The organism is Liquorilactobacillus satsumensis (assembly GCF_964065465.1).
GTDB classification, from domain to species: Bacteria; Bacillota; Bacilli; order Lactobacillales; family Lactobacillaceae; genus Liquorilactobacillus; species Liquorilactobacillus satsumensis.
In genome coordinates this window covers 980,418-1,038,088 of the sequence record NZ_OZ061606.1, presented here as the reverse complement: position 1 = coordinate 1,038,088, position 57,671 = coordinate 980,418, and the positions used below count along the sequence as shown (strand labels likewise).

Annotated in this window: 46 protein-coding genes (2 of these 46 cut by a window edge); 37 read left to right on the top strand and 9 right to left on the bottom strand. The window is 40.7% G+C overall.

The window, feature by feature from the left end:
• The 11 genes from AB3Y88_RS04965 to AB3Y88_RS04915 all read left to right on the top strand — a co-directional run.
• Positions 1-807: the 3' portion of a DMT family transporter gene (locus tag AB3Y88_RS04965; protein WP_082610541.1), read on the top strand. It extends 102 nt beyond the left edge of the window; 807 of the gene's 909 nt are visible here — the last part of the coding sequence; its start codon lies off the left edge, out of view; it ends in the stop codon at positions 805-807.
• Between the two features lie 346 nt (positions 808-1,153).
• Positions 1,154-1,495 (top strand): iron chaperone, encoded by a 342-nt coding sequence (locus AB3Y88_RS04960; protein ID WP_054755729.1) that lies wholly within the window; start codon positions 1,154-1,156, stop codon positions 1,493-1,495.
• A gap of 353 nt (positions 1,496-1,848) precedes the next feature.
• A complete protein-coding gene (locus AB3Y88_RS04955; RefSeq protein ID WP_228889117.1) occupies positions 1,849-4,011 on the top strand; it encodes a glycoside hydrolase family 3 N-terminal domain-containing protein in 2,163 nt (720 codons plus the stop codon).
• 18 nt (positions 4,012-4,029) lie between these two features.
• Positions 4,030-7,056 carry a cellobiose phosphorylase gene (locus AB3Y88_RS04950; RefSeq protein WP_261909515.1) on the top strand — a complete coding sequence of 1,009 codons (3,027 nt, stop codon included), beginning with the start codon at positions 4,030-4,032 and terminating at the stop codon, positions 7,054-7,056.
• A 121-nt stretch (positions 7,057-7,177) separates the two neighbouring features.
• Complete coding sequence (locus AB3Y88_RS04945) at positions 7,178-8,413, top strand: sugar ABC transporter substrate-binding protein (RefSeq protein ID WP_054755743.1); 1,236 nt, start codon at positions 7,178-7,180, stop codon at positions 8,411-8,413.
• A gap of 60 nt (positions 8,414-8,473) precedes the next feature.
• A complete protein-coding gene (locus AB3Y88_RS04940; RefSeq protein WP_056961811.1) occupies positions 8,474-9,364 on the top strand; it encodes a carbohydrate ABC transporter permease in 891 nt (296 codons plus the stop codon).
• A 12-nt stretch (positions 9,365-9,376) separates the two neighbouring features.
• Entirely contained in the window at positions 9,377-10,207 is an 831-nt protein-coding gene (locus tag AB3Y88_RS04935; RefSeq protein ID WP_082610540.1) for a carbohydrate ABC transporter permease, read from the top strand.
• A gap of 23 nt (positions 10,208-10,230) precedes the next feature.
• Entirely contained in the window at positions 10,231-11,196 is a 966-nt protein-coding gene (locus tag AB3Y88_RS04930; protein ID WP_056961810.1) for a LacI family DNA-binding transcriptional regulator, read from the top strand.
• 18 nt (positions 11,197-11,214) lie between these two features.
• Positions 11,215-11,976: an alpha/beta hydrolase family protein gene (locus AB3Y88_RS04925; protein WP_054755745.1), complete on the top strand. Its 762-nt coding sequence runs from the start codon at positions 11,215-11,217 to the stop codon at positions 11,974-11,976.
• Between the two features lie 13 nt (positions 11,977-11,989).
• A complete protein-coding gene (locus AB3Y88_RS04920) occupies positions 11,990-13,096 on the top strand; it encodes an ABC transporter ATP-binding protein (protein WP_228889112.1) in 1,107 nt (368 codons plus the stop codon).
• A gap of 192 nt (positions 13,097-13,288) precedes the next feature.
• Positions 13,289-16,516: a glycoside hydrolase family 70 protein gene (locus tag AB3Y88_RS04915; RefSeq protein WP_228889107.1), complete on the top strand. Its 3,228-nt coding sequence runs from the start codon at positions 13,289-13,291 to the stop codon at positions 16,514-16,516.
• Between the two features lie 124 nt (positions 16,517-16,640).
• On the opposite strand, the gene AB3Y88_RS04910 is transcribed toward AB3Y88_RS04915, so the two are convergent.
• Entirely contained in the window at positions 16,641-17,303 is a 663-nt protein-coding gene (locus tag AB3Y88_RS04910) for an NAD(P)-binding oxidoreductase (RefSeq protein ID WP_056961806.1), read from the bottom strand.
• Positions 17,304-17,698: 395 nt separating this feature from the next.
• Between AB3Y88_RS04910 and AB3Y88_RS04905 the strand changes: the two genes are divergently transcribed.
• The 20 genes from AB3Y88_RS04905 (at position 17,699) to AB3Y88_RS04810 (ending at position 41,098) form a co-directional block, all read left to right on the top strand.
• The gene (locus AB3Y88_RS04905) at positions 17,699-18,310 is read left to right on the top strand and encodes a GTP pyrophosphokinase family protein (protein ID WP_056961804.1); all 612 of its coding nucleotides are present in this window, start codon (positions 17,699-17,701) and stop codon (positions 18,308-18,310) included.
• 13 nt (positions 18,311-18,323) lie between these two features.
• Positions 18,324-19,007 carry a response regulator transcription factor gene (locus AB3Y88_RS04900; protein WP_056961802.1) on the top strand — a complete coding sequence of 228 codons (684 nt, stop codon included), beginning with the start codon at positions 18,324-18,326 and terminating at the stop codon, positions 19,005-19,007.
• Positions 19,008-20,255, top strand: a complete 1,248-nt coding sequence (locus AB3Y88_RS04895) for a sensor histidine kinase (RefSeq protein WP_367293402.1) — start codon at positions 19,008-19,010, stop codon at positions 20,253-20,255.
• A 397-nt stretch (positions 20,256-20,652) separates the two neighbouring features.
• Positions 20,653-22,041: an amino acid permease gene (locus tag AB3Y88_RS04890; protein WP_228889104.1), complete on the top strand. Its 1,389-nt coding sequence runs from the start codon at positions 20,653-20,655 to the stop codon at positions 22,039-22,041.
• A gap of 551 nt (positions 22,042-22,592) precedes the next feature.
• Positions 22,593-23,963, top strand: a complete 1,371-nt coding sequence (locus tag AB3Y88_RS04885; protein WP_054755771.1) for a DUF2252 domain-containing protein — start codon at positions 22,593-22,595, stop codon at positions 23,961-23,963.
• A gap of 94 nt (positions 23,964-24,057) precedes the next feature.
• Positions 24,058-25,377 (top strand): AMP-binding protein, encoded by a 1,320-nt coding sequence (locus AB3Y88_RS04880; protein ID WP_056961779.1) that lies wholly within the window; start codon positions 24,058-24,060, stop codon positions 25,375-25,377.
• Entirely contained in the window at positions 25,374-26,534 is a 1,161-nt protein-coding gene (locus AB3Y88_RS04875; protein WP_056961777.1) for a thiolase family protein, read from the top strand. The genes AB3Y88_RS04880 and AB3Y88_RS04875 overlap by 4 nt, the downstream gene beginning before the upstream one ends.
• On the top strand, positions 26,531-26,893 hold the full coding sequence (locus AB3Y88_RS04870; RefSeq protein ID WP_054755777.1) for a hypothetical protein: 363 nt from the start codon (positions 26,531-26,533) through the stop codon (positions 26,891-26,893). Before AB3Y88_RS04875 ends, AB3Y88_RS04870 begins: the two co-directional genes overlap by 4 nt.
• Positions 26,877-27,170 carry a hypothetical protein gene (locus AB3Y88_RS04865; protein ID WP_054755779.1) on the top strand — a complete coding sequence of 98 codons (294 nt, stop codon included), beginning with the start codon at positions 26,877-26,879 and terminating at the stop codon, positions 27,168-27,170. The genes AB3Y88_RS04870 and AB3Y88_RS04865 overlap by 17 nt, the downstream gene beginning before the upstream one ends.
• Positions 27,171-27,174: 4 nt before the next feature.
• Positions 27,175-27,918 (top strand): SDR family NAD(P)-dependent oxidoreductase, encoded by a 744-nt coding sequence (locus AB3Y88_RS04860; protein WP_228889098.1) that lies wholly within the window; start codon positions 27,175-27,177, stop codon positions 27,916-27,918.
• Positions 27,915-28,769 carry a nitronate monooxygenase family protein gene (locus AB3Y88_RS04855; RefSeq protein ID WP_056961773.1) on the top strand — a complete coding sequence of 285 codons (855 nt, stop codon included), beginning with the start codon at positions 27,915-27,917 and terminating at the stop codon, positions 28,767-28,769. Before AB3Y88_RS04860 ends, AB3Y88_RS04855 begins: the two co-directional genes overlap by 4 nt.
• An 85-nt stretch (positions 28,770-28,854) precedes the next feature.
• A complete protein-coding gene (locus AB3Y88_RS04850) occupies positions 28,855-31,389 on the top strand; it encodes a M1 family metallopeptidase (protein WP_228889095.1) in 2,535 nt (844 codons plus the stop codon).
• A gap of 658 nt (positions 31,390-32,047) precedes the next feature.
• Entirely contained in the window at positions 32,048-33,136 is a 1,089-nt protein-coding gene (locus AB3Y88_RS04845) for an ABC transporter substrate-binding protein (RefSeq protein ID WP_054755785.1), read from the top strand.
• 11 nt (positions 33,137-33,147) lie between these two features.
• Positions 33,148-33,966, top strand: coding sequence for an ABC transporter permease subunit (locus AB3Y88_RS04840; protein WP_056961771.1), 819 nt, complete (start codon positions 33,148-33,150; stop codon positions 33,964-33,966).
• 12 nt (positions 33,967-33,978) lie between these two features.
• Positions 33,979-34,773, top strand: coding sequence for an ABC transporter permease (locus AB3Y88_RS04835; RefSeq protein WP_228889093.1), 795 nt, complete (start codon positions 33,979-33,981; stop codon positions 34,771-34,773).
• 4 nt (positions 34,774-34,777) lie between these two features.
• The gene (locus AB3Y88_RS04830; protein WP_056961769.1) at positions 34,778-35,797 is read left to right on the top strand and encodes an ABC transporter ATP-binding protein; all 1,020 of its coding nucleotides are present in this window, start codon (positions 34,778-34,780) and stop codon (positions 35,795-35,797) included.
• Positions 35,798-35,801: 4 nt separating this feature from the next.
• A complete protein-coding gene (hisJ, locus tag AB3Y88_RS04825; RefSeq protein ID WP_228889084.1) occupies positions 35,802-36,671 on the top strand; it encodes a histidinol-phosphatase HisJ in 870 nt (289 codons plus the stop codon).
• A 16-nt stretch (positions 36,672-36,687) separates the two neighbouring features.
• Positions 36,688-37,545, top strand: a complete 858-nt coding sequence (locus AB3Y88_RS04820) for a metallophosphoesterase family protein (protein ID WP_228889079.1) — start codon at positions 36,688-36,690, stop codon at positions 37,543-37,545.
• 441 nt (positions 37,546-37,986) lie between these two features.
• The gene (locus AB3Y88_RS04815; RefSeq protein ID WP_228889078.1) at positions 37,987-39,903 is read left to right on the top strand and encodes an SEC10/PgrA surface exclusion domain-containing protein; all 1,917 of its coding nucleotides are present in this window, start codon (positions 37,987-37,989) and stop codon (positions 39,901-39,903) included.
• 655 nt (positions 39,904-40,558) lie between these two features.
• Positions 40,559-41,098 carry a GNAT family N-acetyltransferase gene (locus tag AB3Y88_RS04810; RefSeq protein WP_056961762.1) on the top strand — a complete coding sequence of 180 codons (540 nt, stop codon included), beginning with the start codon at positions 40,559-40,561 and terminating at the stop codon, positions 41,096-41,098.
• Between the two features lie 58 nt (positions 41,099-41,156).
• Here the strand turns inward: AB3Y88_RS04810 and AB3Y88_RS04805 are convergent, their stop codons facing one another.
• Positions 41,157-41,705: a CDP-alcohol phosphatidyltransferase family protein gene (locus AB3Y88_RS04805; RefSeq protein ID WP_228889075.1), complete on the bottom strand. Its 549-nt coding sequence runs from the start codon at positions 41,703-41,705 to the stop codon at positions 41,157-41,159.
• 174 nt (positions 41,706-41,879) lie between these two features.
• On the opposite strand from AB3Y88_RS04805, the gene AB3Y88_RS04800 reads away from it, so the two are divergent.
• From AB3Y88_RS04800 to AB3Y88_RS04790, 3 genes are all read left to right on the top strand, one after another.
• A complete protein-coding gene (locus tag AB3Y88_RS04800; RefSeq protein ID WP_228889063.1) occupies positions 41,880-43,337 on the top strand; it encodes an amidase in 1,458 nt (485 codons plus the stop codon).
• Positions 43,338-43,425: 88 nt separating this feature from the next.
• Positions 43,426-44,916 (top strand): FAD-dependent oxidoreductase, encoded by a 1,491-nt coding sequence (locus AB3Y88_RS04795; RefSeq protein WP_367293401.1) that lies wholly within the window; start codon positions 43,426-43,428, stop codon positions 44,914-44,916.
• A 333-nt stretch (positions 44,917-45,249) separates the two neighbouring features.
• Positions 45,250-45,657, top strand: a complete 408-nt coding sequence (locus AB3Y88_RS04790; RefSeq protein ID WP_054755795.1) for a VOC family protein — start codon at positions 45,250-45,252, stop codon at positions 45,655-45,657.
• An 83-nt stretch (positions 45,658-45,740) separates the two neighbouring features.
• Here the strand turns inward: AB3Y88_RS04790 and AB3Y88_RS04785 are convergent, their stop codons facing one another.
• From AB3Y88_RS04785 to AB3Y88_RS04770, 4 genes are all read right to left on the bottom strand, one after another.
• On the bottom strand, positions 45,741-46,865 hold the full coding sequence (locus tag AB3Y88_RS04785) for a sorbosone dehydrogenase family protein (RefSeq protein ID WP_228889058.1): 1,125 nt from the start codon (positions 46,863-46,865) through the stop codon (positions 45,741-45,743).
• Between the two features lie 87 nt (positions 46,866-46,952).
• Positions 46,953-47,768, bottom strand: a complete 816-nt coding sequence (locus tag AB3Y88_RS04780; protein ID WP_049166078.1) for a carbohydrate ABC transporter permease — start codon at positions 47,766-47,768, stop codon at positions 46,953-46,955.
• 3 nt (positions 47,769-47,771) lie between these two features.
• Positions 47,772-48,626, bottom strand: a complete 855-nt coding sequence (locus tag AB3Y88_RS04775; RefSeq protein ID WP_056961755.1) for a carbohydrate ABC transporter permease — start codon at positions 48,624-48,626, stop codon at positions 47,772-47,774.
• 5 nt (positions 48,627-48,631) lie between these two features.
• Entirely contained in the window at positions 48,632-49,930 is a 1,299-nt protein-coding gene (locus AB3Y88_RS04770) for an ABC transporter substrate-binding protein (RefSeq protein ID WP_228889055.1), read from the bottom strand.
• A 128-nt stretch (positions 49,931-50,058) separates the two neighbouring features.
• Between AB3Y88_RS04770 and AB3Y88_RS04765 the strand changes: the two genes are divergently transcribed.
• From AB3Y88_RS04765 to AB3Y88_RS04755, 3 genes are all read left to right on the top strand, one after another.
• Positions 50,059-51,198, top strand: coding sequence for an ABC transporter ATP-binding protein (locus AB3Y88_RS04765; RefSeq protein WP_228889052.1), 1,140 nt, complete (start codon positions 50,059-50,061; stop codon positions 51,196-51,198).
• Between the two features lie 243 nt (positions 51,199-51,441).
• Positions 51,442-52,644, top strand: a complete 1,203-nt coding sequence (locus tag AB3Y88_RS04760; protein ID WP_056961749.1) for an MFS transporter — start codon at positions 51,442-51,444, stop codon at positions 52,642-52,644.
• A gap of 369 nt (positions 52,645-53,013) precedes the next feature.
• Positions 53,014-54,246, top strand: a complete 1,233-nt coding sequence (locus tag AB3Y88_RS04755; RefSeq protein ID WP_367293400.1) for an acetate/propionate family kinase — start codon at positions 53,014-53,016, stop codon at positions 54,244-54,246.
• Between the two features lie 695 nt (positions 54,247-54,941).
• Here the strand turns inward: AB3Y88_RS04755 and AB3Y88_RS04750 are convergent.
• The 3 genes in view from AB3Y88_RS04750 to AB3Y88_RS04740 are tightly spaced (at most 30 nt apart) and all read right to left on the bottom strand, a layout consistent with a single transcriptional unit that may run on beyond the window.
• A complete protein-coding gene (locus AB3Y88_RS04750) occupies positions 54,942-56,186 on the bottom strand; it encodes an NRAMP family divalent metal transporter (protein ID WP_228889050.1) in 1,245 nt (414 codons plus the stop codon).
• Between the two features lie 30 nt (positions 56,187-56,216).
• Entirely contained in the window at positions 56,217-56,972 is a 756-nt protein-coding gene (locus tag AB3Y88_RS04745; protein ID WP_056961743.1) for a LamB/YcsF family protein, read from the bottom strand.
• 12 nt (positions 56,973-56,984) lie between these two features.
• A protein-coding gene (locus AB3Y88_RS04740; protein ID WP_228889047.1) for a putative hydro-lyase crosses the window boundary here: on the bottom strand, positions 56,985-57,671 show its 3' portion. 108 nt of this gene lie beyond the right edge of the window; only the last 687 of its 795 coding nucleotides appear in the window; its start codon lies off the right edge, out of view — the gene reads right to left on this strand; the stop codon is at positions 56,985-56,987.

Genomic DNA, 57,671 nt, shown 5'->3' with positions numbered 1-57,671 from the left:
TTTACTGCAATGACATTTGGGATTGCTTGTATCGTGATGGTCCCTTTGGCAAGGCACGTAGATGGGATAAAACTAACTGACATCGGTCGGAAAAATATGGTTGGGATTCTGATGTCAAGTTTGTTAGGGGTTGTTTTGTACACCTTGTTCTTACTATATGGATTAAAATACTCAAGTGCAGTTTCTGTTGCAGTGATTAACAGCTTAACGCCAGCGGTGACCTTAATTCTTTCGTTTTTTATTTTACGTGAATCTTTGATTTGGCAGAAAGTATTAGCGATTGGGTTTGCAGTTGCTTCAGTTCTTGTGATGAATGTAAACGGCGCATCCAGTCATGGAGGCAACATTATCGGTTTACTGCTGATGATTTTGGCAGTTGTTTGTGTTTCGCTGTTCTTTATTTATGCAAAACGGTTTTCAGTCGAACTCCCGCCGTTTACGTTAACTGCCGGTTTATTCACCATCAGTTTTATCATCACACTTCCGATCGGGATCTACCAGGCTTTTTCCTTCAACTGGAGTGTAATGAATTTCTCGTTATGGGCGCAGGTGTTTTATTATGGAATTGGAGCAATTTTGCTGCCATACTTATTAACATATATCGGAATTACACAGGTTCCAGCAAGCTTTGCGGGCATCTCAATGGCAGTTGTTCCAGTGGCTTCAACATTAGTCGCAGTGCTTTTTTATCACACCGCGTTAAAAGTGACAGATGTGCTCGCCTTGATATTGGTCATTATTTCCATCGTGGTTTCTGAGGCAAGACGCAAAGCAATTCAAACCCAAACCGAAGTCCTTGAAAAATAAAATATTACTAATAATGCAATTTTTGGAGAACACACAATCAATGCACAAACGTGTAAGTTAAGCTCCTTAGTGTCAGTAACCCTGAAAGTTTTTAAAACAATAAAATTGAAAATGACTCTTAGCTGAATTTTTTCCATGAAGTTTGTGATTGCAGTTTGCATGGAAAGGACTCAAGCTGCGAGTCTTTTTTTAGTATTTTCAATGTTAATCTTGGAAGATAAAGCCAGTCGAGAATAATTTGAAGGGCTTTAAAAATTATAATGTTCAATTAGGCAGCACAGTCGGACTTAATGCAACAGTTAAAATGATTTATCAAGTATACTAGGCAGTGAAAGGGGGGGACAACATGACTCTGATTTCAGAGTATATTGAGGCTGCTCCAGCAGAACAAAAACCGCATCTTGAAGCACTTTATCGTCTTGCAAAAGAATTATTACCGGAAGCAACTGAGAAGATCAGTTATGGGATACCTACTTTTTATCAGCATGAAAACCTGCTTCATTTTGCAGGGATGCAAAAACATCTCGGATTTTATCCAACACCAAAAGTAATTGAGCACTTTGCAGCGCAGCTAGTTAGCTATAAAACCAGTAAAGGAGCTGTTCAATTCCCGTACCAAAAGCCGTTACCGGAGGCTTTGATTAGGAAAATGATCTTGGAACGAAAAAAGGAATTACGGTTGAAATGATCAGCATTGCTGAATAATCAGGTTTTAGTTTTTAATTAATAATTATGTGGACAAGTTGTGGGTTAAAATGGTGAAGGGGCTGGGCCAAAAGTTAAATTTTGACTCAGCCCCCTATTTTACTTCGGATAAACGTGTTTCATGAGTCAAAATACTCTGTTTAACTGCGAATGACTCAGCGTAAAAGGCGCATGTTGTTTGTAATTCCATGGTAGTACTCAAGTTTTACTGCTTTATGGAGCATACTCTTTTTGAATCCGTATATCTGTATGCGCTATCAAAAAGATGTTGACGGTTCCACTAAGATACTATATAATCCTGTTGAAACGTTTCAATGAAATGAAAGGAGACTTTTTATGACCGTTAGAATTACCGAGCTAATCGACAAAATGAGCTTGCTGGAAAAGGTTGAACAGCTTTCGCAACTAAGTGCGGATTATTTTCAAGGAGACGAAGTTGCATTGACCGGCCCAACGGATAAAACCAAGGTGACTACTGAAGAATTGTACTCAGTAGGTTCAGTATTGGGAATTTCCGGCGCTGACCGGGCCCGAAAGATTCAAACAGATTATTTGCAGCATAGTCGGTTGAAAATTCCGTTGTTATTTATGGCAGATGTCGTTCATGGATATAAGACGATCTTTCCAATTCCATTGGGACTTGCCAGTTCTTTTGATCCTGAATTAGTGGAACAGGCAGCTAAAATTGCTGCCAAAGAAGCAGCAGCTTCGGGCTTACACGCAGTTTTTGCACCTATGGTTGATTTGGTTCGTGATCCACGATGGGGGCGTGTAATGGAAGCTAATGGTGAAGATCCATTTTTGAATGGTTCTTTAGCTGCAGCAAGTGTTAGGGGCTTTCAAGGACGAGGGAAATTATTGGATGAAAACCACGTTGCGGCTTGTGTGAAACATTTTGCGGCTTATGGTGCGGCTGAAGGTGGACGCGAATATAATACTGTAGATATTTCTGAATTGCAATTCAGAGATCAATACCTAGAAGGCTATCAACGTGCACTTGCAGCGGGCGTCCGCCTTGTGATGACATCTTTTAATACCTTGTTTGGTGTTCCGGCAACTGCTAATCAAGTTTTGATGCGCTCAATTCTTAGAAAAGAACTAGGATTTAACGGTGTTTTGATCTCTGATTGGAATGCGATTGGAGAGCTTAAGGAACATGGAGTAGCTTCTTCACAAACTGAGGCTGCGATAAAGGCTTTGAAAGCCGGAGTTGACATTGATATGATGTCGTTTGCATATCGTGAGCTAGGCCGACAACTCGAAAAAAGAGAACATGTACCGCAAGAATTGATTACTTTGCTTGATGAAGCAGTCTACCGTGTTTTGAAACTCAAAGAAGAGCTGGGATTATTTGCGGATCCTTTCCGTGGAATGGATGCTTTAAAAGAAGAAAAAAATGTTTTCACAGAAGATAATTTAGAAATTGCACAAAAAGCTGCTGAAGAGTCCACCGTGTTACTGGAAAACAAAGAAAATCTGTTGCCTCTATCACCAAATACTAAGATTACGTTATTGGGACCCTTGGCACGAGAAAAAGACCTGTTGGGTAGTTGGTCTTGGAAAGGTGATTCTCATGAAAACATGACGATCGCAGCTGCCTTGCAGAGTAAATTTAAAAAAATGACGGTACTTACAGAAAGTTTTACTGCAGAAGAATTGGATTTAGTTGCTTTAGCGCAAAAAACAGCAGCAAGTCAAATCGTGATTGTTGCGCTCGGCTTGACGAGTGATCAAAGCGGGGAAGCAACTAGCATGACGCACCTTGAGTTACCGGCAGAACAATTGGCCCTTTTGAAAGCGCTTAAAAAGATTGGCAAAAAAGTGGTGACGCTCGTGGTTACCGGCAGACCCTTAGTGCTTACTGAGGTTTCCAAACTGTCAGATGCGGTTTTATTACCTTGGTTTCCAGGAAGCAGAGGAGCTCAAGCGATAACCGAAATTATTGCGGGGGCAATCAATCCAAGCGGCAAATTACCAATGAGCTTTCCAAGAAGCATTGGGCAAATTCCTTTATATTACAACAGTCTGCGTACAGGACGGCCATTGACAGGTGAAGATAGCCTAGACAAAGAAAATAAATATTTGTCTAAATATATTGATGAACAAAACTCACCGTTATATTGTTTTGGCTATGGGCAAAGCTATGCCACGTTTGAAATTAAAGAAGTTGTTCTGGCAAACAATCAGGTAGCTAAAAACGATGAGCTACGTTTAGAAGTTACAGTCGCAAATGAATCGCAGATTGATGGACAAACGGTTATTCAGGGCTACACACATCAGTGCGTTGCAGAGACTGCACGTCCTGTTAGAGAGTTAAAAATGTTTAAAAAAATTGCACTTAAAGCTAAGACTGTAAAGAAGGTTGAAATGAGGATTCCAACAGCTAGATTAGCGTACGTGCATCAAGATTTGACGAGCAGTGTTGATCGTGGAGCATACGAGTTATATGTAGGATTTGATGCTAATGCACAGAAAAAGATTTCTTTTGAAATCATTTAAGTTGGGGGAGAACAGAAGATGCATGAGATAAAGAGTAAGGATATTTCGATCAGTTTCCTTGATAATGGTTCGATTGAGCTTATTAAAGCTAAAGATACCATGATCAACCAGGTTAAAGGAAATACGCGTGATGGCAGTCTGATGAATCTATATTTGAGATTAATCGCTGAAGATGGCAGCACTAATTTTCTAGCGCTCACAGGTCCTAAATCCAAGAGTGATTTTTTTGTAGGCGAGCGCACAGCAATCTGGGAAGGAAAGTACGCTGCAGTTTCATATAAAGTAACGCTTACTCTAGTTGAAAGTATGTGGTTTTGGAAAATCAACTTAACAAGTGAAACTAACTGCAATGCCGATTTAACTTATGTGCAAGATTTAGGCTTAGGAGCAGAAGCCTTTGTAACCGCTAACGAAGCCTATTCTTCACAATATATTGATAATTACGTAGTACAAGATGAAGCACACGTGACTGTCTGCTCGCGGCAAAATCAATCTCAAAATGGAAAATTCCCCTATTTGCAGCAAGGTTCTTTGGAACCGCTAGCGAGTTATGCGACTGATGGTTTTCAATTTTACGGCACTGAGTACAAAGCGACAAATATCCCTCAGGGCTTAATCGAAAAAGATTTACCTTCCTGCAACTATCAGTACGAGTTCACGCTGACGGCGCTTAGGACACCAAGTTTTGAAATTGGTAAGCAAGCAGTGACACGGGTCTTCTATGCGGCTTATGTTAATTCTAGGGAGAGCGCAAATACATCAATTTTGCTTGATCTCAACGAACTTAAAGAAAAATATGTTGCGACTGATTCTTTTGGAGGACGTGTTGAAAAGGTTTCTGTCAAGCAACATACTATGGAGCGGCCGCTAGCGGGTGAATCCTTAACAGCTACCGAAATTAATTATTTCTATCCACATAAAAAGCAAGTTGAAGAAAGCGAAGCAGGCGAACTACTCTCGTTTTTCGATGAACGAGATAGACATATTGTCTTACCAACAAAAGAAAAACGGCAGGAACGAATGACAGGCAATATTGTGATGGCTGGAGCAACTTCTAAACCTGGGACAGCTGTGATGGCGACAACTCAGTATATGTGCGGAATCTTTGAGTCTCAAACTGTTTTTGGCAATACCAATATGAACATCTTAACGACTAACGTTCGCAATTCTTTAAACTATTTCAAAAACAGCGGGACACGTATTTTAATTAAAATAAACGGGGAAGACCGTTTGCTAACAATGCCTTCACTTTTTGCGATGAGCTTTAATGGAGCAGATTGGATTTACAAACTTGAAGATGATTTTTTACTTATCAAAGGTGAAGCCGCAGCAGATTCAGATCAATTGAAACTTGAATTCAGTTCGCTGCGCCAAAAAAAGTATGAGCTTAAGATCAGGACACAACTTGAGCTTGCAACTCTTGGGAAAGATGCAGTTGTCACGATTCAAGGAACCCATGTGAAAGTTAAACCTGCCGGTAAATTAGCGGAGAAACTTCCATATCTACAATATGCGTTATCTTATGAATGTGCAGACTCACCGGATGTCAGACTTGAAAGAAATGGCACGGAGGAGTATCTGGTAACCGAATTTCAAAGTTGTGCAAACTTAAGTGTGATCACTGGCCTGCAAGGACAAGCTGCTAAGATGCAAGATGTTGAAAATGAGCGGCGTAAAAATGAAGAATTCATTACCAGTTTTGTACGGAAGCTGGAATTAAAGCAGGCTAAAGACCTGCTCCCTGAGTACCTGCAACCTACAGAATTGATCATCAAATGGTACATTCATGATGCCTTGGTGCACCTGCTGTCACCTCATGGACTTGAACAATATGGCGGAGCTGCTTGGGGAACAAGAGATGTTTCTCAAGGACCAGCGGAACTATTCTTGGCTTTGGGAGATACTCAACCGGTGGGGACGATTATTAAAATGATGTATGAGCATCAATTTATAGAAAATGGAAATTGGCCGCAGTGGTTTATGTTTGATGAATATGCCGAACAATTTGCTGCAGAAAGTCATGGAGATATTATTGTCTGGCCGTTGAAAGTTGTTGCTGAATATTTGAAAGCTTCACAGGATACAGCAATCTTGAATACGTCTTTAAGGTATATGTCGCTGAAAGATAAAAAATTCACTTCAAAAAAAGAAAAATTAATCGACCATATTAAAAGGCAAGTTGAGTATCTGAAAAACCATTTTTTGCCGCAAACCTATGTTTCTGCTTATGGGGATGGTGACTGGGATGATACGCTGCAGCCTGCTAATAGTGAACAAAAAAAGACGATGGCAAGTACTTGGACGCAGGAGTTAACCCTTGAAACACTTGGACTAACGGCTGAAGTGACCGCAGATTTTGACCATGAATTTTCACAAGAAATTTTTGAATTGAAAGAAAAGATGAATGCTGATTTTAGAAAGTATTTTATGAAAGACACTGTTTTACCAGGCTTTATTCGCATGGATTCTAAAAATGAAATTCATTATATCATTCATCCAGAAGACAAAATCACACAGATTAAATATAGACTACTTCCCTTACAACAAGGGATTCTCAGTCATGTATTTAATGAACATGAAAAGCAAAGAGCACTTTCTTTAATTAAAGAGCACTTACTCTTTCCTGATGGGGTGAGATTGATGGATCGTCCTGCGACATATCAAGGTGGGATCAGCAAGATCTTCAAAAGGGCAGAACAATCAGCCTTTTTTGGAAGAGAGGCCGGTCTGTTATATGTGCATGCACATATTAGATATGCGGAAGCTCTAATTGAATGTGGTGATTTACGTGCAGCTTGGGATGCACTGTTACAAATCAATCCGATTGGGATCAAGAAACGGGTTCCTAATGCGGTTTTAAGACAAGCAAATACGTATTTTTCAAGTTCTGATGCTGCATTTTCTGATCGCTATCAAGCACAACAGGAGTTTAGTGAATTGAAACATGGAACAATCCCAGTTAAAGGCGGCTGGCGGTTGTATAGCAGTGGGCCTGGAATTTATGTGGCTGCGGTTAAAAAGCTGCTCACTCATAAAAAGGTTTAACCTGTAAAAAAAGAGTATAAAAACTTTTTTTATAAATTAAAATGCTTTAATTTAAGTATTGTAATCGCTACCAAAAAAGTTATAATTCTTATAGAAACGTTTCACAAAAGGGGGATTTATCATGAAAAAATTAAAAAGAACGGTTCTGTTGGTTGGAAGTCTTTTAGCACTATTTTTATTTTTAACAGGGTGTGGCAGTAATAAAGCGGCTGCCAACAAAACTCTAACATTTTGGTATGCAGGTGATGGAGACACGGCAGTTAAGCCGATTATTAATAAATTTACAAAGGAAACAGGGATCTCAGTTAAAATTCAAAGTATTCCATGGAGTCAATATAATGATAAATTATTGACAGCGGCCTCATCTAAAAATGGCCCGGATATCATGTTGATGGGTACGACCCAGATGGCAAATTTTGTCAGTTCTAAGTCGTTGTTGGACATTTCTAAATATGTTAAAAATGACAAAACTTTAAATCCTAATAATTATTTCAGCAGTTCCGAAAAGACAACTAAATTTGGCGGTAAATATTACGCGGTTCCATGGTATGTTGAAACACGTGTTTTGTATTACAGAAAAGATATTCTTCAAAGTGTAGGGTATGACCATGCTCCGAGGACTTGGAGTGAACTTTATGAAGTAGCTGCAAAGCTTGCAAAACGTGGCAAAAATATGTACGGCTTTAACGTCGACAGTAGCGAACCGACCTTTGGGTTCATGTTTGCACGTCAAAATGGGGCACAATTAGTAACCAATGGAAAAACACAATTCAACAGTTCAGAAATGGTAGGATCATTGAAATATTTAAATAGTTTTATTCAAAATGGGCTTTCACCTAAACAAGATCAAAAGCTGACGATTGCGCAGTCATTTGGCGGAAAAGCTCCAATTCCAATGTTCATCTCCGGCCCTTGGATGCTGCCAACTATCGAAAAAGAAGCTGGATTGAAGAATAGTCAATGGGCGGTTGCTGAGCTGCCTAAGGGCAAAACAAGTAATTTATCAGTTACGGGAGGCGGTAATTTAGCAGTCTTTCAGTATAGTAAAAATAAGGCAAATGCGGTTAAACTTTTAAAATATCTTTCTAAGCGTGAAAATCAAATCACATATTACAAAAACAGTAATTCAATGCCGACTTTAAAATCTGCATGGACTGATAGTGCGCTTAAGAACGAAAAGATTCAAGTCTTCAGAAGGCAATTAAATAATTCTGAATCAATGCCATTATTAAAACAATGGGAAGAAATTGGACAGAACTACTTAAAAGCTTGGGAACCGGTGGCACTGGAAAACAGTGATATTCAAAAAGCAATGAATAAGTTTAATAAACAAACTCAGCAGTTGATTGATAAATAAGATCTTAAAACTGCCTTGCCAGTTGTTACCGGTAAGGCTCATTGTAAAGGAGGTAGTTAGATGCAAAGTAATTTTTTAAAAAAAATTGTTCCATATACATTTGTTTTTCCCGCACTGCTTCTTTTGGCAATTTTTTCGCTTGTTCCAATTGTCATCGCATTACTGATTAGTTTTACAGGTCTGGATATTACTGGGTTGGGCGACTGGTCACAGATCAAGTTTGTCGGGCTTTCAAATTATCTACAATTGTTTCAAGATAATGCATTTCTACAATCGATTCTAAATACAGTAGTTTATGTTGTAGTAGGGGTACCTTTGGTGATTATTGTTTCATTAACGATTGCAATTCTAATTAATAGTGGCAGAAATAGTTTCTTCAAAATGATGCGCTTAGTCTTTTATACGCCTTCAATAACTAATACTGTGGCAGTTGCAGTTGTCTGGACCTATCTTTATAATCCGAGTTTAGGGCTTTTCAATACTTTGCTGGCTAAAGTTGGAATTGCTCCAATCGGTTGGCTGACAGATCCCAATGTTGCTAAGTTATCATTGATTATTCTAGCTGTCTGGAAGGCTGTCGGACTTAATATGCTGATTTTTCTAGCTGCGTTGCAAGGGGTCCCACGTTCCTTATATGAAGCTGCTGAACTTGATGGCGCAAATTACTGGGAACAGACACGCCACATCACCTTGCCTTCGCTTAAGTTCTCAATCTTCTTTGTAACTGTTACTACACTGATAGCATGGTTCCAGTTCTTTGATGAACCATTTGTGATGACTAAAGGTGGTCCATTGAATAGTACTAATTCTGTTGCCCTATTTGTCTACCAAAATGGTTTTCAAAATAGCAATTTTGGCTATGCTGCTGCTGGATCCTTTGTAATGTTTGTGGCGATCATTGTTGCTACAATAATTCAGTTTAAATTACAAGAAAAACAGCGTGGAGAATAGGGGGAAAACAGAATGGATACTGGAATGCAGGATATAAGTAAAATTTCTAAGGTATTGATTGGTGTTGTGTTAACGATCCTTGGTTTTTTAATGATTCTTCCATTTCTTTGGATGTTTTTGTCATCGTTCAAAACTAGTACAGAAATTTCATTATCGCAGAGCTTTTGGCCGCAGCATTGGACAATTGACAACTATAAGAATCTTTTTACAAATGGTAGTTTTGACATTTATGTTAAAAATACTTTGATTATTACCGCAGCTTCATTTATCGGTCTGTTTCTAAACGCCATGGCGGGTTATGGTTTTGCTAAGTTTGATTTTAAAGGGCGCAAGTTTTTGTTCATGGCAGTGTTAGCAACCATGATGATTCCGGGGCAAGTAACAATGATCCCTGTTTACCTGATACTTAATCAGATGCAGCTTACGAATACTTTGCTGGGAATTATTTTACCAGGATTAGTTGGGGCTTTTGGCATCTTTCTTTTCAGGCAGTTCATGTCTAATATTCCTGACTCGATTGTTGAAGCTGCTAGACTGGATGGAGCTGGGGAATGGTATATCTTTTTTCACTTAATTTTGCCAATCTCTAAACCGGTGTTAGCGGTTCAAGGAATTTTGACCTTTATTGGCGGTTGGAACGCATTTTTGTGGCCCTTGATTATTGCAAATGATCAGAAGTATTATACATTATCAGTTGGGTTACAATTGTTGCAGGGACAACATACTTCCGATTATGGTTTGCAAATGGCTGGTTCTTCTTTTATGGTTATTCCTATAATAATAATTTTTATAATTTTCCAGAAATATATATTACAAGGGTTTAACATTCAAATGGATAAATAATAATGGGTGAGGAAGAGGATATTATGGCAGGTATTAAAGAAATAGCTGAAAAAGCGGGGGTCTCGATTTCAACAGTGTCATATGCTCTGAACAACAGTGATAAAATCACTAAAGAAACACGTGCGCGGATTTTAAAAATAGCTGATGAACTGCACTATACGCCGAATCTGGCAGGTCGGAGTTTGAAAAAGCAAAAAACCAAAGTAGTTGAGATGTACGTTCCAGATTTTGGCGGCTACTTTTATGGCCACCTGTTGGCAGGTGTTGCAGAAGTCCTGAAGAATAACGGGTATGAATTGATTGTTGCATCAGGGGGAAAACAATCACGAGCTTTTATTTCACAGGGATTAGTTGATGGCGCTATTATCCTCGATCCCACTTTTCCAAATGATTTGATCAAAGAATTGGCCGAAGAAGGCAATAAGTTAGTATTAATGGATAGAAAGTTGGAGCTGCCCTTGGTCAGCCATGTTCTTTTAGACAATGAAAAGGGTGCTAAAGAAGCAGTGGATGCTTTAATTGAGACTGGGACAGAAGTATTTGCAATTTTGACGGGGCCCAGCACGTCTTATGATGGGAAGAAAAGACTTGAGGCAGCTTTGGCTGAATTTCAATTAAAGGATAACCAAACAGTGGTTGTCATTCCGTGTGATTTTACGATCGAAGGTGGAGAAAAAGCAGCTGCTAAAATAGCCAAGATGAAGAGTCGGGATATCGGCGTTTTTGCACTGAATGACGAAATGGCTTTCGGTTTGTATAGAGGATTAAAGCAATATAAGCTTGTTCCTGGAAGAGATGTTAAGGTCGTGGGTTATGATAATGATCTTTTAGGGCAATATCTGACGCCGCAATTAGCGACCGTTGATTATTCAAAACATCAATGGGGCAAAAAGACAGCTGAGGTTCTCTTAGAGATGATTGAAAATGATGTTACGCGAAATGAGATTGTTACAACTAAATTGATTAGAAGGGACTCCCTAAAAATTTAATTTTGGGAGGAATGAAAAATGCTTGCACACATTGATTTTTATTCTAAGTGTTTGCAAATGAAGACGGGCATTAATGTTCTGTTACCTGATGAACCCAAGGAACCCATGGCAGTGTTGGTGTTATTGCACGGCTTAGGCGATGATGAAAATAGCTGGTTTACACAGACTGCACTTGAACGTTATGCAAGCCAGCAATCGCTGGTAATCATTACGCCTCGAGCTGAGCGGAGTTATTATCAAAATAACTTAGCGGGACAACGCTATTTTGACTACCTTTGCACAGAATTGTTGGTTAAATGCCGAACGTGGTTTAATTTGAATGCAAATGTTCAACAGACTTTTATTGGTGGATTATCCATGGGTGGGTTTGGAGCCGCTCAAGCAGCTTTACTACATCCTGAGATATACAACAGCGCTTTCCTTTTGTCAGCGGCACTCGATATGCCTCGAAGCTGGCGGAAAAACAAAGAACGTGAGCTGTGGTATCAAACACTTTTTGGCTCTTTGCAGAAGTTGGAGAATTCTGAAAGCGATTTATTTAATTTGGTTAGAGCCGGTAATCGTGAATCTGAAAAACCATATATTTGGCAACTATGTGGACGAGAGGATCAATTTTATCAAGAAAATTGTGATTTCAGCAGACTTCTTAAGCAAAACGGATACCAGAACCTATTAATTGAAGTTGAGGGTAGCCACACTTGGGATGTTTGGGATCGGGCAATTGTTAAAGTGATTGCAGAGATTAAGAGGCTAGTTTCTGATTCAGAACAATTAAGATAAAGGGCGTGAAAGAATGGTAGAAATAAAATTAGAACATATTTCAAAAAAATATGTAGGTGCTAAAGGGTACTCAGTAACAGACTTTAACTTGAAGATAAAGGATAAAGAATTCATCGTTTTTGTTGGACCTTCTGGTTGTGGAAAATCTACCACATTGAGAATGATCGCGGGTCTTGAAGGAATTACTCAGGGAGGATTGTACATTGATGAAAAAAAGGTAAACGATGAAGCACCTAAGGACCGCGACATTGCAATGGTTTTTCAAAACTATGCACTTTATCCGCATATGACCGTCTTTGATAATATGGCATTCGGATTGAAATTAAGAAAATATAGTGAAGTAGAAATAGAAAAACGTGTGCAAAATGCCGCTCAGATCTTAGGTTTAGCAGACTTTTTAAAACGCAAACCAGCAGCATTATCAGGAGGACAGCGACAACGAGTTACCTTAGGCAGAGCTATTGTGCGGGACGCACCGATCTTTTTGATGGATGAACCCTTATCCAACTTAGATGCTAAATTACGAGTGTCGATGCGCGCTGAAATTGCAAAATTGCATAGAAGTCTAAAGACAACAACGATCTACGTAACTCATGATCAAACTGAGGCAATGACGATGGCAGATAGAATCGTTGTAATGCGTGATGGTGAGATCCAGCAGGTTGGAACACCGCGGGAAGTCTATGAAAAACCGGTCAATGTTTTTGTGGCTGATTTTATTGGAGCACCGGCCACCAACTTCTTCGATGTAACTCTCCAAGATGGATATGTCAAGACCGAAGCAAGGACCTTTAACCTTGCTGTTCCAGAAGGAATTAATAAGGTTTTGAAACAGGCAGGTTACGAAGGAAAGAAGCTCATTTTGGGAGTTAGACCTGAACATATCCACACAGAACGAGCTTTTATTGAAACTTTCCCAAGTGCAACCGTTAAAGCCAAAGTAGTCGTTTCAGAATTACTAGGATCGGAATCAATTTTATATACCAAAGTCGGTGACAGTGAATTTGTTTCTAAAGTAGATGCACGTGATTATTTAGATCCTGATCAAATTGTGGAATTAGGATTTGATTTGAACAGATCACATTTCTTTGATCCGGAAACTAAAGAAAGCATCCTTTAGAAGGAAAAAGAAAATTCAAGTGAAATACTAATTTGAATATCAAACCGCAGATATTTAGTGAATATTAGCATGCCAAAAATGGGTTGGTAAGCTGGTATTCACTTTTTTTAAAATAAAAGCGAACATACGTTTGATAATCTTAAAATCCGGGCTTAAGATGAAATCAATCTTAAAGGAAAGGAAGTTTTTTAGATGGATCAATTAGGAATAGAAGCACAAGCTCAGTTTGATGAAGTACACGCAAAAATAAGGAGGACTCGCGGAAGCGGTCAGCAGCCACATGAGCATAAACATTTTGGCAAACGGCAGCAACGAGAAAATTCTACAAAAACCGTTTTTGCTGGAAATAGTCCTGATGTACCCATTATTTTTGGTGGCAGATATGTAGAAGTCAGCGGGACCTGGTTTTATCTCGACAGTCATGGAAACAAGCTCAAGGGGTTGAACAAAGTAGATGGAAACTTACAATACTTTGATCAGACTTCCGGTGCACAGCTTAAAGGTGAATTTGAAAAGGTTGGAGGGGTGACTTACTACTTTGATAAGTCCTCAGGTAATGCAATTCCGTATGTTTTGACAGTCGGCAATCAAAAAACTGCTTATCAAAGCGATGGTACTCCAGCAGCTTCAGGATTTTTTACCGCCCAAGATGGACACATCTACTACTTCAATAGCATTGGTTCATACGTAACTGGATTACAAACAATTGCGGGGGCAACTTATTATTTTGATGAAGATGGATATTTAGCTAAAGATACACTCGAAACTGTTAATGGCAAAAGTTATTATTCTGATGTCCTAACGGGGCAGGTCGTTGAACTAGTTGCACAAACTATTCCAAGTCAGCCGAGTTCAGCAAAAGCAATCGCAGCCTTTGCAGCTCATAATGTTGCTTATTCTTACACTGCAAAGAGTTTTGAGAATATTGATGGATATTTGACAGCTGATTCATGGTATCGGCCCACAGAAATTTTAAGTGATGGACAGCGTTGGGTCAAAACAACTGAGACTGATTTTCGCCCGCTGCTAATGGCTTGGTGGCCAAGTAAGGCCATTCAAGCTGACTATTTGAACTATCTGGTTGCACAAGGAATTGTGCAAAGTAAGCAGCAATTTTCAGCTAATGATAGTTTCAGAGTACTCGCGAGCGCTGCGCAAAACGTACAAATTGCATTTGAAAAGAATTTGATGCTGACAGCAACCGCCAACTGGTTGCGCCAATTGCTGCATAACTTTATTAAAACAGAAGAGATTTGGAATAAATCTTCTGAAGATGTCAGTTCAGATGGTCTGCAGTCGCTTCAGGGCGGTTTCTTAGCTTATCAAAACAGTAAGCGTACTCCCAAGGCCAATTCCAAAGCTCGTATTCTAGGTTATGTGCCTTCATATATTAAGAATAATGAAAATAAAGGCTCGGAATTTCTCTTGGCCAACGATATTGATAATTCCAACCCGATTGTGCAGGCTGAAGAATTGAACTGGTTACATTATTTAATGAATTTTGGTACCATCACTGCCAATGATGCGACCGCCAATTTTGATGGAATTCGCGTAGATGCAGTTGATAATGTTGACGCGGACTTATTGCAAATCGCAGCGGAATACTTTAAAAACGCTTATCATGTCGATCAAAATGATCAGGCGGCTAATGCACATTTATCGATTTTAGAGGACTGGGGTTCAGATGATCCACAGTATATCTTTGATCAAGGTGCTAACCAGTTAACGATGGACGATTATGTTGTCGGTCAGATGAATTATTCTTTGGAAAGCGGTCCTGAAGCCAACGACAAGATGGCACGTTTCTTACAATGGTATTTGATTAATCGGGCAAATGATAGTACTGAAAATACTGCAATTCCAAACTACACGTTTGTGCGTGCACATGATTCTAATTCACAAGACCAGATTCAAAAAGCTGTTCAAGCAGCTACTGGCGGAGAATACGGAGTCTTTACCTGGGCACAATTACAACAGGGCTTGGAACTCTATTATGCAGATCAAGCCTCAACCACTAAAGAATATAATCGCTATAATATGCCAAGTGCTTATGCAATGCTTTTGACTAACAAGGATTCAATTCCGCGAGTTTATTATGGTGATATGTATCTGGAAGGTGGTCAATATCTGGCTAATAAGACAATTTACTATGACACAATTGCTAACCTATTAAAAACAAGAATCAAGTACGTGGCTGGGGGGCAGACGATGTCTGTTGACAGCAATGATATTTTGACCAGTGTACGTTTCGGTAAAGGAGCGATGACGGCCGCTGATCAGGGAACGGCAGAAACGCGGACTGAAGGAATTGGAGTAGTGATTGGCAATAATACTGCCTTAGAATTAAAAGATGGCGCACAAGTGATTTTGCATATGGGGGCTGCTCATCGCAAGCAAGCCTACCGGGCAGCTGTTTTGACCACCGAAACTGGAGTAATCAATTATCCAACTGATGAAGGTGCACCGTTAGCTTATACTAATGACGCAGGTGATCTGATTTTTACCAATCAGAATCTCGTAGTTAATGGGCAGACCGAAGCTAACACGAGTGTTCAAGGATATGCTAATCCAGCAGTGACTGGGTATCTAGCAGTTTGGGTGCCAGCAGGTGCAAGTGCGACTCAAGATGCGCGGACAACTGCGACAACACTTCCACAAGCTGATGGGAAAATTTTCCATTCAAACGCTGCGTTAGATTCAAATGTTATTTTTGAAGGCTTTTCGAACTTCATTTCTTATCCAGAAACACATGATGAAAATGCCAATGTCGTGATTGCCAAGAAGACAGCACTATTTAAAGCGTTAGGAATTACGAGCTTCGAACTGGCACCACAGTATCGTTCAAGTGGCGATCACACATTCTTGGATGCGACGATTGATAATGGGTATGCATTTACTGATCGCTATGATCTAGGTTTTGGTACACCTACCAAATATGGGACAGTTGATGATCTGCGCAATGCACTCAAGGCGCTGCATGCAGCCGGTATTCAAGCAATTGCTGACTGGGTCCCGGATCAGCTTTATAACCTGCCTACAAAAGAGCTTGTCACGGTTAATCGAACCGATGAACGCGGTAATCAACTGGCTGATTCTAAGATTCATCGTTTGCTCTATGTCGCCAACACAATTGGCGGTGGAGAGTACCAAAAACAATACGGTGGTGCTTTCTTAAGCTTGCTGGAAACCGAATACCCAGATTTATTTACTGCTATTCAAGCTTCAACGCATAAGCCGCTTGATCCGAGTGTTAAAATTACCAGTTGGTCTGCTAAGTATTTAAATGGAACAAATATCTTGGGCCGTGGAATTGGTTATGTGCTGCGTGATGCGCATAACAGTTACTTCTTTGTTGGGGAAGATTCCCCTGTTGCACAGCGACTCTTGCCGGAAACCTTAATCGCCGAGCCTGCGGAGTAATTATTTAACACAATGATGAGTTTACGCTCATAATTGAAAAATACAAAAAACTGGCACCTTTGACGCAGTCTGAGTCGAAGATGTCAGTTTTTTCTGAGATTAAGCTTAAAGCGCTGGATATTACTTAGATTTTAAAGGCATCTTTGATACTGATGGTCCCACCGCCGAGAGTGTAACTTTTACGAAACGTATTGCGATTATTAATAATTGCAGCAATTACCGCTGCGACATCATCTCTAGGAATACTTAAATCCGTTAAAGCGGCATTTTTTGAAACTAACTTAATATTGCCAGTTCCTTGAGAATCTGTGAGCGGACCTGGACGCACGATGGTATAATCTAAGTCAGTTTGAATAAGCGCTTTGTCAGCGTAGTATTTTGCGATCATATAGGGCTTAATACCAGTTTTGTCCCAAAGTTCACGTTGGTTGCTGGCTGCAGAACTGACCATAATATAGCGCGTAATTCCGGCAACTTGGGCAGCTTCCATGGTCTTGATTGCCCCATCTAGGTCAACAATCAGTGTCTGATCATCACCCGTATTGCCGCCAGAACCGGCTGAGAAAACGATCGTATCAGCGCCGCTTTGTTTGAATTGGTGTGCGATGGTTTCGGGTAAGGCTGTTAAATCAAAATGCTGTGGAATGACAAGCGGGCTATCAGGTAAAACGGACGCTTGTGCGAGGTCTCGCAGCCCAGCTGAGACCGTCAGTCCTTGATTAATCAACTTTGGAACTAGCAACCGTCCAACCTTGCCATGTGCGCCAACTAAGAAGACAGATGTCATGTTTAAACCTCCTCAAGATTAAGTATTACCTAAAAAAAACTCATTCTATGCTTAGATTTTACACCACTTTAGCTTGGAATGAGTAGTTAGATCACTTGTTTGAAAACTGTGGCATTTCTCAATAAAAGGTTAAGTTAGCTGTTATTCAATCTTTTTACACATAAATTTAATATTTTGCTGGTATGGTGTATGATAGTACATTTCCAAATGTCAATGATGAAAGTTATCTACAAGCTGCGTTAAAAGAGAAGGTTTAACGTATAAAACATTTTTAGCGGTAAGCATGAGAGGAATTGAGCAAATTTTAATTTCTGACGCAATGCCCTTGTTTAGATAGCAATTGGCATGAAGACTGTTATAATGTTTAATTGATATAGATTAAAGGAATGACGATTATGGAAATATATGGGGAGTTCAAACCTTATCTCACAAAAATAAGGGACGATGTGTTGGGGAAATTAAACGCCCTTAACCAGAAAGAAATTGCTAATAATAAGACAAAGTTGTATGAACATTTAATTGGGCGTGTTAAGACCGAAGAAAGTATGACAGAAAAGTGTCAGCGTAAAGGTTTTCCACTGTCTCCGCAAGGCGCACTCTATGACTGCAAAGATGCGATTGGGGTCCGAATTGTCTGCAACTTTATTGATGATGTTTATCGTGCTATTGAACTTTTGAAGGCTGCAGATTGGTGTACAGTTGTCAAAGAAAAAGACTATATCACTCACTCCAAACCGAATGGATATCGGAGTTATCATCTTATTTTAAAAGTTGCAACTTCGTATCCAGCAATCGCTGAAGCTACGCCTGGCGGGTACTTTGTAGAGGTTCAGTTACGGACAATTGCCATGGACTCTTGGGCTAGCTTAGAGCATGAGATGAAATATAAACATACGATTGAAAATTCAAAACAAATTGTTAAAGAATTAAAACGGTGTGCAGATCAACTGGCTTCTTGCGATGTCCAAATGCAGACAATTCGGCAGTTGATTCATGAAAATCATTAAGGAGGCTTTTAGCATGCGAATATTACTAGCTGAAGACGAAAAACAACTTTCTAAGGTGCTGGTTACAGCATTAAACAGCAGAGGGTATAGCGTTGTTCCTGTCTATGATGGGCAAGAGGCTGTTGAAAAAGCTAGTCAAGGTGTTTACGATTTAATGATTTTTGATATCATGATGCCGCTTTTGACAGGGATTGAGGCGTTAAAAAGGATTCGGGCTGCGGGGGATCAAACCTATGTAATCATGTTAACGGCAATGTCAGAAGTTGACGATAAGGTCACTGGCCTTGATGCTGGTGCGGATGATTATCTGACTAAGCCGTTTTCACTAAAGGAACTGTTAGCGCGGTTGCGTTCACTCGAGCGAAGAACTGAAGACTATGGCAATGATGTTTTGAACTTTGGTGACATCACCCTTGATAGTAATGAACAGCGGCTTGAGAGTTTTAACTCTATCAGTCTTTCGGCCAAAGAAACGAGGCTGTTGAATCTGCTGATTTTGAATGCCAATAAAGAAATTGCCAGCGATGTTTTGATTGAGCATATTTGGGATAATGATGAAGATGTTGAACAAGAGACGTTATGGATCTATATTTCTTATCTGCGGCAAAAACTGCGTGCGGTGAATGCTCACGTCGAAATTCGGGGAGAAAAGGGTGGCCCTTACCAGCTAGTCAAGACTGATAAAGGGGGGCTTTAAATGATTCAGAAATTTCGATATCGCTTTATTGGACTTTCTACAGCCGCTTTGTTCATTGTTTTATTGACGGTCATTGGTAGCATAATCGGTATTTCAGCATATCGTGCTAAACAACAGATTAATAATGTACTGATTATTCTTTCTCAAAATGATGGACAGATAAATTCACAGATTAATACACAAAATGTAAAAAAACGGTTTGGACCTTCTTTTAACCAAGAAAGTTTGTATCAATACCGCTACTTCAGTGTTTCTTTTGATAAAAAAGGAAAACAAACGGCACTGGATGATACCCATATTATCAGCATTTCTAGAGATACCATTATGGATCTTGGTCGCCGAGTGTACCGCAGTGGACGAAAGGACGGGACAATTCGTTCTGTCATGTCAAATTATTCATATAAAGTTACACACAAACACGGCAAGACGAATATTGTTTTCCTAGATGAGTCAGTTATTATGGAAAGTACTAATAATATTATGGAAATTGGCTTGTTTCTCGGGGCGATCAGCCTATTGCTTTTTACCTTAATCTTAATTGCGTTTTCTAAACGAGCGATTAAGCCGATTGTGCAGGCCGAAAAGCGGCAGAAAGAATTTATTACAAATGCAGGGCATGAATTGAAAACGCCATTGTCGATCATTAAGGCTAACACTGAGCTGCAAGAGTTAATGAATGGAAAATCTGAGTGGACAACTAGCAACGAGCAGCAAGTGGATCGCTTGACCCGCTTGATTAACAATCTAATTTTATTAGCACGGATGGAAGAGCAGCCTAAAGTAACTTTAACTACAATCGATGCTTCCGCGACTTTTAAACGTGCAACAGATAGCTTTAAAGCAATTATAATGCAAGAAGATAAGACTTTTAAAGTTAAGGTCATGCCGGGATTAAAAATTAGGGCTGATGAGAACAGTTTCTACGAGCTATGTAACATTCTTCTCGACAACGCTAACAAATATTGTGATGACAAAGGAACCGTTACCGCATATTTAACAACTGATAAACGGCAAAGAAGAGTGACTCTTTTGGTTGGAAACACTTATGTTGCAGGAAAGAACAGCAACTACAGCCGTTTTTTTGAACGCTTTTATCGCGACGATAAATCACATAATAGTCAGAAAAAAGGGTTTGGAATCGGACTTTCAATGGCACAGAGCTTAATAGCGACTTTCAAGGCAAAACTAAGTGTGCGCTATCGTGACGATCAGCTTTTCTTTAGTGTAAGTTTTAAACCGGTTAAATAAAGTGGATGGATCGTTGGGTAAATGCCTAATGGCAATCAACAGTGTCCCTTTTTTAGAAGTGCTTCTAGCCGCCGCCTAAGCCTAAGCTCGAATTACGCATAACCCCAACCCAGGTTACTTTGTAATTCGCTGCATAGTCTTGGTAGGCTGAACGCTGCAAGTCGCACTTCTATTTAACGTGTTCCTAGCAGCCGCCGCCTAAGCCTAAGCTCGAATTACGCGTAACCCCAACCCAGGTTACTTTGTAATTCGCTGCATAGTCTTGGTAGGCTGAACGCTGCAAGTCGCACTTTTATTTAATGTGCTATGATTGTACATAGTTGAATTTATGTAGAAAATGAAACAGTTGGCGAGCCAGTGAAACTACTGTCTGCCAGCTTTTTTGGAGGAAGAACAAATGAAACAAAAGTCGAATAATGCGCCTGAACTCCAACGCTCCATGACTGCCGGGCAAATGGAGATGATCTCTCTGGGTGGAGCAATCGGAGTCGGCTTATTTATGGGATCAGCCGCAACGATCAAATGGACCGGACCATCCGTTTTGTTAGCTTATATATTTGTGGGACTCATTTTGTATGTTGTGATGCGCGCGCTGGGTGAGATGATCTATGTTAATCCAGGAACGGGGTCATTTGCTGATTATGCCACGGAATATGTGCATCCCTTAGCCGGTTATCTAGCTAAATGGGCAAATGTTTTTGAATACATAATTGTTGGAATGTCAGAGGTTGTTGCCGCAACTGAATATCTCAAATATTGGTGGCCGCAAATCAACCCCTTTGCAGCAGGAATAATCATTATCATATTTTTAGTTCTTGCGAATCTTGCCAGTGCTAAAGCATACGGTTCTTTAGAGTTCTGGTTTGCAATGATTAAGGTAATTACGATTATCTTGATGATTCTTCTAGGATTGATGGTCATCTTTTTTGGCTTTGGCAATGGAGGACACCCGGTCGGCTTTAGCAATCTTTGGCAACATGGTGGCTTCTTTACAGGAGGGTTCAAGGGCTTCTTTTTCTCAATGTCGATCATCGTTGGCTCATACCAAGGAATTGAGTTATTAGGAATTTCGGCCGGAGAAGTCGCCAATCCGCAAAAAGCAATTGTAAAGTCTGTTAAATCAGTGCTTCTTCGTATCTTGATTTTTTATGTAGGTGCAATTTTTGTGATTGTCACGATCTATCCTTGGAATCAATTGAGTGCAGTTGGCTCGCCATTTGTTTCGACTTTTGCAAAAGTGGGGATTACAGCGGCGGCTGCCATAATTAACTTTGTTGTTCTGACAGCCGCCTTGTCAGGAGCCAATTCTGGAATTTATTCTTCCAGCCGGATGCTTTTTAAGTTGGCACATGAGGGAAATGCCCCCAGAATTTTTGGACGATTATCTAAGCGAGTGGTTCCAGATGCTGCAATCTTAGGGATTGCTGGTGGTATCTTGGTTGGTTTTGCAATTAATATGCTTGCAACGATTTACAAGCAGTCAACTGCTGAGCTGTTTGTAGTGGTCTTTAGTTCCTCCGTTCTTCCAGGGATGATCCCGTGGTTTGTGATTCTTTTAGCGGAATTGCGTTTTCGGAGAGAAAATCCAGAATTGATGACAGCCCATCCTTTCAAATTACCGCTGTATCCGTACTCCAATTACTTTGCTTTCGGCATGTTAATTGTAATTGTAATTTTTATGTTCATTAATCCAGATACGCGAATTTCCGTGATCGTGGGGGCAGCAGTCTTACTGGTTGCCACTTTAGTTTATTTGCTGCGGCAGCGAGGTAAAACCATTCACTAAAAATCGTGCATTCTGATGGGCGCATAATTTGGGAATTTTTGAGGATCTAAGTGGTGTAAAGTGTTTCTAATAGTCAGGCATTAATGATAGCTATTTAACAGTTGTGATAAGTTGTAGAAGTATCTGTTTGACTTGGCATTCGTGATTAAAATTGATGCGGGTAAGCATTTTTCGTTATCTGCGTATTTAAGGGGATCGATCGTCTTTAACATGGAATTAGACCAGGCTTTTGAGCTTTTTTAACGAGGATTGAGCATAAGTATATCTAGGTTAGTAATCGCTATATCAATTAAGATGTCACTACGGCGTGGTTTGACGTGCACTAAGTTTTTTAGTGGGAAGTGGGAGTGCTAGAAAAAAAGTAGGATCAGTCCTTGCGTTCTTTGCGGAAGGATTTGTTTTTTGTGACAGTTAGCAATTACCTGGTAACGTTCAACTCAAAACTGACCAGCAAAAACAAAAATTGCGTTACAATGAATGAGATTGGTAGCATTAGGTGTTGAGAATGCCAATAGTGAAGACGCCGGACAATGAATAGGGAAGCGATGCAAATGGCAAAAAAAATAATTCTTGACCTTGGTCAGATTAGTGTTTCAAAGACACGTGAAGAGCTGATTAAGAGCGGTCAACAAAAATTTCAAGCAGTTTCTGTTGAAAAGTTAACTGCATATCAGGAAGTGAAACGTGATGCAGTTAAGATAATTGAAGCTGTTGAAACTGGCTTAATTCCTGAGTTGTTGCCGCTGCGCAGGGAACGCATGCTTCAGAATACTTTTTCCTTTTACCGTGGGACTGCAGGATTGATGGATTTTGATTTAGCAAATCAGGTGCACACTGGCATTCCAGTTTTGATTTGCGGAGATGCTCATTTAGGAAATTATGGTTTTTATGCATCACCGGAACGCCAGCTTTTGTTTGATCTTAATGATTTTGATGAAGCCAGAATTGATAACTGGGAGAATGATTTGCGCCGCTTATTAGTAAGTGTTTATTTAGCTGGTAATGAAAATGGTTTTAAAAACAAGAAGTTAAGTAAGCTCCTTAAGAAGGTGAGTGCAGCTTATCGTGCGGCTATCACTTATTCAGGTTCGCTGAAATTGATGGACCGTTTTTACCTCTCACCCAAAGTGCAACTGTTAGCTAAAATTGTACGCGAACAAGCGGGCGGCGAGTTTGAAAAACCGCTGACAAGCGTGATTGAGAAAGCTACAAAAAACGATTTGAATAAAGTCTTGCGTAAGTTTACGACGCTTAATGCTGATGGACACAGGGTCTTTATTGAAGCTGCACCGCGTTCAGTTCGAGTAAGTGAAAAAAAGATGGAGCAATTTAAAGCGGCTTTTAGTGAGTATCGCGCGACTGTTCCAGAAAGCGTGCGCGTGCTGTTATTACAGTACCAGATTACAGATGTAATTCGTCACAGTGTGGGTGTCGGCAGTTTTGGAACGCGGTGTTACTTACTGCTACTGACAGCTAATGATGGAAGTCATTTGGTACTGCAGGTTAAGGAAGCTTTGCCAACAAGGGACTCCTTTATTCCGTTGGAGCTGGATCTTGATCTTCACCGCGAAATTGGTGAAGGAAATCGCATTATTAAGGCGCAAAAAATAATGCAAGCAGCCTCGGATCCTTTTTTGGGCAGCCTGAGCAGCGGACAGCGGAGTTATTATGTACGTCAATTCAGGGATATGAAGGGCTCATTTAACCTTGAAAAAATGGATTGGTCTGGTTATAAACTTTATGCTGAGGTTTGTGGCCTTTTGCTGGCTTTCAGTCACTTCCACAGCCCAACTGCTCCAATGCTTCAAGGATACCTTGAAGAGACGGTTGATTTTGACAAGTTAATGGCGAAATGGGCTGTTAGATACGCGCAACAGGTAGAAATTGACTATGAAAAGTATAAGGAGCATGTCAGTCATTAAGCAACTGATTGCACTGAAGTTGTAAATAAAAGCAAAAGAGATTGTATTTCCATCCGTTAATTGTTAACCTTATTAAAAAAGAGGTTTACAATTAATGGATTTTTTTTGTCCAGAACAGCTTTTGGCAAAGTATCAAACACAAATTGCAGTTGTTGGAGCTACAAGACAATATAGATATATTGATTTGGCAAAACGTGTCCATGAAATATTAAGGACAGCCAACTTGGTCAAACCTTATATCGTAGTGGTAGGAGAGCAAAGTATCGATTTTATTTGTCGTTTTTTGGCGATTCACGTGGCTAAAAAAATTCCGATTGTAGTTAATCGACATGACCTAGTGCAAATCGAGCAGCTATTGGAAAAAATTGCGGGATACTGGCAATTCATGGATGATCTTAACGCAGCAGCAATTACTAGGGAAATCCCCAAGGGAAAGCGCGCTGCCAACTTGTTATTTTTAGGCATGACTTCTGGCACAACCGGTAACAGTAAGGTATATCAAAGAGATTGGGCTTCCTGGTGCCATGGGTTCACTGCCTGTCGTGAAGTATTTGCGCTAGACCAATATACGTGTCTTGCGACGCCTAGTCCATTGACGACATCGCTAGGAATGCATACTTTAATTTTAAGTCTGTATTTAGGTAAGCAGTTCTATTTGGATACAACTGTCAATCGTTCGAAAGAAGATGGAAATTTAATCCTATTTACAGTACCAACAATGTTGTCACAACAGCTGGCTTCCAGCTTACAAGTCACAACTAAACATTTTTTCGATATTGCGGCCGGAATTGTAACTTGTGGAGGAGAATTAACTCAAACCCTAGTAACGCAATGGCGTGCTGAACATCCTACTCAGAATTTTTATGAACTTTATGGTTCTTCGGAAACGAGTTTAGTAGCTTGGCAAAAAATTGTTTTTCAAAAACAACCTGGATGTGTCGGGCAGCTGTTTGCAGGAGTCCAGCTTGCGTTTAAAGAAACATGTGTGCAGGTTAAAAGTCCGTATGTATTTCAAGGTTACCTCGGTGAAACACGGCAACGGACAGACTTTGTTCAGACCGATGATGTTGGCTGTTTTAAAAATGAGCGTCTTTTTATCTGGGCACGTAAGAGTGAAGTTATTAATCATGGAGGTAATCGGCTTTACCCACGTGAAATTGAGAACTTGATAGCTGAACTGGTTGAAGAAGTGGTAGTTTTTGGGGTACCTGATGCGGTTTATGGGGAAAAGGTAGTCGCAATAGTCCGCGGTCAAAATTCCCGTAAAAAATTACAGGCACGGCTTGCACGAAGTTTACCTAGTTATAAGCTGCCACAGGAATATTTATTTGTGAAGCACATCCCACGGTCACTAAATCAAAAAATCTCAAGAACAAAATTGGTAAATTTATATCAACAAGGAGAATGGTCATGAAAAAAGAAGAAACATTGGTTAGTATTCTTAGTGCTAAAAGGCTGCCAATTGGAAAGATTCGTGGGATATATGGTGCCCAAAAGCCAGAAGACTTGTTTCAAGCATTAGTTACAGGGCAGTTACAGCAGCTAGAAAATTTTTCTGCGGCGCAAATTGAACAGGTTATTTTAGGCAATGTTACCAACTTAGGCGGCAACTTGGCACGTCGCTGTGCGCTTGCAGCGGGAATCTCGCCATTAATTCCCGCTGTGACAGTTGATTGTCAGTGTGCTTCTGGATTAGTTGCACTTGCCCAAGGAGCACAGCAGATTATAAGTGGTGCGGCCAAAGCTGTTCTTGCAGGTGGGGTGGAAAGCACTTCGACAGCGCTAACAGTGCTTGATCCGCAGACAAAACAGCCACTCAAGCGCTATCCGATGGTTCCAGCAGGGTATCCAGACTTGGAAATGGGAGTTGTTGCTGATTTGATGAGCAAAAAATATCATGTTTCACGATTACAGCAGGATGAATACGCTTATCATAGTCAGCAAAAAGCACGAGTAGCGTTTGAACAAAAACTGATTCAAGCTGAGATTGTCCCTTTTCAAACTGAAATTAAAACTCTTTGGCAGGATGAAAGCCCTCGATTTGAGACTTCACTAGCAAAGTTAAGCCAATTGCAACCAGTTTTTACGGAAGAAGGAACAGCTACAGCAGGGAATAGCTGTCCTATTAATGATGGAGCAGCGACCGTTATCTTAGAAAAATATCAGCAAGGCAAACAGGTTCAGGGATATTTACTTGATCAGGTCATTGTGGGCTTAAACCCAGTTGAGTTTTTGCGGGGACCGATTATTGCGACTGAAAAATTATTAGCCAAGCATCAACTCCAAATTGCTGATCTTGATGTTGTTGAGTTGAATGAGGCCTTTGCGGTTCAAAGTATTTTGTGTCAAAAAGAACTTGGAATTGAAGCGGAACAACTCAATCCACTCGGAGGAGCACTAGCATATGGACATCCATATGGTGCTACGGGGGCGATTTTGATGGCACGCTTGCTAAATAGTTTAAATCGCAAATCAGGTCCTGCCTTAGGACTAGTTACACTTTGTGTTGCTGGGGGAATGGGGATGAGTATGTTAATTGGTAATCAATTTTGGGAAGGTGAATTTAATTGAAGTTATTGAGGAACCAGAAAATTGAGTTTGAGCAGCAACAGTTGAAAACTTACCAAGAGTTCTTTGAAGCTACTGGATGTTTGGGCTGGGCACCGCTGCTCTGGCAAAAATTAAGTTTACCGAAATACTTAAAAAATGCTGCTGCTTATTTGCTAGAAGAAGAGGTTAGTCTGGATAGTGCTAAGCTTGTTTCAAATGCTGCACTAGCCTTGGAGTTGACATTGTTGAATGAACATAAAACGCAACACGGAAAATATATTCCCACACTTGAACTAAAGATCAGACAACAGGAGCAATTAATAGGGACAGTTAAGTTAAAATTATTAACGGAGGAATCGTGGAATGCAGCCAGAATTTAGAATAACCCGGGAAATACTTGCAGACTACTTGGTAATTGCAGGTGACCAAAATCCTAAACATAAGGGAGCCCAAGGGATTGTTCCTGGAAATCTGCTTTTAGGGTACCTAGAAAAGGAATGCAGTGCGCGGTTCTGTAAAAGTCCACAGAAAATGGCGCTTATTTTCCATAATGTAATTAAAGTTAACACGGTTATCAAGCTTAAAATAACGCGTACTCAAGTAGAAGTAACGGACCCAAACGGTTATTCAAAATATATTACAGGAACATGGGAGTAGGAAGATGACAAAGAAAATATTAATTACAGGTGCAACCAAAGGAATTGGCTGGGCACTTGCGCAAAAGGCATATTCATATGGATATGATGTGATTTTACACGGGCGCAATGCTACTGAACTGCAGCAACGCAAGTTGGAATTGGCACCTCAAGGAGAGCGCTGCACAACTGTTTGTTTTGATGTCCGTGACCGTAAAATTTTAGAGCAAGAACTCCAGAAAATCGATCGATTAAATGTCCTTGTTAATAACGCTGGGACGATTGCTGATAACTGGTGGTCAAAGATGACGGATGAACAATGGGATACAGTGATTGCAACCGATTTAACCGGTGTATATAATGTGACCTCAAGATTAACCGCTAAAATTGTTCCTGGAGGACACATTGTCAATATTACTTCACAAGCAGGTCTAAAGGGTAATCCGGGACAAGCAAATTATAGTGCTGCCAAAGCCGCTTTGGTTGGAATGACGTACACACTAGCGGCGGAGTTAAAAAGAAAACAAATTTATGTTAATGCTGTCGCCCCTGCGGCTATAACGGCAATGACGAGGCCAGTTTTAGAGAAATTTAGACAAAAAAATGGAAGTTTGCCACCAATGTGGCAGTTGGGAACGGCTGCACAAGTAGCAGACTTTATCATACAACACGTCCTTTCTACTCAAAAAACAGGGCAGGTGTTGGCAGTAAATGGAACTCGTCAAGGTTACTGGCTACCAGCACAGTATCAAAGGATGGAAGAAAGATGAGTCTTTGGTATCAGAAATTAGGATTGAAATATCCAGTTTTTCAAGGTGGCATGGCTTGGGCTAGTAACCCAGAATTAGTGGCGGCGGTCTCAAATAGCGGTGCTTTGGGAATTATTGGTAGTGGGGGGCGCTCGGCACAACAATTGCAAAAAATGATTACGCAGGTTAAAGAATTGACGAAGTCTGCCTTTGGGGTAAATCTAATGTTACAGGATGATAACATTGAAGAATTGTGTAAAGTTATCTGTTATGAGAAGGTACGGGTTGTCACCACTGGGGCAGGTACACCCAAATTATATTTAGCAGCATTGAACCAAGCAGGTTGCCAAGTTTTCCCAGTTGTTCCTTCTGCAACAATTGCACTGAAGATGTTTGCATTGCCAATTGCAGGTGTAATTGTTGAAGGACAACTAGCTGGTGGACATGTGGGGGATTTTCAGACAAAAGAATTGGTGCAGCAATTGGCGCTAAAGACTGCTAAACCGATTTTAGCAGCCGGGGGGATCTATGATTATCAAGATGCACTAGCAATGTATAACTTAGGGGCCGCAGGAATTCAAGCTGGAACAATTTTTTTAGCAGCACAAGAATGTCAGCTTCATCCCAATTATCGTCAGTTGTTAATTAAAAGTCATCCCAAGGCCACCCTTATTAGAATTTCCCAAAATGGTTATCGAGCCCGTGTTTTAAAGCTTGCTGTTAAGAATCAAAATATGTCGTTGCGCTTAGCGGTTCAAGCAGGGGACTTAGAGCGAGGAGCTTTCATGGCAGGAGAAGTTGCGGCTAGGATAACTAGGATTGAACCAGCAGCAAAGATTGTAGAACGCTTAACAAATGCTAAATGCGATTAAGTAAATTTATAAAGCATGGATAGTAGCACCTTTTTAACTGAAGTCGTATAATGGTTTTAATTCTAAAGAGACTAAAGGAGAAATTATGGCTGAATTGACACGCTTTTATCAGATGTTCCAACCGAAACATTATGATCTTTTTCTAAATATTGATCGCAAGGCAAAACAATTTACCGGCAAGACAACTATTACAGGCGCTGCCAAAGAATCTCAAATTGCTATTCATCAAAAGGATTTGACAATTATTTCTGTGCAAGCCAATGGACAGGCACTCCCCTTTACAACAGATCCAGCTGCAGATGCGCTGCGAATTGACTTGCAGCAAACGGGCAATGTTGAACTGACAATTACTTACAAGGCAGCATTGACGGATACAATGATGGGGATCTATCCTTCGTATTATGAGTTGAATGGAGTTAAAAAGCAGATTATTGGGACGCAATTCGAGACTAACTTTGCGCGTCAGGCATTTCCATGCATTGATGAACCCGAAGCAAAAGCAACTTTTGAGCTTGTGCTTAAATTTGATGAGCAGCCTGGTGAAACTGTTTTAAGTAATATGCCGGAAGCACGGGTTGAAGATGGTGTGCATTACTTTGAAAAAACTGTCCGGATGTCAACTTATTTGGTGGCTTTTGCATTTGGAGAGCTGCAAAGTAAGCTGACAACCACTGAGAGTGGCGTAAAGATCGGAGTTTTTGCTACCAAAGCGCACCAAGCTAATGAACTTGACTTTGCATTGGATATTGCAAAACGTTCAATCGAATTTTATGAAGAATTTTATCAAACACCCTATCCATTACCGCATTCCTGGCAGTTGGCCCTACCTGATTTTTCGGCAGGCGCGATGGAAAACTGGGGGCTGGTAACATACCGGGAAGCATATCTGCTCCTTGATCCGGCAAACACAGCACTTGACATGAAACAATTGGTTGCAACAGTGATTGCACATGAATTAGCACATCAATGGTTTGGTGATCTGGTCACAATGAAGTGGTGGGATGATCTGTGGTTAAACGAGAGTTTTGCTAATATGATGGAATATGTCGCAATTGATGCCTTGGAGCCTAACTGGCGTATTTGGGAAAGCTTCCAGACATCAGAGGCTCCGGCAGCTTTACAGCGAGATGCAACTGATGGAGTTCAGTCAGTCCATGTCCAGGTTAATAATCCAGCCGAAATTGACGCGCTTTTTGATGGTGCAATTGTATATGCTAAGGGGGCACGGATGCTCGTGATGGTCCGTGCGCTGATCGGTGACGACGCGCTTCGTACCGGATTGAAGAACTATTTTGCGGCACATCAGTTTGGAAATGCGACTGGTGCTGATTTGTGGGCAGCGTTAGGAGCCGCTGCTGGAATTGATGTCGGAGCAATCATGAATTCATGGTTGGAACAGCCAGGCTATCCTGTAGTCACAGCAGCAGTTGAAGAAGGGCAACTAGTGCTCACACAGCAACAGTTTTTCATTGGTGCGGGTGAAGAACAAGGACGCAACTGGCAAATTCCACTCAATAGCAACTATGCAGCTGTTCCAGCTATCTTGACTACCAAGAAGGTTGTCGTCGGTGATTATGCTAAATTACGTGCAGCGGCTGCGGAACCTTTCCGGTTGAATATCGGCAACAATTCACACTTTATTGTTAAATATGACACGACGCTTTTACAGGATATCTTGGATCAAAGCGCTAGCCTTGGAGCTGTTTCGCAGTTGCAGATTTTACAAGATCTGCGCTTGTTAGCAGAGGGACGTCTGCTTTCTTACGTTGCAATCGTTCCGGTTTTAACGCAATTTGCAAACAGCCATTTTGCAATTGTGAATGCTGCGCTATATCAGGTTGCTGGCAACTTGAAAAAATTTGTGACCCCAGACTCAATAGCAGAGCAGAATTTGCGTACATTTTATGATAAGTTGAGTGCAGCTCAAGTCACACGCTTGGGCTGGAATGCAAAAGAAAATGAGACAAACGACGACCAATTGACACGTCCGTATGTATTACGTGCAGCGTTGTATGCACGTAATCAGGCCGCAATTGAGGCTGCACATGTGTTATTTACTAAAAATAAGCACCAATTGGTAGCTTTACCAGCTGCGATCCGGGTCTTTGTATTAGCCAACGAAGTTAAGCACTTCGGCAGCGCTGCTTTATGCGAACAGTTGTTGCAGCAATATCGGCAATCAACGGATGCGAGCTTTAAGTCAGACCTATGTGCTGCGTTGTCAAGCACACCTGATGCTAACTTAATTGCACAGCTAATTGCGCGCTTTGAAGATGCAGATACAATTAAACCGCAAGATTTGCGTGCTTGGTTCCGCAATGTGTTAGCCAATGATGATGGGCAACAGGCGGCATGGGACTGGATTCGCGCTGAGTGGCAGTGGTTGGAAAAAACAGTTGGCGGTGATATGGAGTTCACAACCTATATTACAGTCATTGCAAGTATTTTCCATACGCCAGCGCGCTTAGCTGAATTCAAGGCGTTCTTTGAACCTAAAATTAAGACACCGGGCTTAACACGTGAAATTCAAATGGATATTAAAGTAATTGAAGGACGCGTCAACTTGATTGAAGAAGAAAAGACAGCTGTGAATGACACGATTGCACAACTCGTGAAGTAACAGTGCTGGTTGGAGAACTATTATAAAATAAAATTAGAGAGTGTGACATAAGTCGAAAAATTTGAGTGCTAACTCGAAACTACGAACATAGCGAGTACTTTGCTATGAGTAATTCGAAGTTAGCACTCAAATTTTGACTTATGGAACACGTTTATCCGGAATAAAAGAGGGGCTGTGACAAAATTTAACTTTTGTCACAGCCCCTCTTTGAAAAGGAAGAAGTGGACTAAGTATACCAGACTAGTACATATGAAAACTACAAATGAAAATTAAGTTTTTGATAAAGAGTAGGGCAAAAAGAATAAAGAAGAAACGAACTAATATTTTTAATTAAGGTAATTAATTATCTGCTTTTATAAATAAAAATCAGCCCTTTGTAAAGGACCTGTAAAATTAATTGGAGGACGCTGACTGAACGCTAAGGCTAACTTATTTTAAATTATGCAATCAGATGCTGATATAGCAGCCTTTTTTTGAAAAAAATATCCCGATAATGAAGGCTTGAATTTTAGGCGGCACAATAAAAACAATATCTTAATAAGCAATTAAATGCAACCTTAAAAATATTAGACGATTTACATGAAGTTTACCTTATTGTGATTATAAAATTTACAATCATATGATATCTTTGAAATTGTTGTGAAAGGAGATATTATTAATGAAAATCAGCAAGAAAACTAGCATTTTTTTAATCACTGCATTATTAGGGACAACTTTAGTAGGGTGCTCTTCTCAAAGCTCGGCAGGAACTTCAGACAATTGGAATACAATTGTCAAAAAGGCCAAAAAAGAAGGAAAAGTTAAATCAGTTGGGATGCCGGATACTTGGGCAAACTGGGTCGGAACTTGGAATGATATCAAGAGTAAATTTGGAATTTCTCATACTGATACCGATATGTCAAGTGCGCAAGAGTTACAGAATTTTAAGAAGATTGGCAAGAGTTCAAGTGCAGCCGATCTTGGTGATATTGGAATTAACGTTGGGCCGACAGCTGTAAAGCAGAATTTGTTAACCGCCTATAAAACGCAATATTGGGATAAAATTCCTTCATGGGCAAAAGACAAAAAAGGCTACTATGCGGCAGGATACACAGGAACAATTGCATTTATTACTGATACAAAAAATGTAAGTACAAAAGATGCACCAACTTCATGGAAAGATCTGGCTTCTGGAAAGTATAAAGTTTCTGTTGGTGACGTTACAACAGGTGCCCAGTCACAGTATGCAGTTTTAGCTGCAGCTTACGCAAATGGCGGTAATGAAAAGAACATTATGCCAGGAATTAAATATTTTGCAAAACTGCAAAAGGCAAATCGACTTTCATCGGTAGATTCAAGCGTTGAGAATCTGAAAAAAGGCGAAACCCAAGTTTCGATTGTCTGGGACTTTAATGCACTTAATTATAGCAACTTGATTAATGAAAAGGGTCGCTACAAGATTACGATTCCATCTGATGGTTCTGTAATGAGTGGGTACGCAGAGGTTATTAATAAGAATGCTGCACATCCATATGCTGCTAAGCTGGCACGCTCATACATCCTGTCTAAAGAAGGACAGATCAACTTGGCGAAGGGCTACGCACGACCAATTAGAACGGATATTAAGATTCCAGCGTCTATCAAGAGCAAGCTGCTTCCAGATAAAGATTACAAAAAGATTTACCATGTTAAGAGTAATGAAACTTGGAACAAAACAACTATTAAATTGGCACAATTATGGCAATCCGATGTTCTAGGCTCAAAATAAAGGGTGTTTTTATGAAAACAAAAGTCAAAATTTTATTTCCCTTTAGTCTATTAATTGCACTAGTACTGGTTTTTCCAGTACTTATTATGTTTTTTTCCAGTTTTCAGGGGACTGATGGCGGGATTGGAATTTCAAATTATACAGAGATTTTCAAGAACAATTATTATCGCAAGGCAATCATGAACAGTTTATATATTTCGTTGATTGCAGCAGTAATTGGTGAAATTTTGTCAATCCTTGGTGCATGGGCAATTTCGCGTCTTTCTGAGAAAACGCAAAATACGTTTCTTACGCTGTTCAATATGGCAGCAAGTTTTGCTGGTATTCCGTTGGCTTTTTCCTTGATTATTTTGTTTGGTAATTCAGGAATTTTGAAGGCTATTGCGACAGCTTCGCATCTGAGTTTTTTAGGAGCATTCAATGTCTATTCTTTACCAGGCTTGATCCTAGCGTATACATTCTTTGAAGTTCCGCTTGGGATAATGTTTTTATTTCCACCAATTAAGGAAATCAACTCAGATTGGAAAGAGGCTTCGCAGGTTCTGGGTGCGAATAATTGGTTCTTTTTAAAGAAGATCATTGTGCCCCTTATTTTGCCGAATATCATTGAGACTTTCATTATCCTTTTTGCAAACGCGATGGGAACTTATGAAACTATGTATGCATTAACGGGAAATAATGTTGTTTCTATTCCAATTGTAATCGGGGCGTTGACGAATGGTTCGCTTGATGCAAATATTCCATTAGCATGTGCGCTTTCAACAATTTTTGCTGCGATTATGATGCTGCTTGTTGCCTTAGGTAATAGGCTTACTAGGAGAAGTCGATAAAGAGGTGTCTTTTTGAAAAAAAGTAGTAATTTTGGTGCTAAATTGACCATTAGTTTGATTTCAATTATGTTATTAACACCCATTGTGGCCACGCTGGCCTATTCGCTTTCGACCTCATGGGTAAAGACAATTCTACCAACAGGCTTGACCTTTCACTGGTATGTTGTTTTGACAAGCAGTCCTTCATTTTTACCGGCAGTTTTACGTTCCTTTGGAGTTGGTGTGGCAACAGTGATAGTATCAATGGTAATTTTTTTACCAGTTATTTTTTACATCAACGTATATGAACCTAAATTGAAAGCTAAAATGCGGTTCTTAACGATTATTCCGTTTACTATTCCTGGAATTGTCTTGGTGACTGGGCTAGTACAGTTGTATGCTAATCTGCCGATCCCTAAAATAGTTGTGCTGATCTTGACTTTGACGGCGATTAACTTGCCTTCTTTTTATCAAAGCTTGAATAATGTTTTTATGGGCAGAGATTTTCGGGCAATGTTTGAACAAGCCCAGCTTTTGGGAGAAAGTCCAGTTGGTGCATTTATGCATGTCATTTTACCCAATATTAGATCAGGGGTACTGGTAGGTATGCTATTAACCTTCACGGGAGCTTTCAGTGAGTACGTCGTTACAAATATTTTCTTAGGCGGCGAGTTTGAAACACTGAAAATCTATATGTACCGTTTGATGAGTGTTAATGGAAATGCCGGAAGTGTCTTAACGATTATCTACTTTGGTTTTCTCATGATCATTTCGTTCTTACTTATTAAAACAGTGCACGGTAAAAAAATAGATCAGCGGAAGGAGTAAAAAGATGGATAATTTGGTTAACGTAGAAGATTTAAGTATTAATTTTGGAAAATTAAATGTCATTTCAGAGATGAACTTCAATATCAAGCAAGGCACGTTGACTTCAATTTTGGGGCCCAGTGGTGGCGGGAAAACGACCGTTCTAAGAGCAATTGCGGGTTTAAACCAGAATATTACGGGCAAGATCTTACTGGATGGGCAAGACATTACGCATTTGCCCGCGAATAAAAGAAATATTGGAATGATTTTTCAATCCTACGCGCTTTTCCCAAACCTAAGTGTTTCTGAAAACATTGCTTATGGCTTAAAGGTTCAAAAAAAGCCGCAAGCAGAAATTAATGCCGCAGTGAATGAGATGCTCGCGCTAGTAGGAATGGAGCAAAAAAAAGATACTTATCCAGACGATTTATCAGGTGGGCAAAAGCAGCGTGTTGCGATTGCGCGTGCAATGGTGATGGAGCCAAAGTTGCTGCTGTTAGATGAACCTTTCAGTGCGCTTGATGCTAAGATTCGGGTTGAGTTGCGGAATCAGATTAAGCATTACCAAGAAAAATTAGGGATCACAATGATTTTTGTGACGCATGATCAAGCTGAAGCAATTGCAATTTCTGATGATATCATTGTGATGAATGACGGTCAGGTGCAGCAACAAGGCTCCCCAATGGAAATTTATGCAGCTCCGCAGAATTTGTTTGTCGCTAATTTCATTGGCAATCATAACATCTTGAGTGGTCAAGAATTAGTTAAGCTGGGCTTGAAAAATGTGCAAGGAACATTGAAGTATGTTGTTCGTCCGGAATTGTTTGAAAGAGCAGAGAACCATTTGCAAAGTTCAGATTCGGTTGCAATCACCGGAACAGTGCAAAGTGCCTCTATTTTAGGTGATCGTGTCCAATATCTGTTTGAAAGCGCGCCTGGAATTATGCTGAAAGTTGAGAATTTGAATCACGCTAAACCATTAACGGTTGGAGCAAAAGAGACCTTGTATCTGCACTCCAAGTACGTTAAGGAGGTGGGAGCATAGTTTGTTGGGGCGAGATGATTTAAGCAAAATTGATAGGCGTACGTGGAATGGACATACACATACTGAATATTGTTCGCATGGGTCAGGCGAAGACAGCGAGCTGTTTATAGAAAAAGCGATTGCTGCAGGTTTCAAAACATATTCGTTCACGGAACACTTCCCAATGCCGCCTGCATTTTATAAAGATGCACAAGGTTCGCGACATGCCATCTATACTGCAGCAATGAGGAGCCATGAACTTCCAGCATATCTTGAAAAAATGCGGTATTTAAAAACAAAATATGAAGAGCAAATTAAAATCTTGGTGGGATTTGAAGTCGATTATTTTGAAAGATATCGGGAATGGACCGCTAGCAAATTGTTGGAATTCGGTGCAGAAATTGATGATGCGATTTTATCAGTACATTTTCTACCTACTAAAACAGGGCTACGAGCGATTGACGATAGCTACACTGATTTTTGTGCAGGCGTTTTAGCTGAATATCAGACACCTGTCGGGGTTGCCAATGCTTACTTGACCACTGTCTTAAATGCAATTAGATGGGAAACCATGAATAAACCAGTACGTTATGGACATATCACATTGTATCGTAAATGGCGTAATGAATTCTCACCAACTGTTCTTTGGCAGGATCAAACCACAGCGAACTTGCAAAGCAAGATCTTGGAAATAATTGCACAAAAAGGTGATTTGTTAGATTGCAACATGTCGGGCTTGGCTAGACAGTCACAGACCGAACCGTCTCCATCGCTGGAACTAATTAAAGCTGCACAAAAAAAGCATATTCCATTGGTGTACGGTGCGGATGCGCATGCAGTTGCTGCTGTCGCGCAAGCATTTGATTATTATATTCAGAAAAAAATGTATTTGTAGAAAGAGGTGTGTGTTGTTGAAACTAAAAGTGGAAGCTAATGCGCCGTTTAGAATCTGTCAATTAACAGATATCCATCTGGGAAAAGCACCGCTTAATGAGGCCGATCAAAAAACACTTGCTAAGTTGGAGCAGCTCTTTAAAAAGAAACAATACAATTTAATCATGCTGACGGGTGACCTACTGTGGGGGAAAGATAATTCTGTTCCCCAAGCGAGTTTGGAAAAATTATTTACAGTGTTGAATGCTACGAAGATCCCTGTTGCGATTACTTATGGTAATCATGATAGTGAAGGTGATTACGACCGAGCAGAGTTGCGCGCGTATGAAAAGCTATTGGAATTTCCAGCAGAAAAAAGCAATGTCTATACCGTTTTTGAGCGTGAAAACTATACGTTGGATGTTTTAACTGCTGCAGATGAAATCAGAAACAGAATTTTTGTATGGGATAGTGGTGCTTATTCAAAGTGGAACCTGGAAGTTGAGTATGCAGCGATTGAACCAGAACAAGTTAATTGGTTTCTTGAAAATGCACGCGAACGCAAGCAAGCAGATTTTGATTTAGGTTTCATGCATATTCCATTACCTGAATACAAGACGACGGAAAGTTCCGTCTTTGTCGGAACCAAGGGCGAAGATGTGTGTTCATCAGAACTTAATTCAGGCCTCTTTTATGCCTTTTTGCGCAATCAAAATATTAAAGCTGTTTTTGCCGGCCATGATCACGACAATAACTATCAAAAAACGTTCCATGGAGTACAGCTGACTTACGGGAATGTAACAGGCTACAATTGCTACGGAAGATTGCCAAGAGGCGTTCGGGAAATCACACTTTACGCTGATCATTGCGACACCAAACTGGTTAGTTTTGAGTAAGAAAAATAATTACTGGTGACAAAAATGCGAGTTAATCAGGGAATCTAATCCTTGAAAAGGGACCGCATATTATCTTGTTTATACAAATTAAGTTAGGGGCTGTGACAAAAGTTAAATTTTGTCACAGCCCCTCTCTTATTCCGGATAAACGTGTTCCATAAGTCAAAATTTTCCGTCTGACTTCGAATTACTCATAGCAAAGTACTCGCTATGTTCGTAATTTCGAGTTAGCACTCAAATTTTCCCGACTTATGTCACACTCTCTATTTTTGTGCATATCTTTAAGGTACATCTAAATGTAGCTATTATTAATGAGCGAGTTTGTGTTAAAATATTGTTGTAGAAAAATATTCATACATATTTAGAATTAAATTACTATGAAGTTTCAAAAATAAGCATTAACTAATAAAAATCAAAAAATACATGATAAAGGTGTTACATATGAGAAAAGCAAAGATTGCAATGGCAACGACTGCTGCATTTGCAGGATTGACTATCGGGGTTATGAATGTGCATGCAGATACGGTTAATGAAGCAACTGCTAAGCAGGCGCCCACTAATCCGCTGAGTAATGCGACCACTGCAACAACAAGTGCGGTGACCAGTACTACGACCACTGCTTCCGTGACAACTCAGCAGACTACAGAAAAACCAGCAAGTACAAGTAGTAGTCTGCAAGAAAAGGCGGCGACTTCGAGTACTCAAACGACTGCGTCAAATGCAAGTGATATTTCTGCAACGACACAGAGTGCTACCAGTGCTAGTTCGATTAAAACCGCTGCTGCAACCCAAAAGGAGGCTGCTACTAGTGCGGCGGCAAGTGCTGAGAGCAAAGCTGCAACAGAGTATACTACCGCCGTAGCCCAAACAAAAGCACAGCAGGTAGCAGAATCTGCCGCCACTAGTTCAGCTTATGCGCAAAAAATTAATAACCAAAAGCAAACTAATGCTGCCACTGAGAGTGCAGCTGCGCAAAAAGTTGCCACTGCCCAAGCTGCCTTGAGCAGTACTGCCGAGTCTGCAACAGCTACGCCGGCACAGCAGACGTTGGATAGTGATCCAATAATTTATGCGAAGACTGCGGGACATACGATTTCTACTGAAGCGCAATTACCAGTTGTCTTAACTAAACCAGTTGTTAAGAAATCAGATGTTGCATCTGATTATGGTTATTATGGATACATTAATACGAATAATAGCGATAAAACTGCCGTTGTTTCAACAACTGGTTTAACAAAGCAGCAACAGTACGAACTAGCAGATTATGCAGTAACCCTAGTTAATTCATACCGAACAGCAATTGGAACAGAAACACTTAAGTATAATAGTAACGTTGAAGATGCGACAATTGCTGAGGCAGCAATTCGGAACCAAGAACAGCTCGATTTTACACATCTTTCTTTCAATGAGACTGAAAAAGCAGCTTTTAGTGCACAAGGATTGCAACTTGATGGCGAGAATCTTGGTGTTGCACAGGCGACTGCAGCTGAAAGCAAAACAACGATCTTAGCTTTAAAGGTGGCATTGTTAAATGCAATTACTGAGATGGTCTATGTTGATGATGCACATGCCAATGGTCATTTACACAATTTTGTGGTTGCAGATTACATGGGGGTCGCAGTTCAAGCTAACGCCAGCATGACTTATCCTTATCAACTTATCTTTGAAGTTGCAAGTGCTGTACCTAGTTCGCATGTTACGCAAAAAGCAGCAATTACATTAACTGCAACAGCAAGAATTAAACAGGCGCAAGCAAGCGCTAATCAGCAATACACAGCTGCAAAAGAGGCCGTTGCGTCAGCCTTAATTGCACAGGCAAACCTTAAGTTAACCAACGCTGCTTTGCTTAATGCACTAGTGACACAAAGAGATGCAGCATTAACTAGGCTGGCAACACTTCAACAACAAGCACTGATTAATTTGGCTGACAAATATCAGACGCAAAAAAATAATATTCAAACAAAATTAGCTGCACAGAAAAAAGCAATTGAGATTGCAGCTGCCAGTCAAATTGCACAGCTGGCTAATGCAAATAAACGTGTCAGTCGGATTAAAGCCGCAAATATTTCAGTAAATGAGCGTGGACGTGTGCATAAACTGGACGGAATTACTGCTAAACAGATTATCTATGCTGTTCCTACACATAAACTGACTGAGATCTCAAGCTATGCGCTGTCAAATGAAACTAGGCAACCGGTTGAACAAACAGGACGCAAGGAAGCTGAAATGTGGGCAAAAGCACTGCCGCAAACCGGTGATGATGCTGGAAATACGCTTAGTCTGACAGGCATCCTGCTTGCGGTATTAAGCTTATTAAGCGGCACTTGGCTGTTGCACAAACAACGTACTTTTAAATGAAGATTGAAGAAGACATAGATCTTAAAAAGCAGTTTATATAGAAAGAGAGTGTGACATAAGTCGGGAAAATTTGAGTGCTAACTCGAAATTACGAACATAGCGAGTACTTTGCTATGAGTAATTCGAAGTTAGACGGAAAATTTTGACTTATGGAACACGTTTATCCGGAATAAAAGAGGGGCCTGTGACAAAAGTTAACTTATGTCACACTCTCTTTCTATTTTTTTCAGATAAACATGTCCCTTTTTTAAACCAAAATACTGATGTTCCAGTTGCTGTAATTAGCACTTAGGATGTGGATGTGTTGCCACCTCTGAAAGTTAGGCGGGCCTTGGGTTTTAAAAACTATCATAGTTGCAGTTGCAACTAAAATCATTAATAATGAAAACATGCATCCTTTCAAAAAAGGGGATTAAGTAAGTCAGCCGGCTGGGGGCAGCTTAACGAATGGTCGTCGCTGGAAAGATACAGCAGCTCTTCAATTATTGGGAGAAAAGTAGCAGAAAATAGCTTAGAAAAGTTGGGACAATTGCACGTGCACATTTGGCAAGCACCACGGAGTAAATTGTGGCACAGCGTTTAGCAAAAATTGCTGAAAACTTAAGGATGAATATTGGTAAAAAGGCAATCGGCGAAACTATTAGGAGGATTAAAAATGGAAAATGAGATGAAAAGAGTCAAGCGGACCGAGGCGGCGACTTTGCGTACGCTTAGTATAGCAACTTTCAATGAGACTTTTGAAGCAGACAATACTGTAGAAAATATGCGGGCGTACCTGCAGGCAGCCTACAACTTGGAAAAGTTAAAGCAAGAATTAGCAAATCCTGATTCAGAATTTCAATTTATTTTTCACGCGGGGAAACTTGCCGGATATGTAAAACTCAATGTGGGGGAAGCACAATCGGAAAGTCAGGGAAAAAAGGCTTTAGAGATTGAACGTATCTATATTAAGCAGGAGTTCAAACGTCAAGGGCTGGGAAGCAAATTGCTTAATTACGGCATTGAACAGGCCCAAAAACTGGGTAAGGACTATGTCTGGCTTGGAGTTTGGGAGCATAATAATTCGGCTTTGAGATTTTACCACAAAATGGGTTTTAAACAATTTGGAGAACATGTTTTTAAGATGGGAACTGATCTACAGCGGGATTTACTTGTAAAAAGAGATGTGTCAGCAGTGTTGGCTGAATCTTTTTAGGCTGAATTGCTAAAAACAAAAAACAGACCCAACTAGTATTCTTTAAACCAACTCTTTACTATTTGCTGAAGATTGAGGGGCGATCTCGGCGTAATGTTTTTGAGGTCAGATTAATAACCAACTCTTCCAGTGCGGCTACTGTCGCGAGTGCACAAATAGTGGAAGTAACCCTTCCTTGATCCCAGAATGTGAATAAAACAGGAAAGAAAAATAAGCTTAGACCGGTTGCTTTGTTAGCGTAAGTATGCAAAAAAGCACAGTGATGGTACCTGATATAACCAACTGTTAACGAAAGTAAACGGATGGCTGCAATTGCAAGAATCCAAAGAATTAGTCCCCACCAAAGTTTAAGCACAGGTAAGCAAAGTAGCAGTACAAAACTGATGAAGATTAAATCGGCACAACTGTCAAGGATTTGGCCTAAAGTACTTGTCAATTGCCTTTTTCTGGCTAAATATCCATCCAAAACATCGCTAAGTCCGCAAACAAAGTAGAGCGTAAAGAACGGGATTGAAAATGGTGTTGTTAGTAGAAGACAACAAGCTGCAATTATCCGTGTAAGGGTAATCAGATTAGGCAGGTTTTTAATTGGAATCTCCTCGCGCATTTTTTAAATTTTTTGATCACTAAGTTGTTGTTTATAGTATAAAGTATTTTTGGGAAAGCAGGTCAATTGGAACCAAGTTTTTTAGCCAAAATAATTGCTTAAATACTGAGGAATAGTTAAAGTTGAGGTAATCAAAACGGCAATTAATGAATTTGAACAAGCGGGAGGACTAAAATGACAATTGATGCTTTAGGGCAAGCACAACTTGTAAAAACTGGAATTTGTAGTAGTTCCGAACTGGTGGAAGAAAGTTTACAAAAATGTGCACAGCTTAATCCCCAATTAAATGCGGTTATTCATACGAGAGCAAAAAAAGCTTTATTGGAAGCAAAAGCTGTGAATAAGGAGGCTCTTTTTGCAGGCGTGCCCTTACTTTTGAAAGGATTAGGTCAAAATTTAGCAGGTGAGCCTGCCACAGCGGGCGCACATCTATTGCAGTACAATATTGCTCAGCAGACTGATTTTTTTGTACGCAGACTGCAACAAGCGGGCTTTATTATAATCGGACAAACCAACACCCCAGAGTTTGGTTTCAAAAATATCACAGACCCGCTGCTCTACGGACCAGCTCGTAATCCGTGGAATACTGATTATTCACCTGGAGGCTCTTCTGGTGGAGCCGCAAGTGCATTAGCTGCAGGAATGGTAACTTTAGCTGCTGGAAGCGATGGTGGAGGATCTTTACGAATTCCAGCTTCTTTTACGGGATTGATTGGATTAAAACCAACTCGTGGACGGGTACCAGTCGGACCTGGCTCATGGCGCGGATGGCAGGGGGCCGCGCTTGATTTTGCGTTGACACGGTCAGTGCGTGATACAGCGGCTTTACTAGATGTACTCCAAGTTGTGCAACCTGCAGCACCTTTTCAGACGCCATTAGAACAGTCGGGATTTTTGCAAGCGATTAACCAACCGTTACCCCAAAAACTAAGAATTGGCTATACAACAACCTCTCCTGTGGGGACACCGGTGAGTGTAGCTGCTCAAAAAGCAGTTGAAGAGGCGGTTATTTTTTTGGAAGGACAAGGCATCGCAGTTGAAGAAACAACGGATTCAATCGCTGGACGTGCCTTAATGCAGGGATATTATATTATTAATGCTGGTGAAACGGCTAGTTTGTTTGCAGATCTTGAGCGTCGGGCAGGTAAAAAGGTAACACGTTCAGAAGTTGAATTGACCACTTGGGTAATTTATCAAGCCGGATTGAAGTTGAGCGCGGTTGATTATAGCCAGACACTTAGCGCGTGGGATCAAATTAGTTATGCGGCCGACAAACTGTTTGAAAAATATGATCTTTATTTAACCCCCACGACTGCGACTACAGCACCACAAATAAAACAGGATTTGATTCCCGCGGACTTGGTGCCACAGATGGAGAATGTGACGGCACTTAACAAGAACGAACGTCTCCAACTGGTGAGCGCTTTTTTTGAACGCAGTTTAGCATTGACACCGTTTACACAGCACGCAAATATTACGGGACAACCAGCGATTAGCCTACCGACATATCTTTCAGCACGCGGATTACCGCTTGGAATTCAATTCATTGCACGCAAAGGTAATGAGCGGCTTTTACTGCAAATTAGCAAGCTTTTTGAGGAAAACGGTAAATTTAAAATGTTGTTGCACTAGCATCTGGATTGAAGATTAATTTTAAAAATCTTGTTTGATAATGCACAAGGTATCCAGTAAAATCAAAAGAGGTCAGGAGGCGGAAAAAATGAGTCAAAATTATTTCGAGGTTGTCGTTGTTGGAGCAGGGGCGTCAGGAATCGGAGCTGCTTTAACTGCAGCACAACAAAATTTGTCAGTATTGTTATTGGAAAAAGGAAATCGCCCGGGCGGAGCAGGGATGTTTGGCGCGCAGGGATTGTTTGCAGTTGAAAGTCAGCAGCAACAACAAAGCGGTGAAAGCTACACCGTCAAAGATGCTTTTCAGGAACTGGTAGATTATAGTCACCATCGAGTCAATGAATCCTTGGTAAAAAAAATTGTAGCAGAATCAGCGGCCACGATTACCTGGTTAAATGAAAATGGTTTAGCAACTGAGTTGGTGTCAAATACTCAAGAGGCACATCAGAAACATCCTAGGGTTTATCACCAGTATATTGATAAATTCAACGGCTTTGCACGTTTGCTGGCACGTTTTGAAGCACTTGGAGGCGTCTTGTTGACTGAGACTACCGGAAAAGAAATAGTTACAGATGATGCTGGGAGAGTTACCGGCATTCAAATTCTTGAAAAACAGGGAAGAAGCAGACTGATCAATTGTCGTGCTGTAATTGCCGCAGATGGAGGCTTTGTTGGTAACCAAAAAATGGTGGCATCAACTTTAGAAACTGACAGCCGCGAATTTTATAGCATGGGAGAACGAAAAGCAACTGGCGATGGGTTACGAATGATTGCTCAAATTGGGGCTGATACTAGAAAAAAAGGTGCATTTGAGAATCATGCTGCAAGTGTTGTCTCTCAAGTAGATCCTAAGTGGCGCAAGCCTTCAATTTTTACACTAACTAACTTACCTTTATTATGGGTTGATCGTGCAGGCAAACGATTTACAAATGAAGGTGTGGTTTATGATTTTGCCCTGTGGGGGAACACGACCTTTGCAGCAGGTGGTTGTTATTACTATCTTTTTGATGAAGCTTTTGTTGCTAAAATTACTAAAACGGCGCTTCCTTTGACAGATTCATTCGAGAGAACCTTTAAGAATTTGGCACATAAAGAAGTTACGCATCAAATTGGACCATTTGCGCAACTCAAGGAAGATTTGCAAGAAGCACAAGCCAACCAGGTAGCATTTGTAGGGGAGACCCTGAGTGTGCTGGCTGACAAACTGGGAATGAGTGCTACTGAGTTGGTTAAAACGGTCACAGAATACAATAGATTTGTGAAAAACAAGGCAGACCTTCAATTTTACAAAGACCCGGCATACCTGCAGTTTGATTTGCAAAAGGGACCTTTCTACGCTGTCAAGGCAACAACGACTTCATTGGGAACAATTGGCGGCGTCCGTGTTAATGAAAAAATGGAGGTCCTTGGAATGGATGGCTTAGCACTCAAAGGAGCTTATGCAACGGGTAATAATGCCAGTGGAATGTATGACACTTCTTATCCGACGCTTGAAGGTGTGAGTTGTGCGTTTGCTTGGAATTCAGGTCGGATTGCAGGACAAGCAGTGGGAAACTATCTGCAAGACAGCGGACGCTAGTTGAAAGCAAGTGCTATAAGTCGAAAAAATTTGAGTACTAATGCGAAATTACGAACAGAGTGCGTGCTTTGCACTGAGAAATTCGCAGATAGACAGGGAAGGTTAACTTATGAAACTCGTTTAGCTGGAACAAAGTAGGAACTGAGTCAAAGGTTAACTTGTGACCAGCCTCTGCGCTGTTTCTTTATGCTTTTTGTAAGCGATATCATTTGCTGCCTTCAAGGAAGCATGAGACAATGAAATCGAGGTAGCTGGCTGGTAGTTGATGTTAGTGTGCGAAGTTTTTTGGCAGTTGTCACACTTAGATTGCAAACTAGATAAAGGAGCAAAACAATGGTTAAAAAAATGATTTTTGTGAACTTACCAGTAACTGAGATGCAACGGTCAATCAAATTCTATAAAGCCCTGGGTTTTAAGCAGAATATGGAATTTTCGAACGAAAAAGGGACAGCAATGATGTGGACAGATAGCATTTGGGTGATGCTTTTGCAGCACGCTTTTTATCAACAGTTTTTAAAGGGACAGGTGATTGCTGATACAAAGAAAGCCAGCGGTTCGATGACTTCATTTAACCTGGAAAGTATCGCTGCAGTTAAAGAGTTTGCCCAACGTGCTAAAGAAAATGGCGGTGATTTCTATCATGTTGAAATGGATATTCCAGAAGACCAAATGTATGAGTTAGAGATTAAAGATCCAGATGGGAACTTGCTTACGGTTGCTTGGATGCCGACGCCGTTATAGTTTAAAATGTGAAAATTATGCAGTAAAAAGTGGGTCACTAGTCTCTTAATTGAAGCTAGGGCACACTTTTTTTGCGGTAACTTTTAGTTAGCCTTGAGGGTAACACTTAAGATTTGATCGTCATGTGCTGCAGGAGAACCGCGGCCATCGGTATTATTGGTAATAAAAATTAATTTTTTCTTATCGGGGGAAATGATGACATCACGCAGGCGGTCAGCTTGTTTTGAATAATAAGTCAAGGAACTCTGTGGTGCAGTGGCTGCAACAGCTCGCAAGACAGTTCCTCTAAGATTAGCAATCAAGAAAATTCCGTTGTAAAAAGCCAAACCGCTTGGACTGGCATCCGCTGGGCGCCATTGCTGAAGCGGCGAGACGAAACCTTTAGCTGCTGTTTTGCCTTCATGCTGAGGCCAGCCATAGTTGCTACCAGCTTTAATTTTATTAAGTTCATCCCATTCATTTTGACCGAATTCGGTGGCATAAAGAATTCCCTTATCTGTCCATGCAAGACCTTGTGGATTACGATGTCCATAACTATAAACTAGCGAATTAGGAAAGGGATTGTCTGTTGGGACTTTTCCTGTCGGGGTCATCCGCAAAATTTTACCGGCCAGAGAGCTAAGTTTTTGTGCATTTTCAGGATTGCCAGCATCTCCGGTAGTTGCGTACAGCATTCCATCAGGTCCAAACTTGATGCGACCGCCATTGTGGTTGGTAGCGTGGGGAATGCCACTAAGAATAATTTCTGCGTTCTTTAACCCGTAGGAACCTTCAGTGCCGGTGAGTTGATAACGTACGATTCGATTATCTTGGGTGGTTGAGTAATAGGCATAAAGGTAAGACTGACCATTGAGGGTTCGGGTTGTGATTCCAAGAAGGCCGTCTTCGCTTTGATGTTCAACTTCAGCGATGCGCCCAATTGTCCGTGTTTTACCATTAGTGAGTACCTCAAGAATTTCACCGCGATCACGCGTACTGACTAGTAAGCTGCTGCGATAGTAAGTGAGTGCCCAAGGCGCATGCAAGTTGCGGGTTACCGTGATCGGAGTACCAACTAACTGTGCTTTTTTGTACACCCCGGTCACAACCGTTTGTTTTGCCGTTTGCCGTTTTTCCTTGTTGGTTTGAGAAGAGTTGAGAAAAAACAAGAATCCTCCTAAAACAATGCATCCCAAGAATATTCCGCTAAACAGGACTGCTTTTTTCATATGCTGCCATTCCTTTCTTCAGAATTGCTGGGAGTGGTAGACAATTGAGCGGCAAATTAAGTACACATTTTGCTTAGCTGAGTTTTACTATTTGATGGCACCTTCTGTCACACTTGTCATAACCTGTTTTTGCAACAAGAGGAAGAGAATGATGATTGGAACCATTGACAGCACTAATCCAGCGAGTGCCAGTTGCCATTGACTATTTGTTTCACCAAAGAATGAGTACATCTTTAACGGGATCGTATACATACCATCCTTGTTAACTACTAGTGAAGGCAACAGGTAATCATTCCAAATCTTCATGGCGTTTAAAATGACAACTGTCCCAGTCATAGGGCTAACTGCCGGGAAGATAACATAGACAAATGTTTTCAAGGGATAAGCTCCATCTAGGGCAGCTGCTTCGTCGAGACTCTTGGAAACTCCCTGAAATGCTCCATAGAATAGAATAATTGAGAGACTGACAGATAAGCCAGTATTCATAATAATCAAGCTGGTTCGATTAAGAAAATTTACTCTGCCAAAAAGCGAAAGCAAAGGAATCATAATTGATTGAAAGGGAATCAGCATGGTGCCTGCACAGAGGTAATAAACGACAGAACTAAAAGGACCTTTGACTCGCGAAAGTGCGTAAGCGGCCGCAGCTGAGATTACAGTAATGATTACCACACTGCCTACGGTGATAATAACCGAATTGACAAAGCTATTGGTGAAATCAAGAGCCTGATAAGCAGTTTTAAAGTTAGTTAAGGTGAAATCACGGGTGAACCATAGCGGGTTTTGGAAGACTCCCCGTTTACCTTTTAGGGCATTGATCAAAACGATGATAAATGGATAAAACCACCCGAGGGCAAGGAGTCCGAAAAGAAAACCTAGCAAAATTTTTCGTGACTTTTTCATCAGCTATCCCTCCTGTTTTCTTGAGATTGCCAACTGGATAAAGGATACCAAAGTTACGCAAAGAAAGAGAATAATGCCGGCAGCTTGTGCATATCCTTGTTGAAAGTTGACAAAAGCGGTGTTGTAAATATACATCGAAACCATTTCTGTAGAACGGTACGGACCGCCGTTGGTTAAGGCTAAGTTTTGTTCATAGAGTTTAAATGAATTGGCTAAGGTTAGGAAAAGGCTAATTGTAAAGGCAGGTGCTAATTGCGGTAACTTAACATAAAAGAAAATCTGTGTCGGTTTAGCCCCATCCAGAATTGCTGCTTGAATTGTATTTTGAGGGATTGCATTTAGGAAAGAAACGTAGATCAGCATGATGTAACCACTCATCTGCCAGACAAATAAGATTACGATTCCCCAAAAACCGGTTGTTGGATCACTGAGCCAACCTTTTAGAAAATTAAGGTCAAAAGCGGTTGCTACAGCTTGAAAAGCAGAAGTAAAGATAAATTGCCAGATGAAACCAAGTAAAATCCCGCCGATCAGATTAGGCATGAAGAAGATTGTACGCAGTGATTTTGTTAGTCGGTTATTATGGGTGGTAACAATCAGTGCAAAAGCTAATCCTACAAGATTAATCAAAACAACTGCGACAACAGAAAACTTAACTGTCAGCCAGAAACTTTGCAAGAAGGTAGCGTCGCGGAAGAGAACTTCGAAGTTTTTCCAGCCGATGAAGGAGGCGCGTAACCCATTGGAATCAGTAAAAGAATAGTAAATTCCAATCAAAAAAGGAACAACGATGATCAGCAAGATAAAAATAAGTGCTGGTAAAACAAAAGCAAGATATTGGTGTTTTTTGATTAGCATTTTGCTCACTCCCCACTTTGAATTTCTCTAAGTTGTCGGTACTTAGCTGAGACTTCTTTTTTTAGATTGCTCCAAGAGATGCGATTAACGAAGTAGCGTTGCATGTATGGACCCAGTGCCTGGTTAGTGAAGCCGTTTGGATATTGTTTGTGAATCGGAGCTTGTGCTTTTTTAGAAGTACCAATCCGATAGATTTCTTTTGAAAGATCATCTGGAAGGCGTGAGACGTCAAAATTTTTAGTGGCCGGCACAAAGCGCATCTCGTTGATAATGACGTTTTGGGCCTGTTTAGAAGTGTACATCCAATTGATGAAATCCTTAGCAGCCTTTTCTCTGTGCGGATGATCATTGGTAATTCCTAGATACCATGAAGAACCAGTGAGGATTCGAGCGCTACCGCTGTTCTTAACAAAGAAAGGCAGCATCCCTAAATTTTTTTGAACATACCCTTTTTCGAGGCCATCGAGGGTAGGAATGATCCAATTTCCTTGGGGAATCATTGCAACTTTGCCATTAAAGAAAAGATCCTGAACTGAAGGATCATATTTGACAGACAGAATGGGTTGGACGTTGTATTTTTTGATAAGATCGTAATATTGCTTCATTTGTTTTTCATATTTCCAGGAAAAGGTCGTGCTTTTGAATGCTTTAACTAAATTATTATTGTAAGGCAAGGAAGTAAACTGAGCTGAAACAGAGGCAATTGAATTAGTATCACCACCGTTGAAACCGAAAACGGCTTCTAAACCGAGTTGCTTTTTTTCAGCATTTAATTTTTGGACCGCTTTCAAAAATTCAGAATAGTTGGTAATCTTTGAAACATCAATTCCAGCTTTGGCAAAGACTGCCTTATTGTATGACCATCCGTAAGCTTCCAAGTCAACTGGAATTCCAACCATACGATTATTTGAAAGCCCTCCACTTACGAGAGCAGGGATTATGTTTTTGCTTGCTTGGAGATTTTTAAGGTTGATCAGGTGTTCTTTGTAGCGGTCAATTTCGGGCAAGCCCCCGAGCATAATAATATCGGGAGCCTCTCCTGAAGCAAATTTGGCCTGCAGTGCCGCTGCACCACCCCCCTGACCGGAAGTTGTTATTTGGATATTAACATTTGGATGTTTAGCATGATACAGTCGTGCAAGCTTTTGATACTGGGTGCTAATTTCGGGTTTCTGATTAAAAAAATTAAGCGTAATTTTTGAATTTTGTTCTTTTTGCGAGCCAAAACTACAACATGTTAAGACAAATAATGATAAACTCAACATAAAAGTTATCCCAGCAATCCTAAAAAAATTGTTCTTCATCTTTTTCACCCCAATTCGTTTTTTAACCGTTTGTCAAGTGCACCATTCTTTCTTACTTAAATTTTATGTTTTTATTATGAAACACTGTAGATGCAAAAGCAAAGAATAAACCCGAGGAGGCGTTTCTCATGAGCAAGATTCAGATTGAACACCTTTATAAACGATATGATGGAGCAGATAGTGATACCTTGAAAGATATCAATTTAGAAATTGATGACAAGGAATTTGTGGCAATTATTGGGCCATCAGGTTGCGGCAAGTCAACTTTGTTACGCTGCTTTTCGGGCTTGGAAGAAGTTACTAAGGGCGAGATTTTGGTCGACGGACAGCGTTTTGATAACCTTCCGCCTCAAAAGCGCAGTATTGCGATGGTTTTTCAAGACTATGCGCTTTATCCGCATATGACTGTCTATAACAATATGGCGTTTAATTTAAAGCTTAGTAAATTCTCTAAGAGTGAGATTGATGCAAGGGTCAAAGCTGCGGCTAAAAAGTTGAAATTGACTGATTACCTGCTGCGTAAACCAGCCCAGCTTTCTGGTGGACAACGGCAGCGAGTGGCTTTGGGGCGTGCCATGGTCCGTAACCCTGAAATCTTTTTGATGGATGAACCGCTCTCTAACTTAGATGCCAAGCTGCGTGTTTCTACCCGACAAGATATCATTGAGCTACATAGGCAGCTTGGGACGGTTTCAATTTACGTGACACATGATCAGGCAGAAGCAATGGCAATGGCTGATAAGATCTTGATTATGCGTGCTGGAGTAGTACAGCAATACGGTAAACCAGAAGAGCTGTACGATAAACCACGCAATCTTTTTGTAGCGCGTTTCATTGGCTCGCCTAGTATGAACATCTTAAAAGGAAAATTGGCTAGTACAGGGGTTTTTACGACCGGTGGGGTAGATTATGATCTAAGTGACATTGTTGCCAAGGAGTTATTGCCACAAAATACTCGCGAAATTATTCTTGGATTTCGGCCTGAAAAAGTCACACAGGTTGAAGTTGCTGGGAAAAAAAGTGGGAGCACAGAGTTAGCTAGTCCGCGCAAGGATTATTTCGTGTTAGAGGCGGTTAAAAATTTAGCTGAGTACATGGGCGGTCATACACTGGTCTATCTGAAAACTGCAGACGGGATTAATATTGTGATTCAGACCCCCAAAAGAATTCCTAATGATGGTAATCAACGAAAGTTGCAGTTGTACTTGCATAAAGAAAACATTTATTTATTTGATGCTAAAAGTGGATTGACTATTCAAGGCAAATAAGGCTGGATGCTAATTTACAAATTGTAATAGATTAAAGGATTGAGTCAGATGCAGATTTTGACGCAATCCTTTTTTGCTGGTTGCAGGAGTTTATTGAGCGGGCGCTGCGAAAGGGTGCTACTGAAAACTGCAAATATGTTTGGGTTTAAGGCGTTGACAAGACACCTCTAAAAATGGTAAAACTTTAGCTGTCACATGTGTCTTGACACCTTGGCGGAGTTTAGAAAATTTTGGAGGAAGTTAATGGAAAAGGGAAGTTCTGGTACACGGAGATTATTATTTGTTACGGGATTAGCATGGCTATTCGATGCAATGGATGTGGGAATGCTTTCTTTTGTAATTGCAGCTTTGAAAGAAGAGTGGCAGCTTAATGAATTACAGATGGGTTGGATCGGTAGTGTCAGCTCAATTGGGATGGCGGTGGGTGCCGTTTTCTTCGGCTTTTTAGCTGATCGTATGGGCCGTAAAGATGTTTTAGTTTTCACAGTGCTCTTATTTTCAATTGGAACTGGCTTTTCAGCCTTAACGACTGGATATACATTATTCGTAATTTTGCGCTTTTTCGTGGGTGCGGGACTTGGTGGTGAACTGCCAGTGGCCTCAACGCTAGTTTCAGAAAATGTGGCAGCACAAACTCGTGGCAGAACGGTTGTTTTATTAGAAAGTTTTTGGGCAGGCGGTTGGATTATTGCAGCACTTATTTCTTATTTTGTTATTCCTAGCTGGGGTTGGAGAATTGCACTCTTAATTGCGGCATTACCGGCATTTTATGCGTTGTATTTACGTGCTGGTTTGTACGAATCTGCAGAATATCGGCAGCGGGTTAGACAAGAAAAGCCGAAATTATTGCAGTCATTAATGGCGTTGTGGGGAGCAAATTATCGCCGCGCAACTTTAATGCTGTGGATCGTCTGGTTTATGGTCGTCTTTTCTTATTATGGCATGTTTTTGTGGATGCCAAGTGTGATTGCACTTAAAGGATACAGCCTAGTTCACAGTTTTGGTTACACTTTGTTAATGACTTGTGCACAATTACCAGGATATTTTGCGGCAGCTTGGCTGGTTGAAAAGGCTGGGCGTAAATGGGTATTATCACTCTTTTTAGTAGGTACGGCGTTAAGTGCTTTAGGATTTGGAACGGCAACAAACCTGAGTATGTTATTGCTCTCTGGAATTTTGTTATCGTTTTTCAATTTAGGTGCTTGGGGTGCTTTGTATGCCTATTCACCTGAACAATATCCAACTGTAATACGCGCAACAGGTTCAGGAATAGCAGGTGGGATTGGTCGCTTGGGCGGGATCTTTGGTCCGCTAATGGTCGGCAGTCTGTTGGCAGCAGGTTCTTCCTTTGCCGTTATTTTTAGTATTTTTTGCGGTGCAATTTTAATCGCAGTGCTTGCCATTATTTTCCTAGGTAAGGAAACAAAAGGATTGGAGCTGGACTAACACAGCATTCTTAGTCTGAACTGATAGTTGAATCGACTGTTTTACAGAACCTAAGTAGCGGTCTTCATGAAGATTTCTCCCAAACTTGGACATGAAAATTCAAGCCTAGGGAGATTTTTTATTAGCACTAGTTGAGCTTTTAAAGGTGGGTTGAGTGCTGTTAAGGATTTAGTTGGCATTAGCAATTTTAGTGAAAATAAGCACAAAATAAATAAAATTAAGGTTGATTAAGCTTATAAATATCTCTTTATCCGTATTGATTCCTTTAAATATAAGATAGATGGTCAATTTGCATTGACATTTATGAATAAAATGCTATCATTTTATTTGTGAATATAATCACATATAAAGTTTTTGGGGGGTTCACCTATGCGTAAAATTTTAGCCGTTAATTCAGGCAGCTCAACTTTGAAAATGCGTGTGTTTGAAATGCCATGCGAAAGGGAAAGTGCTAGCCTTTTATTTGATCCTATCAAGCGTGAACATTGCAATATTCTACTTAAAACGGGAACACAACAAAAAATTTGGCATCTCCAACAGGGCTTTGATTATAATGAAGCTGTTGCGTATGCTGTCAAACTTTTGTTAAATAGCAAGGTGATTTCCTCCCTAGATGAGATTAAAGGTGTTGGTCACCGGATTGTTGCTGGTGGCGAACGCTTTACGCATTCTGTTGTAATTACGCCTGAGGTATTGACACAAATTGAAAAACTAAGTGAACTTGCACCTTTGCATAATCCTGCTAATTTGAAAGGGATTGCCGCAATTCAGAAAATCTTGCCTGAAGTTCCCCAAGTTGCCGTTTTTGACACTGCTTTTCACGCAGCAATGCCCGCCAAGAACTTTCTTTACGCTTTACCTTATGCTTATTACACAAAATATGGGGTACGTAAATATGGAGCTCACGGCACCAGCCATCGATATGTTGCGCTACAGGCTGCGCAAAAACTCCACAAACCATTGTCCAAATTAAAGCTGATTACGCTCCATCTTGGTTCTGGAGCGTCAATTACAGCTATTAAAGATGGGAAAAGTGTTGACACCTCAATGGGCTTTTCTCCAGTTTCTGGTTTGATGATGAGTTCACGCGCAGGCGATGTTGATTTTTCTGCACTTGCCTATTTGATGCATAAGGGTGTGATTGCTAATATTGATAGTTGTCTTGCACTTTTAAACCATGATTCCGGTTTGTTAGGAATCTCACAGCATAGTGCTGATTTACGCCAAATCGAAGAAAAAGCCAAAACTGATCCTCAGTCTCAGCTAGCAATTGAAATGTTTGTTAAAAAAATTTGTGATTATCTTGGCGCGTATTGGTTGGAACTCGGTGGTGCAGATGCGCTCGTCTTTACTGGTGGAATTGGCGAAAGAGACGCTAAGATGCGCGCACGGATTACCGCCAAGCTGGGGGCTTTGCAAATCTTTGCGGATTTGGCAGCTAACAAAGACGCCAATGAGCGTGAAGCGGATTTTACTGGGAAAGATAGCAAAGCAAGGTTGTTTGTCATTCCTACAAATGAAGAACTAATGATTGCGCGTGATGTCAATGAACTCACCAATGAAGTTTCACTTAAAGTAGGTGAGTATTTAAAAAAGAATTAACTAAGCAGCGCAGCATACAGGCGCAAAAAATGAACAATAAGATTTGATGTATGAAAATCTGGATATCCAAAATAAAGAGAAGAGAGTGTGACATAAGTCGGGAAAATTTGAGTACTAACTCGAAATTACGAACATAGCGAGTAATTTGCTATGAGTAATTCGAAGTTAGACGGAGATAATTCGAAGTTAGACGGAGAATTTTGACTTATGGAACACGTTTATCTGGAATAAAAGAGGGGCTGTGACAAAAGTTAAATTTTGTCACAGCCCCTTCTCTTTTTGCAATTTGCTGCTAGTGCTCAAAGTCTGACGGTGCTTGTCGGCACTTCTTCTTAACGTGTTCCACCCAGCAACCTCCTGTGCCTAAGCCTGCCTTACACGTAACCAAACCCGGGTTACTTTGTAATGCCAGACTTAGTCGACGGCGGTTGAACGCAGGGTGTTGGCACTTCCATTAACGTGTTCCAAAAGGCAGTTTTTTGTGTTTAGCACGGATCACACCGGTAACAAGTTCAGTTACCATTGTGATCCGACGCTAAACCTCAAAACTTAGCGCCTTTTTGCACACTTCTTTTTAACGTGCTCCACCCAGCAACCTCCTGTACCTAAGCCTGCCTTACACGTAACCAAACCCGGGTTACTTTGTAATGCCAGACTTAGTCGACGGAGGCTAAACGCTGAGTGTCAACACTTCTTTAAAACAATCCAATAACCGTTTTAAGACTGGCATAAGCCATAAACAAAACAACCAACCAGCCGGAATAAGTCAACCATTTTGGATGCTTGTATGTGCCAATTATCTTGGCACTGCTGCCAGCAATTAATAGGATGGCTAGTGAGATAGGCAAGACAAAACCATTAGCAGCACCAACAAAAACTAAGACTTTAGCAGGATTGCCGATGAAATAGAAGATAACCGTCGAAACGATGATAAAGCTAAGAATGAGGGCTTTTCGATATTTTGCAAAAGCGCCCTTTTGAGAACCGACAGCGTAGTCTAAAAATGAGGTGGATGTGAAAGTTGATCCTAGAATGGAGGTCATCCCCGCTGCAAAAAGCAAAATTCCGAAGAACTTATAGCCAAAGTTACCGGCTGCAATTTTAAAAATTGAAGCGGCCGGATTAGTCGGATCTAATTGATTACCAGCGACTACAACGGCCAGACCTGCTAGAAAGAGGAGTACGCGGATGACTGAAGCAATTCCAATCCCAGTCAAAGCCCCCTCATTGACATACTTGATATTTTGTTTGCCTCTTAGTCCGCCTTCAATTAAACGATGTCCACCAGAAAAAGAGATATAGCCGCCAACCGTTCCGCCGACGATTGTAACGATTGAATAAAAGTCAATTTTAGTCGGTAAAAAAGTGTGCTGAACAGCTTCGTGATAAGGAACCGCCATAATGAAAATAATATAAACTAGGATTGCCACTTTTACAAAAGCAAGGACTTGTACCGTTCGGTCCATAACAGTCAGCGCATTTTTAACAACAAAGATTAAGATTGCAAGTGCAGCAGCAATCACAGCGCCGTTTTCGGGAGAAATCCCAAAAAGAACATTGAGTCCAAGACCGGCACCCCCAACATTTCCAATGTTAAAAAAGAGGCCACCGAGTCCAACCAGAAATGAAAGAAAATAACCTAAACCAGGGAAAATGTCATTGGCAATGACTTGTGCCTTCTTACCACTAACAACGATGATTCGCCACACGTTCATTTGGACAATAATATCGAAGATAATACAAATTAAAATTGCGAAACCGAAGTTAGCTCCCATTTGACCTGTAAAAGTTGCAGTTTGAGTCAAAAAACCTGGACCAACAGCAGCCATCGCCATTAAAAATGCTGCACCCATGGCGACTCCGCGAGGATTGCGGGGAGTTGCACTCAGATCATCTAGTGGGGAAGTAATTTTGGAATCCTTAGTTGTTTTATTAGCCATAGTGTAGTCTCCTTCTCTTTTTTGCAGCCGCTATTTTTTAAAGGGCTGCAGTGAAATTCCGTGGGATAAAAGTGTCGTCTGTAAATGTGAAACGATTGCTAAGGCAGCTTGATTATCTCCATGAACACAAATAGTATCTGCTGCTAATGGAATTAAAGAACCATCCAAGGTGGTCACGGCTTTTTTTGTAACCATTTCAAGGACATGAGCTGCAACCTCAGCGGGTGAAGTGATCACTGCATGGGCCTTGTTGCGCGGAACCAGTGAACCATCCGCAAGATAGTTGCGATCACCAAAGGCTTCTTGGGCATAGGGCAATCCGGTAGCTTGAGCTGCTTTAACTAACTGACTGCCAGCTAAGGCATAAAGTGGCAAGGCAGGGTCAACGGCCTGGATACCATGACAAATCGCAAGGGCTAATTCATAGTTGGCAGCGGCCATGTTATAGAGCGCACCATGAGGTTTGACGTGATGTAATTTACCAGCAGACGTGAAAGATTGCAGGGCACCTACTTGGTAAGTAACAAGGTGCTGCACAGTTAGCGGAGCGAGCTGCATTTTTCTTCTACCGAAACCTTGAAGGTCAGGATATCCGGGATGGGCACCGATTCCGACTCCTGCGCTCTCAGCACTTTTAACTGTTTGGGCCATCACATCCGGATCACCAGCATGATAGCCACACGCAATGTTGACTGAAGTCACGAGTTTAATGATTTCAGCATCTTTGCCTAAAGAGTAATGTCCAAAACTTTCACCAAGGTCGCTATTAAAATCGATTTTTAACATTTAACTCAACTCCTATTCATATTTTAAGGCTGTATTCTTGACATCAGTCACTAGCATATGTCCTGGAGCATGGGTGATCACGAACGCTGGTTTAGTATGCATGATGGCGTTTTGCGGAGTAACTCCGCATGGCCAAAAGACAGGGACTTCACCTGGATTAACTGTGACTGCATCACCATAATCCGGATGAGCGAGATCAGTAATTCCAAGTTTTGCTGGATCGCCGATTTGAATGGGGGCACCATGAACACGAGGCATTGCGGCAGTAATCTTAACAGCGGTCACCACCCGTGCTGCTGGCAGTGGTCGCATGCTGACAACCATATTGCCGGAAAAGCGGCCTGCTGGTTGCAATGCAATCTTTGTATTATACATTGGTACATTTACCCCTTCAGTAATGTGGCGCATTTCAATTCCCGCTGCAATTAAGTCTGCTTCAAAAGAGAAACTACAACCAATCAGGAAGCTGACAAGGTCATCACGCCAATATGCAGAGACATTGGTAACTTCCTGGGCTAATTTTCCATTGCGATAGATGCGGTAGCGAGGAAAATCGGCAGCAAGATCAACATCTTGTGCGAAAGTGTGTAACTTTTTACTACCGCAGTCACTGACTTCAAGAATAGGACATGATTTAGGGTTACGCTGTGCAAATAGGAGAAAATCATAGGCAAGATCTTGGGGAACAATTACCAAATT

Excerpts from the sequence above, each read along its gene's own strand:
- AB3Y88_RS04960 (WP_054755729.1), top strand. The coding sequence starts at position 1,154 with ATGACTCTGATTTCAGAGTATATTGAGGCTGCTCCAGCAGAACAAAAA.
- AB3Y88_RS04955 (WP_228889117.1), top strand. The coding sequence starts at position 1,849 with ATGACCGTTAGAATTACCGAGCTAATCGACAAAATGAGCTTGCTGGAA.
- AB3Y88_RS04950 (WP_261909515.1), top strand. The coding sequence starts at position 4,030 with ATGCATGAGATAAAGAGTAAGGATATTTCGATCAGTTTCCTTGATAAT.
- AB3Y88_RS04945 (WP_054755743.1), top strand. The coding sequence starts at position 7,178 with ATGAAAAAATTAAAAAGAACGGTTCTGTTGGTTGGAAGTCTTTTAGCA.
- AB3Y88_RS04940 (WP_056961811.1), top strand. The coding sequence starts at position 8,474 with ATGCAAAGTAATTTTTTAAAAAAAATTGTTCCATATACATTTGTTTTT.
- AB3Y88_RS04935 (WP_082610540.1), top strand. The coding sequence starts at position 9,377 with ATGGATACTGGAATGCAGGATATAAGTAAAATTTCTAAGGTATTGATT.
- AB3Y88_RS04930 (WP_056961810.1), top strand. The coding sequence starts at position 10,231 with ATGGCAGGTATTAAAGAAATAGCTGAAAAAGCGGGGGTCTCGATTTCA.
- AB3Y88_RS04925 (WP_054755745.1), top strand. The coding sequence starts at position 11,215 with ATGCTTGCACACATTGATTTTTATTCTAAGTGTTTGCAAATGAAGACG.
- AB3Y88_RS04920 (WP_228889112.1), top strand. The coding sequence starts at position 11,990 with ATGGTAGAAATAAAATTAGAACATATTTCAAAAAAATATGTAGGTGCT.
- AB3Y88_RS04915 (WP_228889107.1), top strand. The coding sequence starts at position 13,289 with ATGGATCAATTAGGAATAGAAGCACAAGCTCAGTTTGATGAAGTACAC.
- AB3Y88_RS04910 (WP_056961806.1), bottom strand. The coding sequence starts at position 17,303 with ATGACATCTGTCTTCTTAGTTGGCGCACATGGCAAGGTTGGACGGTTG.
- AB3Y88_RS04905 (WP_056961804.1), top strand. The coding sequence starts at position 17,699 with ATGGAAATATATGGGGAGTTCAAACCTTATCTCACAAAAATAAGGGAC.
- AB3Y88_RS04900 (WP_056961802.1), top strand. The coding sequence starts at position 18,324 with ATGCGAATATTACTAGCTGAAGACGAAAAACAACTTTCTAAGGTGCTG.
- AB3Y88_RS04895 (WP_367293402.1), top strand. The coding sequence starts at position 19,008 with ATGATTCAGAAATTTCGATATCGCTTTATTGGACTTTCTACAGCCGCT.
- AB3Y88_RS04890 (WP_228889104.1), top strand. The coding sequence starts at position 20,653 with ATGAAACAAAAGTCGAATAATGCGCCTGAACTCCAACGCTCCATGACT.
- AB3Y88_RS04885 (WP_054755771.1), top strand. The coding sequence starts at position 22,593 with ATGGCAAAAAAAATAATTCTTGACCTTGGTCAGATTAGTGTTTCAAAG.
- AB3Y88_RS04880 (WP_056961779.1), top strand. The coding sequence starts at position 24,058 with ATGGATTTTTTTTGTCCAGAACAGCTTTTGGCAAAGTATCAAACACAA.
- AB3Y88_RS04875 (WP_056961777.1), top strand. The coding sequence starts at position 25,374 with ATGAAAAAAGAAGAAACATTGGTTAGTATTCTTAGTGCTAAAAGGCTG.
- AB3Y88_RS04865 (WP_054755779.1), top strand. The coding sequence starts at position 26,877 with ATGCAGCCAGAATTTAGAATAACCCGGGAAATACTTGCAGACTACTTG.
- AB3Y88_RS04860 (WP_228889098.1), top strand. The coding sequence starts at position 27,175 with ATGACAAAGAAAATATTAATTACAGGTGCAACCAAAGGAATTGGCTGG.
- AB3Y88_RS04855 (WP_056961773.1), top strand. The coding sequence starts at position 27,915 with ATGAGTCTTTGGTATCAGAAATTAGGATTGAAATATCCAGTTTTTCAA.
- AB3Y88_RS04850 (WP_228889095.1), top strand. The coding sequence starts at position 28,855 with ATGGCTGAATTGACACGCTTTTATCAGATGTTCCAACCGAAACATTAT.
- AB3Y88_RS04845 (WP_054755785.1), top strand. The coding sequence starts at position 32,048 with ATGAAAATCAGCAAGAAAACTAGCATTTTTTTAATCACTGCATTATTA.
- AB3Y88_RS04840 (WP_056961771.1), top strand. The coding sequence starts at position 33,148 with ATGAAAACAAAAGTCAAAATTTTATTTCCCTTTAGTCTATTAATTGCA.
- AB3Y88_RS04830 (WP_056961769.1), top strand. The coding sequence starts at position 34,778 with ATGGATAATTTGGTTAACGTAGAAGATTTAAGTATTAATTTTGGAAAA.
- AB3Y88_RS04815 (WP_228889078.1), top strand. The coding sequence starts at position 37,987 with ATGAGAAAAGCAAAGATTGCAATGGCAACGACTGCTGCATTTGCAGGA.
- AB3Y88_RS04810 (WP_056961762.1), top strand. The coding sequence starts at position 40,559 with ATGGAAAATGAGATGAAAAGAGTCAAGCGGACCGAGGCGGCGACTTTG.
- AB3Y88_RS04805 (WP_228889075.1), bottom strand. The coding sequence starts at position 41,705 with ATGCGCGAGGAGATTCCAATTAAAAACCTGCCTAATCTGATTACCCTT.
- AB3Y88_RS04800 (WP_228889063.1), top strand. The coding sequence starts at position 41,880 with ATGACAATTGATGCTTTAGGGCAAGCACAACTTGTAAAAACTGGAATT.
- AB3Y88_RS04795 (WP_367293401.1), top strand. The coding sequence starts at position 43,426 with ATGAGTCAAAATTATTTCGAGGTTGTCGTTGTTGGAGCAGGGGCGTCA.
- AB3Y88_RS04790 (WP_054755795.1), top strand. The coding sequence starts at position 45,250 with ATGGTTAAAAAAATGATTTTTGTGAACTTACCAGTAACTGAGATGCAA.
- AB3Y88_RS04785 (WP_228889058.1), bottom strand. The coding sequence starts at position 46,865 with ATGAAAAAAGCAGTCCTGTTTAGCGGAATATTCTTGGGATGCATTGTT.
- AB3Y88_RS04780 (WP_049166078.1), bottom strand. The coding sequence starts at position 47,768 with ATGAAAAAGTCACGAAAAATTTTGCTAGGTTTTCTTTTCGGACTCCTT.
- AB3Y88_RS04775 (WP_056961755.1), bottom strand. The coding sequence starts at position 48,626 with ATGCTAATCAAAAAACACCAATATCTTGCTTTTGTTTTACCAGCACTT.
- AB3Y88_RS04770 (WP_228889055.1), bottom strand. The coding sequence starts at position 49,930 with ATGAAGAACAATTTTTTTAGGATTGCTGGGATAACTTTTATGTTGAGT.
- AB3Y88_RS04765 (WP_228889052.1), top strand. The coding sequence starts at position 50,059 with ATGAGCAAGATTCAGATTGAACACCTTTATAAACGATATGATGGAGCA.
- AB3Y88_RS04760 (WP_056961749.1), top strand. The coding sequence starts at position 51,442 with ATGGAAAAGGGAAGTTCTGGTACACGGAGATTATTATTTGTTACGGGA.
- AB3Y88_RS04755 (WP_367293400.1), top strand. The coding sequence starts at position 53,014 with ATGCGTAAAATTTTAGCCGTTAATTCAGGCAGCTCAACTTTGAAAATG.
- AB3Y88_RS04750 (WP_228889050.1), bottom strand. The coding sequence starts at position 56,186 with ATGGCTAATAAAACAACTAAGGATTCCAAAATTACTTCCCCACTAGAT.
- AB3Y88_RS04745 (WP_056961743.1), bottom strand. The coding sequence starts at position 56,972 with ATGTTAAAAATCGATTTTAATAGCGACCTTGGTGAAAGTTTTGGACAT.